This is a genomic window from Pseudoalteromonas sp. CF6-2, assembly GCF_021729425.1.
GTDB classification, from domain to species: Bacteria; Pseudomonadota; Gammaproteobacteria; order Enterobacterales; family Alteromonadaceae; genus Pseudoalteromonas; species Pseudoalteromonas arabiensis.
In genome coordinates this window covers 2,421,380-2,479,050 of the sequence record NZ_CP091442.1, presented here as the reverse complement: position 1 = coordinate 2,479,050, position 57,671 = coordinate 2,421,380, and the positions used below count along the sequence as shown (strand labels likewise).

Here is a 57,671-nt window from a genome sequence, read left to right as displayed (position 1 = left end):
TTTTGTTTAAATCGAGAATCTTAGCGATTTCATCACCAGAACAGCCCATTACTACTTGCAAAAGCAGAGGCTCTCGATATTCGTCTGCTAACTTTCCAATTTGTCGTTGAATCACTGTTTGTTCCATTTCAGCATCAAGGGATGTGCTTTTATCATCCACTAAGGTATCGTTTTCAACGTCAGCGTAATCAAATTGCTTTCTTTCAAAACGTCGCGCATTTTCGCGACGTAATATCGTTAGTAGCCAAGGTTTAGCAGCCTGTTGATCTTGGAGTGAATCCAAGGCACGCCAAGCCCTCAGGAAGGTTTCCTGCACTAAATCTTCAGCAATAGTTTGATCACGGCATAACCAATATGCAAAGCGATAAAGCTCACTGTGGTAGATATGAACGAGCTCTTCATATCGCTTTTGTTTTTCCGTCATAGTTATCTAGACCCGCCCTTAAGGAAAAAACTTTCTGGATTTATTATTTTTTTCAATGCGGCTAATCGCTGCTAGCCGCATGATGTGTATTGTTTAGTTATTATTAATCGTAAAGTTTTTTTAGCCCCTGATCTTTATCAAATGATTGAGCGCTTTTTGTTTGGGCTAAACCATTAATGATGATTGCTAAATCAGGCTGCTCATCACTTGAACTATAGAGTTTTGCACGCAATTTAGCAATTTCTTCGTTTAGTTTAGAGCTTGATCTTGTGCCCATGAGCGTATCAATCGCGTTATGTGTTTGCCCTGTTTCATGTTTGGCGTAACGTGAAAGGGCTAAATAAAATGCTGAATAGTCTTTCGTCTTTGCATATTTCTTTAGTTCAGATAAAGAAACCGAAGACACTTCACTGTTAACTTCATTTTTATTGGAATAGTCGCTAACAGGTCGTTTTCTTAAGAAGAACACGAGTGTTGCAATCCATAAAAGGTATCCGCCTGCCGCAACAATTATAAGCCAAATAGGCTGAGTTACTTCAGTAATAGTACGAACAGCGGGAATTTCACCTGTTAGCTCTTGGCTGGTGTTTGCTGTTGCATTATTGGTATTAGGTGTAAGTGCATTAGTGCTAGGTATCACTGTGATAGTACGTGCAGGGATCGTTGCGTAACTTATTCGATTAATTTTTGTATTAAACCATGGCAGCTTGACTTCTGGTAATGTAAACGTACCTGGTGTCTGGGGTAGCAGCGCATACGAGGCTGTTTGTTGAGAGATAACACGTCCATCTCTAACTAAATGATTTGTCTCTTTTTCATCAGGATAGCTTCTAAAACCTTGTACTTGCGGCATCTCAATATCTGGCAATTGCTCTTTGGTTACACCGAGCGCGGTTAAAGTGATTGTACGTGTGATTGGTGTGCCCACTTCAACAGTATCGTCTTTTGGTTGCCACTGCTCATCTAAGTTTACTAGTTCACTTGGTAACCATGCACCTTGGTAATTTTCTGGAATAGGTTTAATGTCAAGCTCAAGGTCTTCACCCATTGCCGATATTTCCATCTGACGATAGTTCTGCCTAATACGGCCATTAAATACTGGCGCAGTAATTGTGTGTTGACCACTTTTTTGTGGTTGTAGTAAATATTCTCGGGTAATAACGAGATAACGCTTACCATCGATTAATTCATAGCTTTCTGACTGTTTACCAATAGCATTGAGTTGAGCATCATCCATTTGAGGAGTACTTAGGTTTCCATCAAGTAGCTCTTTATTGTTATCTAAGTAAAGTTTAACGGTATATACACCGGCCTCTTGGACATACAAGCTATCTGATTTTACACTCGTTTTTATAAATGCATCTTTATTTTGCTCAGCGTTTTGACTGCGCTTAGACACTTCTAACTCAATTGGTTTTGAACTTACGCCTGCAACTGTAAAGGCGGGGATAGTGTAAGTACCTTCTTTACGCGTCATTAGTTTTACAGACCAATTAGTTTGTTTACTGATCTCACCATTTACGATATTGGTTCGAGAGCTTACGCTGGTGGGGCCTACAACAAAGTCTTTTAATAGTACAGAGGTATCAGGCTGCTCGCTTTTGACACTATCATCTACGGAGATCGTTAAAATAAAAAACTCGCCAGCAAGTACTGGGTTTTTATCAACACTTGCCTGCAGTTGGCTGGCGGCCCATAGCGGCGCTGCCGCGATTAACAATAAACAACATAATAATCGCATTACCATGATTTTTCGGCTCCTCGTGGACGACGTTGATAGGTTCGTTTTTGTGCTTCTAGCTGCATTTTATTTCTTAATAAGATTGCAGGATCATCGGGGACTTTGCGCAACAGCTGATTCAGTTGTTGTGCTTTCTCTTTTTCTTCATTGGTTAGTTCGGCTGCTTGTGCTTGCATCGCTTGCTGCTCAGCTTGCTGCTTGGCTTGTTCATCACTTTGCATAGGCTCAGGTTGAGCCTCTTTTTGCTCATTAGATTGCTCAGGCTTTTGTTCATCAGATTGTGATGATTGCTCTGATTCAGACTCCATTTCTGGTTGATTTTGCTGATCTTTATTAGACTCGCTCTGTTCACCCTTTTGATCTGACTGCTCACCTTGCTCTGATGGCTGTTGGTCATCTTGTTGCTCAGTTTGTTCAGAGTTTTCGCCTTGCTCTGAATTATCGCCTTGTTGCTTTTGCTGGTTGTCTTGTTGACTATCTTCGTTTTGTTGATCGTTATTTTGCTGCTGATCTTCTTGTTGCTGTTGCTCTTGCTGATTCAACAACTTTTCAACCAGAGCTTGGTTTTCTTTTGCTTCAGTGAAGTTATCTCTAAGCTGTTGTGCTTGCTTGTAAGCATTTATAGCTTGTTCAAGCTCACCCGCTTTTGCAAGGGCATTGCCGTAGTTATATAAGCCCGTAGCAGATTTATCTTCACTAAACGCATCCATTGCAGCTTGGTAGTTACCTTGTTGGTAAAGTGCAGCACCTTTTAGTTGAGAGTTCTCAGCTTGGGCGGCTTGTTCAAATTGCTTTTGCTGATAAGCATCGAGTGCGCGTTGATCTTGGTTCTTGAACACTGCTGGTAGCTCAGCGGCATACACCTGTTGCTGCGGCAATAGCATAACGAACATAAAGCCAAGCACTAGGCTGCTACGACGAATTAAAAAGAGTGCCAGTGGCATTAAGATCAGGAGTCCATAAATACCCGCATCTACACGCCAGAGTGTTTGACTTTGTTTTTCATCTTTAAGTATTTCAGCATTTGCACTGGGTGCAAAGGTTTGAATATCTTGATTGTTGGTCTGATAAAGTGCAAATTTGCCACCACTATTACGTGCAAGCGCGCTTAAACGACTGATATTCAGCGTTGGAATCACAATCTGCCCCTGCATATCTTTCAAAAAGCCACCTTCAGGTAACTTAATAGGTGCACCCTGTTCAGTGCCAACCCCGTAAACATTTAAGCGATAATGTGACTGATCCGTAAAACGACTAATATCTTCTTGATCTAGGCTATCAATACCGTCGGTGACTAGAATGATATCACCTTCTAAGTAACCCGCCTGACTGAGCAACTCGTTCGCTTTTTCAAGTCCTTCGATTACATTAGAGCCTTTACTAGGCATGATTTCAGGGCTGAGGCTTGGAATGAGATTCGCTAATGTGCTGGCATCGTTTGTTAATGGTGAAATGGTAAAGGCCGAACCTGCATAGGCGACTAATGCTGTATCACCTTCTTTAAATAGCTCAATCATATCAAGGGCTTTAAAACGTGCTTGTACTAAACGACTTGGCGCAATATCTGTACTGAACATAGAATACGACATATCCATAACAATAACGCGGGCGTTTTTTGCTTGAAACACAGGGACTTGTTTCTTCTCAAAGCTTGGTCCTGCACTAAACACGATAGCGAGAATCGTAAATAGAGCAACTAACCAAAGTGGCTGACTTTGTTTTTTATGATTGTCGCTCATAACAAATTGCGCTAAATGTGGGGCAATTAACGCTGCCGGTGTGTTCTTTTTATTACGCACCAATAACACACTAAAAATAATGACCGCAGGTATTAATAACCAAAGTAGGGCAGGGCGAATAAATTCGAAATCCATATTACTTCTCCTGCTTAAGTTGGCGAGTAAAGCTAATGAATACAGCAAGAACAATTAAACCAAGTGCTGCCAATAGCGGAATATAAAACAATGAAATTTGAGGGCGAAAAGTCTGCTCATCACTACTAACAGGTTCGAGCTTATCGAGTTCTTGATAAATCTGCTGCAAACCAGCCACATCTTTTGCTCTAAAGTATAAGCCACCGGTTTGTTCAGCGATGCGTTTTAGCAAGCTTTCATCAAGGTTGCCACCACTCATACCGCCCATATTAAATAGACTAAAACCACGTGGGTTATCTGAGCCTACACCAATGGTATATACTTTTATGCCTTCCTCGCGAGCTAACAGTAGTGCATCTTCAGGATTGAGGTTACCTGCAGTGTTTTGTCCATCAGTTAAAAGCACGACGATTCGATTGCTTTCATCTTTGTTAGCAAAACGCTTTACAGATAAACCTAAGGCATCACCGATGGCTGTTGCGCGGCCTACAAGGCCAATTTGTGCTTCACCAAGCATTTGGCTTACGGTTTTAACATCACGCGTAAGCGGTGTTTGTAAAAATGCGGTATCACCAAATAAAATCAGACCAAGGCGATCGCCTTGACGTTGTTCAATAAAGTCACCTAATACGGCTTTAACCATGGTTAGTCTGTCGACATATTGACCTTGATAAGCCATATCTTGCTCAGTCATTGAGCCTGATAAGTCCACCGCCAGCATAATGTCACGGCCTTCATTGGGTAAAGTAATTGGTTCATCAAGCCATGTTGGGTTTGCAACCGCAATCACCAATGCTACCCATACCGCCCATTCAAGCAATGACACTTTGCGACTATGTTGTTGCACGGCTTGGTTGTTAAGCCCAAGCTTAGCAAAGCTTGGAATACGTAGACGTAACTGACCTTGCTGTTTTGAAGGCATGAAGCGACTGACTAACCAAGGCAAAGGTAAAAGCACAAAGAACCAAGGCCAACTAAACTCAAACATTGATAGGCTCCTTGAGTTTAAAATTGTGAATGGCGTTGCGTAATTTAGCCGCAAGCTCTGCATTATTATTTTGCTGTTGGTAAAGTGGCATGAGCTCATCGTAGCTAAAAGTGTCACCACAAAGCTTAGATAAACTCTCTGACCATTGTGCCAAAGGCTGCGAAGCAAGCTGACTATTATAGTAATGACGTGTTAAGCGCTTAAGAATAATATGCAACGCTTGTGCATCATCTTTAGCCACATTTTGACTCATTTTAATCGCTTGCTTTTTGGCTTTCTTGAATTGCAGGTTTTTATATAGCAGCACTAAACCAACTACTAGTAGTGCAACTAAAAATACAATAATTAGCCACCAAATAGGAGCCAGTGGCCACCATGCGACCTCTGAAGGTGCAATGACATCATGTAAGCCATCGAGCGGATTTGTTTGCATTATTACTTTCTCACTAATTGCAGCTCAAGCGGGGTGGCTGCACTGAATGAAATTAAACTAAGTCCAGATTTTTGTAAGCGTTTTAGCCTAACAGCGAATGACTCTTGCGCTGACTTAGCAAAACGTTCCCGAAATTGCTTATCCATTAACGGCAGAGCAAGATCTTGCCCATTAGCAGATACAGTCACTGTTTGCTTAAATGCAGGAAGTTGATGTTCGAATGGGTCGCTAACGTGGCAACCAATTAACTCGCAGTGACGGCTTAGTATTTCAAGTTGTTTAAAGCTAGCTTCGTCTAGTGCGCTAAAATCTGAAACGATATAAACTAAGCTACCGGGTTTAGCTAAATGGTTAAGACGCTTGAGGTTCTCACTAAATAAACTGGTCGTGCTTTTATCAACATTAGCTAACGCCTGACTATGAATGTCACATAAGTTATGGCAAAGCTTTAATACAGCTTTTTCCCGCGATGTAGGTTTTAGTTCATGATGACTGTGTTGGTTAAACACCAAACCACCAATTCGGTCACCACGCTGACAAGCTGACCATGCAACCAAGGCGCTGATATGTGCTGCTTGCACTGACTTTAACAATAACTTTGAGCCAAACAACATGGAGTTTGAAAAGTCGGTGAACACAAAAACGGGGCGCTCTTTCTCTTCTTGAAACAGTTTTGTGTGAGTTTCGCCTGTGCGAGCGGTGACTCGCCAATCGATTGAGCGAATGTCATCACCAGTTTGGTAATGGCGTACCTCAGCAAACTCCATGCCTCGCCCTTTGTGCGGTGCAAGGTATTGCCCAGCTAAGCTGTTTTTGATTTTTACTTTAGGTGCTAGTTCAAGTAAGCGCGCTTTGGCTTTGTAATACATCAACTCTTTGAGTGATAAATTAACACCTTGGCTATGGCTTTCATGCAACCAAGTAGCTATATCTAATTGACCTGACATAACTTATGGAACTGCAACCAGTTCTAAAATACGCGTGATCACATCATCCTTGCTGATGCCGTCTGCTTGGGCTTCATAGCTTAAAATAATACGATGGCGTAATACATTATGCAGTACCGCTTGAATATCGTCAGGGGCAACAAAGTCACGACCTTCAAGCCAAGCATGAGCTCTAGCACATTTGTCAAGGGCAATGGTTGCACGCGGACTGGCACCGTATTCAATCCAGCGACCAAGTTGCTCATCCAGTTCTGAAGCTTCGCGGGTCGCAATGATTAGCTGCACTAAATATTTTTCAAGTGGCTCAGCAAGGTACAAACCCAAAATTGACTTTCGTGCTGCGAAAAGATCACTTTGGCTAATTTGCTGTGTTTCAGCTTGTTTATCAGATATTGCTTCACCACGGGTCAGGCGAAGAATATCAAGCTCGTGTTCTGCCCCTGGGTAATCAATACTTAGATGCAATAAGAAGCGGTCAAGCTGTGCTTCAGGAAGGGGGTAGGTCCCTTCTTGTTCTAGCGGATTTTGGGTTGCCATAACCATAAATAGCTCAGACAGTGGATAAGTGTTTTTACCAACCGTTACTTGGCGCTCAGCCATAGCCTCTAATAAAGCAGATTGTACTTTTGCAGGGGCACGGTTAATTTCGTCAGCCAAAATTAGGTTATGAAATAACGGGCCTTTTTCAAATACAAATTCACTGGTTTGCTGACGGTAAATGTCGGTGCCAGTGACATCCGCAGGGAGTAAGTCAGGAGTAAATTGTACTCGTTGGAAGCTACCTTCTACGCCTTTTGCTAACGCATTCACTGCACGTGTCTTTGCAAGACCAGGAGGACCTTCAACAAGTAAATGGCCATCTGCCAAAATAGCGATTAACAGTGCTTGAGTTAATTGAGGTTGGCCGATAATTTGCGTGTCTAAGTATGATTTTAATTGTGAAAATGCGTTAACTGCCATAATAAAAAGACTGTCCTAAATAGCGTGAGTCAAAATTGTTTTTGTTATGCGCCGATATAAGCCTATTCAGTGCTGATAAATTAGCTAAGCGTTATTATGAACTAGGCGCTTTTTACAAGTTATAAGGATTCAAAGCTTACAACACAAGTGTTAGACATAAAATCCTAAAATAGTTCGTTATTTTTTAAGGATTTTTAGCCTACCATATAAATACACGTTATTTTTGTAAATAAGCTAAAAAAAGCCTATGGTTGGTAACTAATTTCGTTTCTCTATTGGCATTCGTATTCGGGTTGTTTTAGAATCAGGAAAAACAAACAGGTCAGACCTGTCAGCGGGAGAGCATAAATGTCTGAGCAAAATATACTTAAAACAGCAAAGGGCGATCGTATCGCCATCGTTAGCGGCTTACGAACGCCGTTTGCAAAACAAGCGACTGCATTCCACCATGTGCCAGCACTTGATATGGGTAAACTGGTTGTTAATGAGATGCTTGAGCGTCTTAATTTTGATAAGTCTGAAATCGATCAGCTTGTATTTGGTCAAGTAGTGCAAATGCCAGAAGCGCCTAATATTGCTCGTGAGATTGTGTTAGGCACAGGTATGCCTGTTTCAGTAGATGCATACTCTGTATCACGTGCGTGTGCGACAAGCTTCCAAGCAATTGCTAATGTTGCTGAGTCAATTATGGCAGGTTCAGTGCAAGTGGGTATCGCCGGTGGCGCTGATTCATCATCTGTATTACCAATCGGTGTGAGCAAAAAGTTAGCCGGCAGCTTGGTTGATTTAAATAAAGCGCGAACACTTGGCCAGCGTTTGAAGATTTTCTCAAAACTGCGCCTAAAAGATTTACTCCCTGTACCACCTGCAGTAGCTGAGTACTCTACTGGCTTATCTATGGGTCAAACGGCAGAGCAAATGGCGAAAACGCATAGTATTAGCCGTGAAGATCAAGATGCCTTAGCTCATCGTTCTCACACTCTTGCAAGCCAAGCATGGGCTGATGGTAAACTTAAAGATGAAGTAATGACTGCCCATGTTGCACCCTATAAGAGCTTTATTGAGCAAGACAATAACATTCGTCATAACTCAACGGTTGAAGGCTACGCGAAATTAAAACCAGTATTCGACCGTCAGCATGGTTCAGTTACTGCAGCTAACGCAACACCATTAACAGATGGTGCCGCTGCGGTATTAATGATGAGCGAGAGTAAAGCCAAAGCACTGGGTTACAACATTCTAGGTTATGTACGTAGCTTTGCGTTTTCTGCAATCGGTGTTCATGAAGACATGCTAATGGGTCCGGCGCACTCAACGCCAATCGCTTTAGATAGAGCAGGTATTACATTAGCTGATTTAGATTTAATTGAAATGCACGAAGCATTTGCAGCGCAAACACTTGCCAATATGAAGATGTTTGCGTCAGATAAATTTGCACAAGAAAAGCTAGGTCGTAGTAAAGCGATCGGCGAAATTAACATGGACAAGTTCAATGTCTTAGGTGGCTCACTAGCATACGGCCACCCATTTGCCGCAACAGGTGCGCGCCTGATCACGCAAAGCTTGAATGAACTTAATCGTCGCGGTGGCGGCCTAGCACTAACGACTGCGTGTGCAGCGGGTGGCTTAGGTGCAGCCTTTGTATTGGAGAGTGCGTAATGACAGATTCAGTATTTAGTTTATCAGTGGCTGATGACGGCGTAGCCGTTGTAACTATTGATGTGCCGGGTGAGAAAATGAACACCCTGCGTAGCAGTTTTGCAGAAGATTTAAAAACCTTACTTAAAGACGCACAAGCACAAGCGGTCAAAGGCATGGTGTTTATTAGCGGTAAAAGCGATAACTTTATCGCCGGTGCTGATATTAAAATGCTTGATAGCGCAACTAGCCGTGAAGACGCATTAGCGCTGAGCGAAATGTGCCAAGAAGCGTTTTTTGATATGAAAAAACTGCCTTTTCCAACAGTGAGTGCCATTCATGGTGCAGCATTGGGTGGCGGCTTAGAGTTTGCTCTAGCCTGTGATTACCGTGTTTGTTCTGACAGTGATATCACTAAGCTTGGCTTACCTGAAGTACAGTTAGGCTTATTACCAGGTGGTGGCGGTACTCAACGTTTACCTAAATTAGTCGGCCTGCAAAAAGCACTTGAATGGATGCTTACAGGTAAACAAGTGCGTGCTAAGCAAGCGAAGAAAACAGGCTTAGTAAACGACTGTGTGCCGCACAGTGTATTACTTGACGTTGCTAAAGAATTTGCATTAAAAGGTAAGGCCAAGGCTACTAAACCAAAACTTGACCGTTTAAGCCAATTACTTGAGTCGAACCCATTTGGCCGCAATATTATTTTCAAAAAAGCACAAGAAAATGTGCTGAAGAAAACCGGTGGCCATTATCCAGCGCCTTTGGCCATTATTAAAGCAGTTCGTGCAAGTGTTGAACTTGATCAGTTAAAAGCATATAAAACTGAAGCTGAAGGCTTTGCCACGCTAGTTATGAGCGATGAGTCAAAAGCATTGCGCGGTATTTTCTTTGCAACCACTGAAATGAAAAAAGAATGGCGCAACGATGATGCACCAGCAATTGCTAAAGCGGCAGTATTAGGCGGTGGCTTGATGGGCGCGGGTATCGCTCATGTCAGTGCTGTGAAAGCGGGTGTTCCGGTGCGCATCAAAGATGTAGCTGAAAAGGGCATCAGCAATGCGATGAATTACAGCTATAAAATTTTAGATAAAAAGCAAAAGCGCCGTATTTTATCTAAAGCTGAGCTGCAACAAACCATGAACCGTATTACCGGCACCACCGATTACAGTGGTTTTAAACACATTGATATCGTGATAGAGGCAGTGTTTGAAGACTTAGCTCTTAAGCAAGGCATGGTCGCTGATGTTGAACGTGAATGCCAAGACAACACGATTTTTGCAAGTAATACCTCGTCATTACCGATTGCACAAATCGCTGCGGATGCAGCGCGCCCAGAAAATGTAATTGGTCTGCATTACTTCTCACCTGTTGAGAAAATGCCACTTGTTGAGATTATTCCACATGCCGGTACGTCTGAAGAAACCATAGCCCGTGTTGTTAACTTTGCCCGTAAACAAGGCAAAACGCCGATTGTGGTTAAAGATATGGCTGGTTTCTATGTAAACCGTATCTTAGCGCCTTATGTCAATGAAGCGGCTAATTTACTGCTTGCAGGTGAGCCAATTGAAAAGATTGACCAAGCATTGGTTGAGTTTGGTTTCCCTGTTGGCCCATTAGCATTACTTGATGAAGTAGGGATTGATATTGGCTCTAAAATTGCTCCCATCCTTGAAAAAGAATTGGGCGAGCGTTTTAAAGCCCCCGATGCCTTTAACCGCTTAATCGATTCTAAGCGTTTAGGCCGTAAAACAGGTCGTGGCTTTTATCTTTATGACAAAAAAGATAAAAAAGTGGATGAGTCAGTATACGAGTTACTGGGAGTTACGCCATCACCTCGCTTAAACAAGAGCGAAATTGCTAAACGCTGTGTGGCACAAATGCTGAACGAAGCGGTACGTTGTTTAGATGATGGCATTATTGCAAGTCCTCGTGACGGTGATATTGGTGCTATTTTTGGTATCGGTTTCCCTCCTTTCTTAGGCGGTCCATTTAGTTATATGGATAAACTTGGCGCAGCACAGGTTACTTCTGAAATGGCCACATTCGCTAATTACAACCCAATTTTTACTCCTTGCGATACATTAAAAGCAATGGCTGAAAAGGGTTGTCGTTTTTACCAAGCAGAAAGTGAAGAGTCGGCAGTTGCCGAAGCTGCACAAGTCGATCCGGTTGAAGTAACCAAGGAAGTGGTTGAAGACGAGCAAGCTTCAGTAGAAGTGGATACAGAAACGACGAAAAGCTAATGCTTTAAATTAATTAGTTAATTTAAAAGCCCCGCTCATTTTGAGCGGGGCTTTTTGCTTTAAAGGAGTATTGCTTTAAAGAAATATAAAAATTTTATGGCATCACTGTGATTTTATATTTAATATAAACAAATAAATTCAATGACTTAATTTAAACAAGGATGTCAGAGTGTCTACTTCATGGAAGCCTAAAGGTTTTATCGCTATTCTTCTGGGCGTGTTATTTCAGCCATTTGTATTTTTGTACGTTAACAAATTCAGGTTGTTTATTACTTACCTTGTTTTAACGGCCTTATGCTACTTGTTTGACATTAAAATCCAAGCGAGTGCGGGAGAGGCCGATTGGTATCAAGGCATTTATCTAACAAGTGTGTTTATAATTATATGTCCACTCCATGCTTTTTGGATAACGAAGCACTATAACGCAGATAAGAAGCGGCCTTGGTTCGCAAGTTGGTGGGCTGTAACTTTAATTTATCTTACCGTCTCTGCTGCTCTTATTTTAATGAGAATTTTTTCATTTGAGCCTTTCACTTTACCAGCTTCATCTATGGCACCTCAGTTAGATAAAGGGAGCCAAGTTTTGGTTAGTAAAATAGGTTTTGGTAATTATCGGTACTTAGGCTATCAAATTTCAAGATCGCCCATGTCAGCTAAAGTGAGTCGAGGTGATGTTGTTGCTTTTCAGTATCCGAAAAACCCTGATTATACTTGGCTGAAACGCGTAATAGGGGTAGCTGGCGATAGAATTGTTTATCGAAATAAAACCGTTTACGTGAAAAAAGCATGTGATGAGAGAGCCGATATTTGCACTGACTTCATCCCTTTAGAGCAATCACTCGTTTCTCAAACTGAAGGTGGACTTAAAGTTCTGCAAGAGGTAAATGATGGTAAACGTTATCAAATTTTACTAAATGAGAATCACCCTGAACAGATAAGTCATTATTTCAACCAAGCTGGCAGCGAAAAGGCGGAATGGATCATCCCTGAAGATCATTACTTTGTTATGGGGGATTCTAGAGATAATAGCTCAGATAGCCGCTTTTGGGGCTTTGTTCCTAAAGATAACGTGATAGGAAAAGTGATTTATACTTGGTAGCTGTAAAGCAGCTTACGCTGCAGTATTGGCCATAAGTGGTATTTAATTAGCTAAGTAGGTTTGTTATAACTAGACTTATTTACTTAGCGATTGATCACCATGATTCTCACCACTGCGCGATTAACTTTACGGTTGTTAAATGCTGATGACTGGCCACTGTTTTACACTTTGCACAATGATGCAGAGGTTATTGAGAAATGCTTTGATAAGCCCTCAGAGGCGCAGCTACGTGCGAAGTTTAACGAACGTTTAAAGCCCTGGCAGCCAGATGCAAACTCGCCATTGTGTTTAGTTATTATTGAAACGACTACAGGTAAAGAGGTGGGGGTGACAGGTTTTACCTCATCAACCGTTCCTGATATTCAAGAAGTTGGCTACTTATTGCTGCCTAATTTTCATGGTCGTGGCTATGCCACCGAGTCTTTAAAGGCGGTGCTTGATTTTGCTCAGGCTGAGTATTCTGTGAAGGAGTTTAAAGCTGTCGTCACTGAAGGCAACATAGGTTCAGAAAAAGTACTCGAGAAGTGTGGCTTTCAGCTAGTTGATAAGCAGTTAGATGCCTATGCTATTGGTGGGGTTTTGTATACCGATCACCATTTTCATTTAAATTGCACTGATCACAGGGTGTGATCAGTGCGGTCGAATTATAGGTGAAGCTCAATCGCTTTTCTGTCTTTTTCAGGCATATTCGCAACCACCAAATCAAACGAGTTATCAATCATTCGTTCAATTTCTCCTTGTGGGATAGTGCCATCTAAAATCACTGTATTCCACAACCGTTTATTCATATGGTAACCAGGAATTACAGAAGGAAAAATATCACGTAATGCTTGAGCTTCGTCCGGATCGCATTTTAAGTTAAGCCACCAAACAGGTTCACCATCTTCATTTGTTTGGCCTTCTTTTCCCTCTGCGAGAGTCGCAAACATTTTATGATTTACTTTATAAACATCGACGTCTTGACCAAATGGCTGAGTGAGCATTACCACTGGCTTTTTCATTAAGTATTCATGTACAGCATGTTGATTCATGATCCAGTCCTTGAAGTCATTTTTCGTTGCTATAAAGATAGCATCTTTTTATTCGGTTTGAGACATTTATTACGATAATTCGCTGAAAAATAGACCAATTACATCAGCAAAAGTAAAACTGCAAATTTTTGTTGAACAATAGTAATTACGTGGTAAATTCCTGTCATTAAAAAACGATAGGAATACACCCATGCCTAAGGCTAGTGAAGTCAAAAAAGGTGCCGCTATTGAGCATAACGGCCAAGTTTTAGTAGTAAAAGATATTCAACGTTCAGTACCGCAAGGTCGTGCTGGTGGTAGTTTATACCGCATGCGTTTATATGATGTTGTTACTGGTGGCAAAGTAGACGAAACATTTAAAGATAGCGATATGCTTAAACTTGCTGATTTAACTCGTCGTGAAGCGATGTTCTCTTACATTGATGGTGAGGAGTATGTTTTCATGGATAATGAAGACTACACGCCTTATAACTTAAACAAAGAAGCAATTAGCGAAGAGATTTTATTTGTTAATGAAGAGACGCAAGGTCTACATGTTATAGTGATCGATGGCTCACCAGTGGGGATTGACTTACCTTCAAGTGTAGAACTTGTTGTTGAAGAAACAGACCCTTCAATTAAGGGCGCTTCAGCAAGTGCTCGCTCAAAACCAGCACGTTTGAGTACAGGTCTTACTATTCAAGTGCCAGAGCATATTTCAACAGGCGATCGTATTCGTATTAATACCGCAGAACAAAAGTTTATGGGTCGCGCTGAAAAGTAGTCCTAACTGGTTATGTTTGATAAAACCGATTGCAGATCGGTTTTATCATTTTATTTACCTATAAAGTAGTATTTTTATTAATCATTTAATATTACTTTGTTTAAAGATTGAAAAAGGGACAGAAAAAGCGCATTATTAAGCGCTCAAATTATTGCTATGTGGCTGTTTCTATCATGTATACCGGTTAGGTAGCGAAAACAATAATATCAAGCAGTAGTAGATTAAATGTTAAACCACGGATTGGAAAACAGAGAATACGTTAAATTACCTGAAGGGGTTGATATTGCAATCACACCCGCAGGTGTTGTCTCCCGTAGCTATGCCTACATCATCGATTTCTTATTTCGCAGTCTTATTATGTTCGTTGTATCACTTGTATTTAGCCTTTTAGGTGATGCAGGACAGGGCATTATTCTGATTATTTATTTTATAACATCTTGGGGATACAACATTTTTTTTGAAATGAAAAATGGTCAAACTCCTGGGAAAAAGCGTCTTAAGATCCGCGTAGTACAAGATAATGGCCTACCAGCCAGTTTTTCACAAATTGTTGTACGAAACCTATTACGACCAGCAGATATGTTACCTATTGGCTATTTTTTAGGGCTTGTTGTAATGATGTTCAACTCTCGATTTAAGCGCATTGGTGATTGGGCTGCAGGCACCATGGTTATTTATGATGATGAAGTAGAGGCACGCCCTGAATTACCGAAAGGCAATATTGAAATCCCAGTATTGAGCTTAAGCACGGAAGAACAATTAGCAGTGCTTGCTTTTGCAGAGCGCAGTGATGAGCTTTCTGATGCGAGGCGCAGTGAACTCGCTGCTATTTTAGCGGAACCATTTAAGTTAGAGACCAGTGAAGCGCAAAGTATGTTAGTCGGTTATGCGCGTTTTTACTCAGGTCAGTTAAGTAACTCTAATGAACAGGCGCAGAGTGAGACAGTGCAATGAAGCAAACGCAATTTGTAAAATCGAATAGCCAGAGTTGGAATGAATTTAAGGCGCTTTGCGAGCTTGCAGAATCAGAAAGTTTGCCGGTTTATTTTCCTAATATGTACCGTAAGGTGTGTAATGATTTAGCCATTGCCCGCAGTCGCCAATACAGCCCCGTGCTTATTGAGCAAATTAATCGTTTAGTTCAGTATGGTCAAAAGCGCTTGTACTTATCTCGCAGCAATCAGTTTTCTGAGATATGGCATGTTGCCCGCACTGCATTTCCTCGGGCCCTCTATGAGAACCGTATAATGCTGGGCATTAACTTATTAGCATTTTGGGGCTTAGCACTTATCGCTTTTATTTGGGTGATGCTTGACCCTGATGCGGTATATACATTTTTAGGGCAAAGCACCGTACTGCAAATTGAAGAAATGTATAACCCCGGGGGCAGTGTACAAACAGCTGAGCGTGGCGCAGCTCAAGATCTCATGATGTTTGGTGTTTATATTTACAATAACATTGGCATTGCATTTCAAATGTTTGCTGGTGGGGTATTGTTTTGTGTTGGCGCTGCATTTTTCTTACTATTTAACAGCTTTTACTTTGGTGCGATTGCCGCTCACATCGTTAATATTGGCTTTGAAGGGCCATTTTTCTCATTCGTTATAACCCATGGTTCATTTGAATTAACCGCCATTATTATTGCCTCTGCTGCAGGGTGTCAGATAGGTTATGCATTATTAAATCCTAGTCATTTTACCCGCGGCTATGCAATTAAACAGGCCGCCCAAAAAGCATTGCCTCTTATTGTTGGTGCGTTTTTAATGCTTGTGCTTGCGGCATTTATTGAGGCCTTTTGGTCGCCACGTGATATAGCCAATGAAATTAAATATAGTGTAGGGAGTGCTTGTTGGGCGTTTGTTTTGTATAGGCTATACAAGGGGATGCGTTATGGAGCTTAATAGGCTAAGTTTTAACCCGCGTAAACGTAGCGCCTATGAAAACTTTGATTTAACTGTATTATTAACTAAGCAGCACTTTTTACCTTTGTTTAGCCTTTATATCTGCTTAGCTTTACCAACATTTTTGATATTAGGGTTTTTACTTGGCTGGTCAATCGCTGCATTTGCTGTATGGCTATTAAAACCATTATTTGAACGCCCTTTACTTGATTACATGTCGAAGGCTGTGTTTAGTCAACCAACCTCTATTAAGTCAAGCATACTGGTTATAAAGCAGCTTAAATTCAAGGATATGCTAGCGCATCTAACCGTATTCAGGCTCAGCCCTAATCGTGCATTTTTGGCTCCGGTGGAGCAATTAGAGCGCTTATCAGCAGAGCGAAAGCAAAAACGTAAGCAAGTTCTTTTTGCAACATCAAAGCCAAAGCAAACCTTATGGATGCTTTTTTGCGTACATTTCGAGTTTATTGTTTTAATGGGACTTTCGGCTTTTTCAATTGCATTGATCCCAAATTCATTTTCTCTTGAAGAATCTATCTATCAATTTCAAGACTCTCCTGCTTGGCTAGAAATTGCCTTTAATTTACTTTATTTATTAAGCATTTCTCTAGTAGCTCCACTGTTTGTCACAGGGGGGTTTTTAGCCTATTTACATCGCAGGGTTGAGCTCGAAGGTTGGGACATTGAGCTTGCTTTTAAGAATATAAAAACACGTTTTGCACAGCCTTTGCCGTTGATATGCGCTTGCTTACTTAGCTTTTTGGCAGCGATGCCACAAACCAGTTTTGCTGAGGAGCTTGATAAAGATGCTGTTAAAGAACAAGTGATTACACTTTACAATCAAGATGATGTTATTGAAAAGAAAACGACTTGGGTTCCTGACTTTAATTTTGAACAAGACAACGCAAGTCCATCATCGTTTGATTTTTCATGGCTGAGTAATTTTTTTGAGTTAATTGGATTTACGCTTAGCTATTTAGTGTGGGGCTTTGTGGGATTACTTGCACTGTGGCTTGTTTATTATCTTGTTAAGAATAAAGGTTTTTTCACAGGGTTGAAATTGCCTGAAAAGTCACAAAAAAAGTCAGACCATGTTATTCCGTCTTTATTTACTGACATTAAACAAGACGAACTTCCTGCTGATTTAATTAGTGCTGCACTTGAGAATTATCGTTCAGGAAACTTACGGTTAGCGCTTGGTTACTTATTACATCACTCACTTCGCTGGGCACAGGTTCAGTATGAGATAAAACTTCATCGTTCAATGACTGAACGTGAGTGTAAACAAGCAATTGATGCAAGCGTGCCCGAGCAATGGCAAGCTGTATTTGGCACATTATTTTCAGCATGGGTCAGTGTTGCTTGGGGACATCGAAAACCTAATATCGACTTTGAACAACTTGCAGAGCAAATTAAGCAAATGTCGTTGCCTGTGGAGTTAAACCATGAAACTTAAGTATTTTATGATTGGTTTACTGGTTTTAACCGTTGCTTTACTCGGGTCAATGTTGGCATCAGTAAAATGGGAAAAACAGGAAGTAGAGATAGGTTTTCAACCAGAGGTAGCAAAAGACAGCTTCACTCTGGCTCAGCGGTTATTGGCTTCATATGATGTGAAATGGCACAAAGATAAACGTTTAGCCAGCCAAACTAACCCCAATCAATTAACAATAGACCCAAATACTATGCTGGTTGTTGATGAGGCTGTACTTGCTAACTCATATGAGCTTGATCAACAGCTAGTGCAGTGGGTCGCTGACGGTGGGCGTTTAGTTTATGTACTTAACCGACAGCGCGATGAGCTAGGGATTGATAACGCAATTTTTTTCCAAGAGTTAGGGATTGATGTTACAACCGTCGATGATGTGTTTGAATTCAATTTTGTGCTATTAGAAGAAGGCAGCTCAAATACAACACTGACAATTGATGAGACAACGCAATTAGAACTCGAACTTAGCCAAGCTTTTAAAATTGATAGTTGCCAAGGCGTGCAAACAGAAAATCAAGCGGGTGATACTGTAATGTGCGATCTGCCATTTGGTGCGGGCCGTGTTATCGTTTTACCATCACTGGCCCCTTTTACTAATTATAAGTTACGACATCTAGATCATGGCAGCCTATTAGTTTGGCTTACTCAAGGTGCCAGTAAAGTGACGTATGTGCCGTATTTAAGTTACCCAAATTGGTTATCTAAGTTGTGGCATTGGAGCTGGCAGTTTGTGGTTAGCTTATTACTGACAGTGGTATTTGCTGTGTGGCATATTACTAGCCGTATTGGCCGCGCATATGCGCCAGATGTCGATAGCAAAACAAGCTTTAATCAGCATATTCGAGCTATTGCAAATTTTTACACAGAACATGGTCATGAAGCGCGTTTATTCGAGGCGCTAAAAAAAGATTTTAATGCAAAAGTAGAGATGCGTGTCCCTAACTTCAAAATGCTTAGTGCACACAAACAGGCTGAGATTATTGCCAGTTTAACTCAGTTTGATAAACAGCAAGTCGAGACCTTGCTTTCAAGTGAACTTCCCGAGTCTCGTGAACAACGAACAGATTATATAAAACGATATAAACAATTAAGGAATGCCTTATGAGCACGGAACTAGATACTCACTCATTGAGCCTGGTAGATGCGGCAAACGCAGTAAAAAAAGTGAAAGAAAATATTGCGCGTGTTCTTGTTGGCCAAGATGCCATTGTAGAAGACGTATTAACAGTATTGTTTGCCGGCGGACATGTGTTACTTGAAGGTGTACCAGGGCTTGGTAAAACCTTGTTGGTACGAGCACTTGCTAAAAGCTTGAGTGTTGATTTTTCACGGGTTCAGTTTACACCCGATTTAATGCCATCGGATGTCGTTGGTCACAGTTTATATGATATGAAATCGGGTGAATTTAATATTAAAAAGGGACCTGCTTTCACCAACATATTATTGGCCGATGAAATAAACCGTGCACCTGCAAAAACTCAGTCAGCGTTACTTGAAGTGATGCAAGAACAACAAATAACCATTGATGGTGACACGCTGTCAATCGACTCGCCATTTATGGTTCTTGCCACGCAAAACCCGCTTGACCAAGAAGGTACGTATCCGCTACCTGAAGCAGAACTTGACCGTTTCATGATGAAGATTGAGCTAGGGTTTCCTTCGTTCGAATCTGAAGTGGAGTTACTAAAACTAAACACCAAGATGGTTTCGAATGAATCAACCGTTGATGAATTGCCAGCTGTATTAAATGCTGCCCAAATTGCACAAATTAAACAGCTTTGTGCAGATATATTAGTGGACGAACAGATTTTAAATTATGCGGTTGATATTACGCGTAGCTCAAGAACGTGGCAGGGAGTTTTACATGGAGCAGGGTTGCGAGCATCAATTAATATTATTAAAGCGGCAAAAGTGATGGCGCTAATGAATGGTCGTGACTTTGTAACCCCTGATGATGTTAAATCAGTGTCAGTTAATATACTTCGCCATCGTTTGATTTTATCTGCTGATCTTGAGCTTGAAGGTGTGTCATTTGATGAAGTGATTAGTGCCATTCTTGCTAGTGTTGAAGCACCACGATCATGAAACGTATAAAGCTAAGACCATCAAAACGCCTAGTACAGATACTGAGTGTTATTGTCCTCTTAGTGGTGGTATCTGCTTTGATTGAGCTTAGCAGCTTATTTATTACGCTACTGCTTTGTATTCCTTTGCTGATTGCTTGTGTTGATTGTTACTTTTCGCGATTTGCGCACAATGTATCTGTAGAGCTTTCAACAAATCAAAATATGGCGTTATATCGCTGGCAGCCAATAAAGTTGCGACTAAAAAATAAAGCAAAACAGGTTCTACGTGCTGACATTAGTATTCATTTAACAAATGCACTGGAGCTTGCTGAAGCTGTAAAAAGTATTGAACTTGAGACAAACCAACAAGCTGAGCTTAGCTATTCAATGCGAGCTCATAAGCGAGGAGATGCAGATATTTCGGCGGTTGAATTGCGTATAACTTCTGCGTTTGGGTTATGGCAATCAAATTGGTTAGCAACACACAAGACGCAGTTGAAAGTATACCCAGACTTCAGCCGCGTCACGTCTAAGCAACATCTTAACGGCGTGACAAATAAACCAATTAATGGCCTTAAGCTAACAAAAAAACGTGGTGATGGAATTGAGTTTCATCAACTAAGAGAGTATCGCCAAGGTGATAGCGTTAGGCAGATAGATTGGCAAGCAACCAGTAAACGCCGTAAATTAATATCCCGAGAATACCAAGAAGAGCAAAACCAGCATGTCATTGTTATGCTGGATGCTTCAAAGAAAATGGCTATAGAGGCTAAAGAGGGCAGTCACTTTGACCACGCGCTAAATGCATTATTGTTACTATCACACACGGTATTAAAGCAAGGCGATTGGTTTAGTATGCAAAGCTTTAATCAGAACGTGCGTTGGTTACCTGGTGTAAAAGGAGCACAAAATGTGTCGCGGGTAATGAACCACTTTTATGATCTTTACCCAGACCAAAGTAGCAGTGATTATGTGGTTGCTGTAAATCAGCTAATTGCCAAGCGTAGTAAGCGTTCTTTAGTTTTACTCGTTACAACACTCGACGAACAAAGTATTGATGAATTACTGCCAGCGATAAAACTATTACAGAAGCATCATTTAGTTGCTTTAATCAACATAAATAACCGCTCTGTGAGTGAAGTGCTTAAAGAACCAATTCAAAAGTACGAAGATGCAACAAGTTATTGCGCAGCACTCAGTTTATTAAATACACATAAGAAAAATATGGCGAAACTGAGAAAAGAAGGGGTGATTGCGATTGATTGTAACCCTGAGCAGTTATTGCCTCATGTGCTCAATACATATTTGAATGTGAAACATTCAGGTGCTTTATAATGATGCAGTTAAGTAACTAATACATACTTGGATGTTAAACGGGATACATAGTAAAAAGGCATTAAAAATTAATGCCTTTTTCATTATGAAATCATAGTAGCTTATTGCTGTCTATCAATTGCTTCATTAATCTTGTATTGGAAATAAATAACGTTGAAAAAGAACGTTAAAATACCATTTAATTTTACAGGCTCAGCGCTACCTTCATTAATTAATTCTGTGAGTGAAGTACGCAGTGAGAAAATTAAAATAATAGCTACGACAAATGAGGCTAGCGACACAATAAAGCCGAGCTCAGGTAAAATACCGGCTATTGATAAAACAAGGTTAACCACATACAGCGCCACATAGCCATAAATTAGTCCTTGAGCTATTTGGTTTTTTGCCAGTGAGTTTGCTTTGTTTGTTCTATTTACAAGCCAGTACACACTGTAGATACCTAATGTGATGATACTTAAAAAGAACACGCCCCACGCCGAGAAGCGATCAAAGTTCAAAATGGGTTTGTTGCTACCATCGTTATTTTGTGTAAGATTTGCTTCCGGTGCCTCGTAGACGTTTGCAGTATTGTCAGACATGATGTCTCCTAATCATTTTTGTTTATTCCTTATGTGCATCAATGCACGTTCCTATTTTAACAATTTTGACCGCTTTGTATATAAATAATACAATTTTTTATTAGGTTTATGTTTGATATTTAAGAATATAATCTGCCTTTATAGTGGCTATTTATATCCTGACGTTTTCACCGGTGCTTAAGTTATGTACACTGCGCGCTTATAACTGTGGGGGCTACTGTGTTTTTTGTTTGTGTAAGTTGTGTATTTATTTTTGTAATGTATTTAGAGTCAGTTTCAAAAGGCATGCCTGTTAAACGTTGGGTATTTTTAGGTGGGGCGCTAGGCCCTATTGCTTGGTGCTTGTTTAATATACATTATCGACGTGCATTGATACGTCATATCGGCTTACAAGCGTGCAGTTGGCGACCTTAAACTTCAACGCTTCTTAATAAACTGGGCGCTGATTTATTACGCTGTTTTTTCAAAAAGGCTGTGAACTCAGGTTGTGACAAGGGTTTTGAGTAGTAATAACCTTGTACTGTTTGGCAATTTAATTGCTCTAACATGGCTATTTGCTCTGCTTTTTCAACGCCTTCAGCAACAACATGTAAGTCAAGGTTGTGTGCAATGGTAACGATGGAATCGACCATGTTACGACCTCGTTCTGATTGCATGTCGTCTATAAAAGCTTTATCAACTTTTAAAGTATTGAGTGGGAACTGCTTTAAGTAAGCCAACGATGAGTAACCCGTACCAAAGTCATCCATCGCTAAGTGTATACCCCGAGCACTAAGAGAACGCATCACTGAAATTGCTTCATTAGGATCGTCCATTACCGTTCCTTCGGTTATTTCGAGCTCTAAAAAGTAAGAGGGTAGTTCATTCTTTTGTAAAATCACATCAATGCGAGTTGTTAAATCAGGTAAGCTAAATTGCTTTGCTGATAGGTTTACAGCGACACGACCATTAAATAATCCTTGGTCGATCCATGCCTTCACATCACGACAGGCTTTATTAAGCACTACTTCACCGATTTCAATAATTTGCCCCGTTTCTTCTGCGATAGGAATAAACATTCCTGGGCTGATAATCCCTTTTTTAGGTGTGATAAAACGCACAAGTGCTTCCATACCATCCAATTTGCCGGTGCGAATATTCATTTTGGGTTGATAATAAACTTCAAAATGATCTTCTTTTAAGCCGTAACGCATTAGGTTTTCTATTTGCAGGCGTTTAACGGCTTGGCGATTCATTGTGTCGTTAAAAAATAAGTAACTATTGCCTTTTTTCTTAGCGTGGTACATCGCTGTATCGGCATTTTTTAATAAAAGCTCAGGTGTATTACCATCTTCAGGAAAGAGCACAATACCAACACTTGAGGTGATTACTAGTTCATGGCCTGCCATGTTAAAAGGTGTGGCAATCGCTGCTAAAAACAGCTTTGCCATTCGCGTAATCGTATGAATGTCGTTGGTGCCTGACATAACAAGTGCAAACTCATCACCACCAAGGCGATAAAATACGTCTTTTTCACGGGTGAGCTTATTTAATCTCATAGCCAATTTGGCGAGCAGGCTGTCACCAAGTTGGTGGCCTAAGGAATCATTGATCTTTTTAAAGTTATCCAAGTCAAATACTAATAGAGCATGATGATTATCTTGTTTGGCGAGCTTTTTAAGATTAGTAAAAAACAAATTACGGTTAGGCAAGCCGGTAGTCCGGTCTCGGTTTGATAAATTATGTAACTGTGACTCAGCTTTTTTGCGCTCTGTTTGGTCAGAATAAACCACAACGTAATTACATATTTGATTATGCTCGTTTTTGATTTCGTCGATAGAAATCTCTATGGGGAGTAACTGTCGTTGTGCATTTCTAAGCTTAACTTCTTGCTGCCAGTGATCTGTAGCTCTAACCGTTGCTTTTATTTCATCTACGTAGCTTTGATCATAGCCAAAAAGAGCAAAATCTTTCTTTAGATATTGCTCTCGAGTACCACCAAAAAGGGTCAAAAAGCTGGGGTTTAAATCAACTAATTTAAAGTTTTTATCGTAAATTGCGATGGCATCAGTCAGTGACTCAACACATTTTGCAAATAGGTTTAAACGTGCTTCTGTGGATTTGAGCTGTGATATGTCACGTACGGTGCCAGTCATACGTAGGGGGTTAAGATTGACATCTTTTTCAATAATCTTTCCGCGGTCGAGTACCCAATGCCAACGCTCTAAGCTGTCTTTTATACGATAGCTTGCTTCAAAAAAGGCAGTGTGTTCAGCAAAATGTTTTTTAAGGGCTTTTTCAACATGTTGTAGATCATGAGGGTGTATTAAATCACGGTTGGGCGGAAAGCCTGCTGCGTTATTCGTATCGGCGGTATATTTATCGTTTATACGAATAACTTCACCTGTTTTTATATTCCAGTCCCACAACGTGTCTCCGCTGCCTTCTACGGTACTTTTTAATCTATGTTCTGAAATACGAAGTTGATGGCGTGAGCGTTTGAGCTTATAAATAACAAATAGCAAATACGGTAATAACAGCAGCATTATAGAGCTAGGTATAAGCAATAGGGTGCTTTGCTCTAGCTCTATAGGGCTTGCGGCGGCTGAAAATATACCGGCCATACTGAGTGTTAGAAATACAGAAATCATTGTTATTATTTTTGTCATTAATGCAATACCTTAATTCGCACCAGATAATTTAATCTAAGCTCGCAAGCGAGTCAAAGAGAATGCGAAGAAAGGGTTGTTTTTGACTGTTTTTTGATAGCTTTATCACTTAACAGCTCTATTCGAGGTCGCGATTCGGCAAATGTCTCTTTTATGTATTGTTGCATTTGCTTTAAGCTCAGTTTATCAAGCTCAGCAAGAAGTTGTTGCTGCATATTAAATTTACTATCTCGATTACCAATTGCTAACCAGAGCCTTTGTGAGCGAAGACGAAGATTTTTATCTTTTTCTGCTATATGTGTAATTAACCCTGCCTTTGTATCTTGCCATTGTTGCTCATCTAAAGAATCAATGTGCTGTAGATAGTTACTTATAAAATGCTGATGACGGATGAGTATTTCGTCAGCGGTGTGTTTTGGAGACTGTACATAAAATGCAATACCGGCACGCGTATTAAAAGGTGCGTAGCCAGCTCCCACTAAATAACCAAGTTGTTGCTTGGTTCTAAGCTCATTAAAATAGTCTTGATTGATAAGGTGATTTAACACCATCATCTTTACTTTTTCAGCTGTGTCATCAGTCAGCGCTTGGTAATAAAGAACCATGGCGTAGTCATTACAATTTAGCTCAACGCGTTGTTGCTCGACATCTGTTATATCGTTAAGAGGGCGTGTTAGGTCGATAATTTTAGTGCAACCTGCTAAATGATGCGCCACTTGTTTTTGAAAAGCCAGTGCATCACTACGCTGCCAATTACCATGTAAAAACGACTCTACATGTAACGCTTTAAAGAATTCATGTCTGAAACAATTAAACTGGTGAAAACTTGTATCTTTTAAAGCTTGTGCAAGTGCATTCGGTTCTGGGTTCCATGGCATCATTTTAGCACCTAAGATACTGAATAACTCGCTTACTGGCTTGTTTTGATTACTATTACGCCAATGCCTCACAAGTTGCTTTTTATATTCAGCAAAACGTTTTGCGCATATTTCTACACTAAATAAGGCTTCGAGTAGTTCATCAACCAGCTCAAGCTGACTTGATGATAAGCCTGCAGTATGAAGCGTGAGGCCACCCTGGTGAGAGGTTAAATGATAACTTAAGCCTGCCAGCTCGGCAGGGTAAAATTGCTCAGCGACACTATCCATAAATAAATCAGCAAACAGCCGAGTTAAAGCCATATGCTTGACATCTTTGATGGCATAGTGCGAGTCCATCGCTAAGTAAAAATGTCCCTTAGCAACGCGAAAAGTCGCATCCTGCTTAAACCAAAAATCAAAGCCTTCTTGTTTTATCAGTAACTCAGGCGTTTTTTTAGGTTCATCCAGTGCTAAAAGTTCAACATTCTTCGTTAGATACGGGTTGGCAACAGGCAAACTCATTTCAGGTAATGGGGTGTTAATTTCACTTAATGCATCAAGCCAGCAAGGTGATATATTTTCGATTTTATAAGGCGTATTGTACCAAGCCGTGGTGTTTTCCGGCTCTACATCTGGATGTATGAGTACAAGACGCATATTATCAGGCGTTAACCACTGCATTGCAATTTCATGTGCACAGTGATTAAAGCCTTCCATGAGGTAATCACCTTGCACGTAGTTGGCTTCATCATAGTGTTGCATATTAATGCTTAAACCACTTACCCAATCTATAAGTCGGGCTTTTTCTTGATTATCAAAGGCAATTTGCAGCAAATTCTTTTTATCTTGATAAAGCCTTGGTAACTTGTCACAGTTTTGGTTTATCAGACAAATGTATTCGAATACCATTTCAACAATATCTTCGTAGTATTCAATACCTTCATCGGTCAGTGCCATACTGATATTGAAGTCTTTGAAGTTACTGCCGTTTATACCACCGCCTGCTGAGAGTGCGTTGATCCAACCTTGCTCTTTTAAAATTGAGTAAAGTGAGCCTTTTCCTTCATAACCTAACAAGTGAGCAATAAAGCTCACCGTTTTATGGCGATAAAAATCATCAATATTTGGCATAGCAAAGCTAATGATGAGCTTTTGCATGTGCTTATGCGGCTCAATGTGCAGCACTTTACCTAAGTCTTGTTTACGATAAAGTGGCTGTTCAATAATTTCTTTGCTTTTTGGCTGACCTTTAATCTCGCTGAAATAGCGCTTTACCCAAGTTGTCATTGTCGCAATATCTTCATTGCTACAGATCACCAGTGTCATCCACTGGGCTTGGTAATGGCTGTTGAAAAAAGCGCGTAGCTCGTCACTTATGCAGCCTTCGCGATCAGCCAAAGTTTGCTGGTTACCAACCGAAAATTTAGCGAAGGGGTGTGCAGGGTTTACCGTTTCTTTATGTGCTTGGTAGATGCGTCTGCCATCATCTTTGATCTTTAATTTAAATTCAGCATCAATCGCGTTACGCTCTTTGGCTGTCTCTTTTGGGTTTAATAGTGGGGCAATAAAAAAGCGGCTAAATTGAGCGAGGGCTTCAGGAAACTGATGATTATTAATATCAAAAAAGTAACAAGAGTGCTCAGTGCCTGTCCATGCGTTAGTGTTTCCACCAGATTGTGATACAAAATTAGAAAACCCGCCAGACTCAGGGTATAGGTCAGTGCCTAAAAAAAGCATATGCTCTAAAAAGTGTGCTAGGCCCTGCCGATCAAGGGGATCGTCAAAGTGACCCGCATTAATTGCCATTGATGCCGCTGATTTAGTTGATTCTAAGTCTTGCACTAAAAGTACTTTTAGACCATTGTCCAGTGTGAGGGGTTGGTATGTTCTGTTATCATTGCGGCTGATATTCAAAAGGTGCTCCTGAAGAATGCGTTAATGTCCTAACAACAGATGATAAATCAGGAACGCTAAAGGCACTGCAACGAAAATCTACCTGAATATCATAAGAGGATGTTTAATGTGTTTTGTGATGATATTCTAATATAGCGGACAATCAAGCAAACTGGCTACTGTTTTATATTCTTTAATCGGTTGATTTTTTATGAAAACAATCTTAATCATGCGCCATGGCGAAGCAACGCCAATGCAAGCAGATGATGCAGCAAGACAACTGACAAATACAGGGCAACAGGAAGCCAGTAAAATGGGGCAGTGGTTAGCAATAAATTATAAACCAGATGCGTTATTGGTAAGTCCTTACATACGTGCCCAGCAAACTGCGAAAGCGGCAACGCAAAATAATCCATTACAATTTAGTGAAACTTGTAACGACATAATTCCAGATGGCACTCCTCAAGTTGCTGCTGACTACCTTGAAACCTTAATCGCCATGCACCCAGAATGCTCAACTTGGTTGGTTGTTGCACACATGCCAATTGTTAGTTATCTGGTTGACCAATTGAGCCCTGGTAACATGCCGATTTTTAACACAGGCGCTATTGCTGTTATTGAATATGACGATACCAAGCAGCGCAGTCATTACTTAAGTATTCACTCACCTAATAACGTCGAAATATAAGTATGAATTTGCTAGATTTATGTTTCTGTTAACTATTGAATTAAAACTATGACAATCGAACGTTTACAAACTGGTGCGCGCATGAGCCGTATCGTTAAGCATAACGGTACGGTGTACCTGTGTGGCCAAGTGTGTGCAGATGCAGAAAAAGATATCAGCGAACAAACGCAAACCATGCTAGATAAGGTAGAAGCGTTACTTATTGAAGCAGGGAGTAGCAAAGAGCATATGCTAAGCGCCACAATCTACCTGAAAAGCATGGAATACTTTGCAGCGATGAACGCGGTTTGGGATGCATGGGTACCACAATGTCATGCGCCAGCACGTGCCTGTGTAGAGGCAAAAATGGCGCGCGATGCGCTGCTTGTAGAGATTTCGGTTGTTGCAGCCGTTAAGTAACGAGCAGCGTAAGGCGCAGTTGATTGCTCGCTTTAATGAGCAATCAGGGTGCGCCGTTGATGAACTACCAAGTTGGCATTTTTGTGATAATGAGCAAGATGCCAATGACTGCGCATTACTTGTTTTAAAAGGTATAAAACAAGCAACAACCTCTTCACTGTATTGGTTTAAAGCTAATGACGAAGCTTTACCTCAAGTTGGCGACCTAGCTATTTTTACTAATTGGCAAGAACAGCCCCTAGGCATTATTGAAACCATCGCGGTTACTATTACGCCATTTAATCAAATCACAGACGAATATGCTGCATTAGAGGGGGAGGGTGACAAAAGCCTTGCTTATTGGCAGCGTGTGCACTGGAATTATTATCAGCGAGAGCTAGCAGGTACAGGTTATCAATGTCATCCTGAAATGCTTTTAGTATGCGAGCAGTTTAAATTGGTATTTAAGGAGTGAGAATGAGTTTGAACCCTGTGGTTCTTATCACTGGAGGCGGCCGTGGTATTGGGGCTGCAACGGCTAAGTTATTTGCCGAGCAAGGCTATGACGTGTGTATTAACTATAAGTCAGATCAAGTAAGTGCACAGCAGGTCGCTGAAGAGCTAGAAGCCTTTGGCGTGAATTCATATTTGTTCCAAGCCGATATTGCTGATGAGCAGCAAGTACTCGCCATGTTCGCTAAATTAGATGAGCAAGTTGCGCGCTTAGACGTTTTAGTTAATAACGCGGCGATGATGAAACCACAAATGCCGCTATTAGAGATGGATGCCAAGCGCATTAACGCCATTTTAAGTTGCAACGTCACAGGCGCATTTTTGTGCGCGCGAGAAGCTATTAAACGAATGGATAAAGGCAGTATTGTGAATGTTTCCTCGGGTGCGTCGCGAACAGGTTCGCCAAATGAATATTTAGATTATGCCGCATCGAAAGGTGCACTTGATACGTTTACTATTGGCCTTGCTAAAGAAGTAGCCAGTCAAGGTATACGGGTGAATGCGGTAAGGCCTGGCCTTATTTATACCGATATGCACCGTGATGGCGGTGAAATGAACCGAGTTGATCGGTTAAAATCAAAGTTACCCCTTGGGCGTGGTGGTGAGGCTGATGAGGTTGCCTCAGCAATTTACTTTTTAGCAAGTGAACAAGCTTCATTCACAACAGGCAGTTTTATCGATGTGTCGGGTGGTTTATAAAACTAAAGTAAAATACTTAACCAAACACTAAAGCTGACTACACTTAATACCGTTGAGAGCACCACAGTACTTGCGAGCGTCGCTTGATGCTGCTTAATTTGATTGGCGATTAGGTAAGCGTTGACCCCTAAAGGAGAGGCGCTTAAAAGTACTAAAACGTTCAGTAATGATTGTTCTAGATGAAATACGTAGCTTGCAAAAAAGTAGACTCCGTACGGTAAAACGGCAAGCTTGATGATGGTTGCGATGATTGATGCATGTAAGTTGTCGGCCACTTTATAAAACGCAAGGTTCGCTCCTAATACGAATAACGCACAGGCAATGGCAGGTTTAGCGAGTAAGCTTAGGCCATTTACTAAATCATCAAAAAGTGTAAAGCCAAGTAGGTTTACAGCAAGGCCGCTACTGATGCTTAATACCACAGGGTTCAGTAGCATGTTTTTAGCAAATGCTCGCCAAGAAAACGTTTGCTGCGATTTAGCACTGAGCAAAAAGGTGAGGGTAAACAAAAGTGCGCTATGAAAAGTAATGATCATAAACACAATGCCGACCATTTGCTCGCCAAGTGCAGCAATAATAATAGGCAAACCTACCAGTACCGTATTTGAGTAACTACTGCCAAGGGCAAAAACTGCGTGATGTGATGCTGCAGATTGTTTCTTAATGCAATAGCGGTCAATAACATAGCCAAGGGTGTAAATAGCCAACACCGGAATGTAAAAGCTCAAAAACCCCGCAACAGACACACTACTTTGTAAATCAGCTTGGGCCATATTTAAAAATAAAAAAGCAGGCACACTAATGTAAAAAGTAAACTTACTTAACCCTGCTATATGCTCTTTCGATAAAAACGTGCTTCGCGAGCTGATGTAGCCACTTAACACGATAAAAATCAGTGGAAAGATAATCGAAAAAATATGCACATTAGGCCTTATGATAAGAAGACGTTAGCGTCTGAATTCGTCACTTTGTGGAAGGTTAATTAAAATAAGTACTGCACCCTTACCACCAAATTCAAGCGGTGCTTGGTGCATGGCAATCACATCAGGGTGTTGTACTAAATATTGCGGTACCTTGTGTTTAAGTATGCGCTCACCAATACCGTGCACAACACAGGCGCAATAGTAATGTTGTTTTTTACACTCATGAATCAAACCCGCTAGCTCGTCTTTGGCTAATTCTTTATTTAAGCCATGTAAATCAAGGGTTAAATCAGGTGGGTAATCTCCACGGCGAAGTTGTTTTGCCAAATAGCTATCGTGACCAGGCTTGACATAACTGACGGTGCCGTGAGTGTCGATATCTGGTACATATTCATCAGAAAAGAAAAATTCTGCCTGATGTTGCTTTTTTTGCTGGGAAAATTGCTTCGCTTGTGACACTTTAGGCTTATTGGTGAATCGAATAGTGTCTTGTTTAAATGCTTTGGCACCACTGATACTCTGACGAAATAAGTCAATATCGTCAGTGCTAATGTGGTTGTTGTCGTGGGGATCTTTTTTCATGGCGGCAGTCTAAACAAAAAAACGCTAAAAATCGAGTAAAAACCAACTGAAAAGACGGTACAATACGCGTCAGAACAGACTTTGAAAGTTAAGGAACATACATGAACCATTTCCAGATAGAAGACGCAATTTTAGACGAGGCAATTGCAGAACTTTCAACGTTGCACGATTGGTTACGTTGGACAACCAGTCAATTTGCCAGCAGTGGTATTTTCTTTGGGCACGGTACAGACAACGCGTGGGATGAAGCTGTTAGCCTGTTATTGCCAGCGCTAAGCTTGCCAATCGACGCGCCAAAAGAGCTAATGCATGCGCGTTTAACCAGCACCGAGAAAAACCGTTTAGCTGAACTAATTGCAGAGCGTATTAATGATTGTACGCCAGTACCTTACCTGACCAACACCGCGTGGTTCGCAGGTATGCCGTTTTATGTTGATGAGCGCGTGTTAATTCCACGTTCGCCATTTGCAGAGTTAATTAACAATCGCTTTGCACCATGGTTAGAAGAGCCAAGCTCAGTTACGCGCATTCTTGATTTATGTACAGGCTCTGCATGTATTGCTATTGCACTTGCGCAAGCATTTGAAGATGCACAGGTTGATGCGGTTGATATTTCTTATGAAGCGCTCGAAGTTGCCGATATCAATATCAGCGATTACATGCTAAATGACCGTGTACTGCCAATTCAGTCAGACGTGTTTAGTGGTGTTCCGGGTCAAAAATATGACCTGATCGTCGCTAACCCACCGTATGTTGATGCTGAAGATATGGCTGATTTACCACGTGAATTCCATCACGAGCCAGAGCTTGGTTTAGCATCGGGTCATGATGGTCTTGATGTTACTCGCACCATCCTAGCGGAAGCTGCTGAGCATCTAACTGATAACGGTTTGTTATTTGTCGAAGTTGGTAACTCTATGGTACATATGGAAGAGCTGTACCCAGGTGCGCCGTTTGAGTGGGTTGAATTCGAACAAGGTGGTCTTGGCGTGTTTGTAATCAGCAAACAGCAGCTTGTTAACTATTTCGCAGATTAACAGCAGATTTTAAAAGCCGAGCCTGAGGGCTCGGTCTCAGTAGTCATTAGGAATGAGGAAAATTAATGGCAGGTAATAGCATCGGGCAACTATTTAAAGTGTCCACCTTTGGTGAGAGCCACGGCGTTGCATTAGGCGGCGTTGTAGATGGCACACCAGCTGGTCTTGAAATTAGTGAGGCCGATTTACAAATTGATTTAGACCGTCGTAAGCCGGGGCAAAGTCGTTATACAACACAGCGCCGCGAAAGTGACGAAGTAAAAATTCTTTCAGGTGTGTTCGAAGGTAAAACCACAGGTACTAGCATTGGTTTACTGATTGAAAACACCGATCAACGTTCAAAAGATTACGGCAAAATTGCCGATGTATTTCGCCCTGGTCACGGCGATTATACCTATTGGCATAAATACGGTATCCGTGATTACCGAGGTGGTGGTCGCTCTTCAGCCCGTGAAACAGCAATTCGTGTAGCGGCAGGTGCAATTGCAAAAAAATACCTAAAACAGTTTCATGGTATTGAAGTGCGTGCTTGTTTGAGCCAGCTTGGGCCAATTAAAGCTGAAGATTACAACTGGGATGAAGTGGAAAACAATGCATTTTTCTTCCCTGATCCAAGCAAGTTAGACGCGCTTGATGAATATATGCGCGACCTAAAAAAGCAAGGTGATTCGGTAGGCGCTAAAGTTAAAGTGGTTGCTAAAAATGTGCCTGTTGGTCTTGGTGAGCCTGTATTTGATCGCCTTGATGCAGAACTTGCACATTCATTAATGAGCATTAATGCAGTAAAAGGCGTTGAGATTGGTGATGGCTTTGATGTGGTTGAGCAAAAAGGCTCTGAGCACCGTGATGAATTGACCCCAGATGGTTTCACATCAAATCACGCGGGCGGTGTACTTGCAGGTATCTCGACAGGACAAGATATTATTGCCTCTATCGCACTTAAGCCAACTTCAAGCATTACCATACCTGGCAACAGCATTAATACTAGCAACGAAGCGGTAGAGATGATCACCAAAGGACGTCATGACCCATGTGTAGGTATTCGCGCAATTCCTATTGCTGAGGCGATGATGGCGATTACCTTAATGGATCACTTATTGCGCCAACGTGGTCAAAACCCACATGTAAGCCACGAACATGGACCAATCAAAGGTTCGATTGATTAACTTGGTTTGATTTAGCAAAGAACTATAAACTTAAAACGCGGCTTGATTTGCCGCGTTTTTGATTGAAAGTGTGAGCTATATATTTTCTAAGAGTGATGTGCTTTATCTTTATATAAACCAATTTATTAACATGGCAATTAATGCAAAAATTTTTTCATTGCGGGTTTATTGAACTGTTCATTTGCATTAGAATCATCACAATTTAGGGACTAATTTAAAAAAGGATATTTTTATGTCAGAACAATTCAACTTGTGTTTTAGCACACAAAGCCGTGCTGCATTACCCATCGATATTAGTAATAAAGAAGCTTATAAACAGTTTCGAAAAGATAATCCCCATATTTTTGGTTCTTTTATACCTGCAGGTACCCCTTTTATTTTGAGTGAACCAGGTTCAAAAAGTGTTAAAAATTTACGTGCTAATCGTCCAGACCTTGCATGTGCTCTGGACAGTGTTAATAGCTGGTCTCAGTCGACTAAACGCAATATCACTAAAATGGCTAATGATTTCGGTAGCGATAATACATTTGCAATCGCAGAGTTATACGAAAAAGAACTCCAGCCTTACCTCAAAGAGATGGCGGATATAATGAGCTATAAGGTTGACTCTATTGCTGCTTCGGGGGCCGCTGCAACTGCTATCAACTCGAAAGAAGCTAGGTTAAGCAATTTTGGTAAAGCGTTATTTAAATATCAGAAGAGCTTAACGGCAATTAGAGCTGCAGCTAAAAATAAAGCGCCTAAGCATGAACTTGTTAAACTAGGTTATAAAGCAAAAGCAGCCCATTTAGAAGTGAACGAAAGATTTACTCGAGAGCTTAGCGCTATTGCAAATCGAGTGAAGAGCGGCAGTAGAGGGAATATTTGGTCTAACCCTCAACGCGGTATCAATATAGCCAAAAGTGCTCGAAATGCTGCACCTATACAAGTTACATCGCTATCAGGTATTCGTAGCCTGCGTTCTTTAGAAGTTGGTTCATCAGTACTTGGTAATGGCTTAATTGCTTTAGATGCAGCGGTACGAGCAGATAAGATATATGGTGATTATAAATCAGGGGCAGATTGGCACAGAACTTTGGCTGTGGAAACGACAGGTTTCGGCTTAGGAACTGCATCGGGTCTTGCAGCAGGAGGTGCAGTTGTTAAGCTTGGAGCGGGTTTAGCTATTGCTGCCGGTCCTGTAGGCTGGGTGATACTTATTGGTGTAGGGCTAGCAGCAGGTTATGTTGCAGCTAAAGTTGGCGACTATTCTGGTCAATCGGCTGCCGGTATGCTCTATGATAAAAGTTCAAATATGAGTTTCTTTTAATGGAAATAAAAAGTGTTTTTGAAGTTTTAAATGTAATTTTTGTATTGAGTTTTTTAATTTCTGGATTGTGTTTTACGCGCTTAACCATTCGTCACTTAGATAAAAAAATCAAAGAGGAAGGTGAAGGAACACCGTCATGGGATAGGGGCGGGATGGGTCTTAGAGTCGGTATGTATGCGGTCACACTGATAAAGAATAAGTCAGATAAAGCATCACTTACAGAGGATGAGATCATTCTACGTCATGCAAGGCCTATCGACCGTGTTCTAGCTTTTTCTATGAGTATAAGTTTAGTGGCTATATTTATATTATGGCCATTAGGGAAATGGCTGGGCTATTTAGTTTAGTATTTGTTTTGGTTAACTTCAGCATTTAGGCATGGAGCTAGATTTAATACATGCAGTTTTTAGTAATGAGCCAACTAACTACAAGTAGCTGTATTATAAAAGTTCAAATATGAGTTTCTTTTAATGGAAATGAAAAGTGTTTTTGAAGTGTTAAATGTAATTTTTTTAGTTAGTTTCTTAATTTCAGGGTTACTTTTTACACGGCTCACAATCCGCCGATTAGATAGAAAAGTGAAAGAGGAAGGAAGCGGAACGCCAAGTTGGGACCGAGGTGGAGTGGGTCTCAGAGTTGGTATGTATGCAGGAATATTAGTTCGAGGTAAGAAAGGAAAAACCCCTCTAGCAAATGAAGATATCATTTTACGCCATGCAAGACCCATAGACCGTTTTCTGGCATTTTTTATGGATATCAGCCTAATTGGTATGATTCTCCTAGGGATAACGGGATTGTGTTTGGGATACTTTGACTAGCAATACCCTAAAGTGGCTTAGTGTTTAGAAATTAATGCAATTTAATAAGCGTGATGATTAATAAAAATCATCGCACTTTTTTATGCCTGTTAGAATTTTAATAAGGGGAGTAGGCTGTGTTTGCTATCAGTCCACATTGCCAGCTCGCTATGTGGGTAGCGTTTAATGGGTGACAAATCACTGATAGATACACGATTTAAAAAAGCCTGATTATCAGTTAGCACCACCCAATCTGAGCCTATGTCTGATGGGCTATGGCCTTGATAGCTAAACTTTAACAAAGCCTTATTGAAGTGTTGGCTATGTGCCTGTAATACAGGCAGTAAGTCGATATGATTATTTGAAATATGCACAATCAATACGCCATTTTCATTGAGCCTCTGCCAATAAAGTGACATTGCTTCTTGGGTTAGCAAATGCGCAGGAATTACATCACTGGTAAATGCATCAATAATTAAGACATCAAATACTTCGTTCGCATTATTTTTTAGCGCAATACGACCATCCCCTAAGCTGACTGTGAGCTTGGCTTCACTGTTTTCTAAATATGAGAAATAACGCTTTGCCATCTCGACCACAGCAGGGTTTAACTCAAAAAAGTGAATACTATCCTGCTGGTCTGCAAACCGAGCTAAAACGCCTGCACCCAAACCAATCACGCCAATGTTTAGTGCGCTGTGTTGTTGTAGTATGGCAAGTGATTTAGCGACACCAGTATGCTGGTGGTAATAACTTTGCTCAAACTGTTGGTTTGGGTTTAGTGGCTCTGAGCCATGAATCGTGGTGCCGTCAATTAAGCGCCTTTCTTTTATTGATTGAGTGTTTATATCTTTAACCGCTAAATAGCCATAAAAGTTGCGGCTAGTCGCAACGTTATATTGGTTAAAGTTTACCGCTAAAAAACAATAACACGATAGCCAAGCAACGGAGCTGGTTGCGAGAGTGAATTTGAGCTGTTTTGTCTTTGTTCTAGCTTTTAATTGGTAGTAACACACAAAACTAAAAATAACCGCTAATGTAAGTAAATACTCGTCAATTTGGACGAATAGCAATGGGGCAATGAGCGTACTGAAAAGCGAACCTAACACACCGCCAAGGGCGATATAGAAATAAAAAATCGTAAATTGCTCATTTTCAGGGGCCTTGCTTCTAAGCTCACCGTGGCAAATCATGCAGGCGGTAAATAGAATCAGGCTGTAAATTATAAGCTGGGCTAGGGCATTGAATAAGCTGCCAAAATAAAACATCAGCAGGCCTGCAAAAGCCGAAAATATAAACGCATATGCCCACTTATGACGCTGATAATTTGCTTTGTTGGCAAACGTATAACTAAAGGTGAGCAAGTAAATTACAAGGGGCAGTGACCAAAGTAATGGCATGGGTGGAATATTAGTGCTGATCATATGCGTGGTAGATACCAACATGGCTGAGCTTAAGGCACTGAGTAACAGCCATTGACCTTTACCTTTTAATACCGTGATATGCCTAGTTTGAATAGGCGCTCTTGATATGTCGGGTGCTTTTTTTAGTAAAAATATTACAAGAAGTGTTAATAACAAGCAGTAGCTGATAAGTCCAAATAGCCAGTAGGTAGTTTGCTGCTCTAAAGAAAATAGTAATTCATAAACGAGCGGGTAGCTCATTAACGCCAGTAAAGAACCCAAGTTTGAGATGGAATACCAATGGTAAGGCACTTGTGCTGAAGCAGTTTGCACATACCACCTTTGTAAAAGCACGCTGGTGGCGCTTAGTAGAATAAATATTGGACCAATTTCTATAAATAAATTAACAAACACCGCAAGCGTAGGCGGCCACTTTGTGAGATTCGGGGCTGCAAATTTTGTCACAACAATGAGTGTGGCACAGGTGACTAAAACTATATGGGTGACTACCTGCAACTTAATATGAAAGTGACCCATGCTATGCGCATAGAAATAGCCAATAAGTAACATGACTTGATAAAACACTAAACTCGCTGACCAAATGGATGCACCACCACCAAATTGGGGTAGAAGTTGTTTTGAAAGCATCGGCTGAATTTGAAAAATTAAAAAAGCACTGATGAAAATAGTGAGCGTTGATAAATATTTATACATTGTTTTTATTACCTATTTTGACATAACAAAAACAATCTAATAGTCAGAGCAAAGTGACAATGGAGTAACCCTTGAGTTTCTCTTAAGAAAACCTTAATCTTTGATTCGTAAATATTTATTGGAGAAGTAAGTGGCGCGTTATCGAATCGGCAAATTTGCAATTGATGAGAGTCGATGTTTAATTTCATCGCAAGATTATGAGCAAATAGTCGAGCCAAAGGTCATGGATGTATTACATACTCTTTATTTAAATAAGGGTGAAGTGGTAAGCCAAGAAGTAATCTTTGCAAAAGTGTGGCCTAATGCTACCTATAACCCAAGTTCGGTACAGCGTTGTATCGCATTGCTGAGAAAAGCACTCCAAGAAGATGCCAAAAATCCGCAGTTTATAATTACACACCCTAAGCGCGGTTATAGCCTTGAAAAAGTAACAGACGGGCAAGCAAAAACACTAAAAGCGCAATTTTTGCCATTTTTAGTTGTTCTGCTAATTAGTTTTGTTGTTATTGCTTGGCAGCTAATACCTCAAAAGAAAGTAAATACTCACTTTAACCAGTTAATGCCACTCACTTCGAGTGAACTAAATGAAGCTAACTTATCACTTTCACATAGTGGTAAGTACCTCGCTTTTGTGCGAGGCGATAAAGAGAGCCAACATATTTGGATTAAAGAGCTCTTAACAGAGCGAGAGGTGAGGCTGACTGAAGATGCCGCAAGCTACTACGCGTTGGGGTGGTCTACCTCCGATAATGCGATCGCGTTTGTAAAAACCGTAGACCAAACACAATCACTCAACACCTTAAGCATAGATTTATCAAAATTTCTGCCATTAGAGCAAACGACAGTGAGTGTTTTTAGTGACAGCATATTAACCAGTCATCACATAGATTGGGGAGCTGATAAGCTACTCTATTACATAGAAAAAGAGAAACAAAACAACGATACTCGACTTGTCTCACTGGATTTAAACACTAAACAAAAGACACGCTTAGTAACAGCAGCACAACAAGATTGGTTACTTGTGAGTGCGTTATCTAAAGATGGTAGTAAAATCGCATTAGGCATTGAAGCAGGGCAAAACAAATACCGTATTGATGTACTTGACCTTACCAATAGAAAATCACAAACCATTACTGTCATAGAAGATGGTATTCAAGGCTTAAGCTGGCACCCAAATAATCAAGCGTTATTAATTAGTCAACGCAATCAGCTTATTCACTTAGACCTTGATGGTGAGCTACAGCTAATTCCATTTAATAATTATCAAATAATTCGTGATGCACAGTACACATCAAACGCTGAAGCTATTTTGATGGAGTTAGTAAATGTTGATGTGGATATTGTCAGCCAAACACGCGCTAAACCAGACACTCTGACCAAACTCGTTGATACCTCATCAATCGACTTTCTTCCCGTGTTTTCGCCAGATTCTACTCAATTTGTATTTGAGTCACATCGTTTTGGATTAAAACAATTATTTTTATACGACAATGGTAAGCAAACACGTATTTTTTCAAACCCTGATAACCATGAGTTATTTGGCATAGTTTGGAGCCAAGATGCTCAACAGGTTTACACTGCAAGTAAAGATACATTATTTAAAATTGATTTAAGCAGTGGCACTTATGAATCAATTCCTCATGGTAATCACTCTTTTTATTTAAGAGAAATGTATCATTATGAAAACGCAATTCTGGTTTCTTATCGCGCAGAGGATGGACAGACATTTCACCCGGCTAAATTTGATTTAACAAGTCTAACTTTGACACCATTTACAGGCTCAGGGAAACGCTTAAGTTGCTATGGTATGGATTTAGATGAGCAAGATCAGATTTACTTTTCGAACAGTAACGAAGTGTTTCGAGTTAATAGCCGTGGCGATATAGAGACTGTTTGGCAAGCAGCTAACAATGACATCATTGGTATATCTGTAAGTAACCAGCAATTAGCCGTTACCATGGAGTATGCTGATAAAGTCAGCTTTCAGCGTATTGATTTAGCAACTGCCAAAACTGAACGTTGGCAATTAGCACAACCTAAGCAGCATATGCTGATCAACAGTGCTCATGATTTAAGTGAGTTTTTATATCTTACAGAACCAATTAGAACTCGCAAATTGGTTAAACTCCAGTAGTTTATTATGCTTATTTATTCCCTAATCAACTCCACAATCTGCTTTAACTGTTCATGGCGAACAGGGTTGTGGGCATGATTACCATACAGTAGCACAATATCAACCATAGGAAGGGTTGGCAGCGAGCCATCGCTGATTTCTTCCACACTCCCTTGCACACTTACTCGCGCCATACTCCCAATGGCGAGGCCTTGTTCAATTAGGCCATGTAACGCACCCACAGAGCCACAACAAGCAACAATATTAAAACGACGCTCGGCTTTTAATAGACCCTCAATACTGGCTTGGTGAAACTTACAGTCTCGTTGAAACAAGGCGATTGGAAGTGGTGTTGAATCGTTAATCTCAAAAGCAGGGCTTTTCACCCACACACCTTGGCTTGATTGTAATAAGTAACCTTCTTCGCTGTCAGGTGAGCGAGTGGCAATTACTAAATCCAGCATGCCTTGGTCGAGCTTGGCTCTAAGCTCAGTGCTTGGGGCGCAGCTTATCTGTAAATCAAGCGCATTAAATTGTTGGTGCAGAGCATCAACAAGCTCTGGTAGTAAAGAATGGGCATAGTCATCAGGACAGCCAATGCGCACACGTAAATTACCTGTGCCTGCTTTTAATTGCTTAAACGCCTCATCATGAAGTGTGATCAGTTGCTTTGCATAACTTGCAAGCTGGTGGCCTTGCTGGGTTAGCACCAGTTGGCGCCCTTGTTTTTCAAAGAGTGGACTTGCTAAATCTTGTTCAAGCTTTTTCATTTGCATACTCACCGCAGATTGAGTTCTACAAATTTGTGCTGCGGCGCGGGTAAAACTTCCCGTATCAACAAAGGCACAAAAAGTTCTAAGGGCATCAATATCCATCATGTATCAGCTTTTCTTATAGGTTGTATAAAAACTATTGGCGAGTAATTAACCGCTCGCTACTTTATAGTGAACTTAATCTACTCGTTAAAGGACGTATAATGCAATTATTTATTGGCAATAAAAATTACTCAACTTGGTCACTTAGAGCGTGGTATTTACTGAGTAAATTCAATGTCTCGTTTGTAGAAAAGCAACTAGTCTTAGATACCCCTGAATTTTATGAAGCGCTAAAAAGGAAGTTTCCAGTGCAAAAAGTACCGGCTCTTATAGATAGCAGTTTAATCGTGTGGGATTCGTTCGCAATTTGTGAATACATCAATGATGCTTATCTAAATGGTGCTGCTTGGCCTAGTGACATAGCCCAAAGAGCAAAAGCGCGGAGCTTAGCTGCCGAGATGCACTCTGGCTTTGCTGCACTTCGTAATGAAATGCCTATGAATATTCGTGCTAAAAGGCATATTGAGTTATCAGAACAAGCTAGAAAAGACATTACGCGCATGGATGAGATATTTTCGGCTCAGCAGCAAAGTTACCCTAATGCGTGGTTATTTGGTGATTTTTCTATTGTTGATGCGATGTTTGCACCTGTGGTGCTGCGCTTTAAAACGTACCAGACTGAGCTTTCGAGTGCAGCACAAGCTTATTGCCAGCATGTACTTGCGTGCCCAATCTTGCAAACATGGGTTGCTAAGGCATTGGCAGAAACAGATATTGTTGAATGTGATGAAGCTGGCGAGGAGCTTATTTAATTAAAGTGAAAAGTAGTTACCTATATTTTGTTATTGCCCTGCTATTTAAATGAACTAATTAATAGCCTTATTGAAAGACTGCATTGCTTTTTGCTGTGAGCATAAATTTTGTAGCTTTCTATTTGTAATACTTAATCATTGGTGTATAAAAGATATACAAGTTAATAATTACGAATTTAGCATAGCAGGGAGTTGCATAGGTGCTGGTAGCTGCTTTTTATAAATTAAAAGAAAAAATCCGTTTCTCTATTCGTTTAACTGTTGTGGCTGTATTTGTGCTTGCAACCTCACTAACAGCAATTATTGCAATCAGCTTGCAATACTATTTTAGCGAAAAAATGGCATTAGAGGCGAGTGTAAAACACTTCAATTTAACCACAGACTCAGTGGCAGGTTATCTCACAAGGATTAATGAAAAGTCCGAAAACACGTTAAGTGTAATGATTCAAAATAGTACCCTTGTTACATCGAATAAAATCGACAAAAGTGAATTACGAAATGTAATGAGCGAGATAATGCAGCTAAATCCTCAACTTTATGCCATGTATGTTGGTTATGAGAATGGAGATTTTTATGAGCTTATTAATTTAGAAAGTAGCAATATCGTTCGTCAGCAGCTTCAGGCGATAGAAGCAGATCGTTGGGTAGTGATACACATTAAAGGGGAGGGAGAGGCCCGAACCCACCAAACTCATTACCTTGATGAACAATTTAATTTGCGTATTTCACAAAGTAAAGCAACTAATTATGACCCTCGTGAGCGGATCTGGTTTAAAAACGCGAATTCAACCCATGTCAGTAAAACGAAGCCTTATTTTTTCACACATTTGCAAGCGCCTGGGCAAACCTATTCTATAAAATCAGCGGATCAAAAAAGTGTATTAGCACTAGATGTGAGTTTGTCGAGTATTTCGGAATACTTGGCTCGTCAGCAAAAAAATATTAGCAGCAAGTACTTAACCGAGTTGTATATTTACAATAAAGAAGGGGAGATTGTAGCCTCTAACCAGCAAAAAAATAATCTTCAGTTACCCACATTAACACAGCTTACTTTGAGCGAATACCAACAAGCTGTGTTGAATAAATACCCCTACCTAACGGTATCAAACGAGACGAATTGGCCACCACTTGATTTTAGTGTTGGCGGGACACCCAAAGGCTATAGCATTGATTATATTAATGGGATTGCTGAGATGCTGGGCTTAAAAGTGACATATATCAATGGTTACGCATGGTCAGAGTTTTTACAGCAATTTGCCAATAATGAGATTGATATTATTCAGCCTATCTTCAAAACACCAACTAATGAAGCGCTGGGGTTGATGAGTGAGCCCATAACAACCTTGCCATTTAGTATCATAACTAAAGAGGGGGAGCTGCCCATTTTAAGTATGAAACAGTTAGCAGGTATGAAGCTAGCGATAGGGGAAGGGTGGTCGGTGATAGAGGTCATAAAAAAACACTTTCCAGATATCGAAATTATTGAACTTGCAAGTACCAAAGCCGTGTTAGATGCCGTTAGTCAAGGGAAAGTTTTTGCAGGGCTCGATAACGAAGCCGTGTTTAAATACACGCAAAAGCAATTTTTTATTAAAGGCATTCAATACAACTATTTGGATGCTTTTAGCCATGATTTATTACCTGACACATTACACCTATTATTTCACCCTGAAGATGCCGAGCTTAAAGGTTTAATCGATTTGGCAATTAAGCGTTTACCTAGTGAGTACTTAACAGCCTTACATAATAAGTGGTTGTCAAATGAGTTGCATGTTACTTCAAAGGTCGTAGGAACAGTACCTTACCCAAAGCTTTTGACGCTACTTGAGCAGAGTGATCAGTTTTCCAAACTTAGGCTTATGACATTAAATGGCATTGAAAAATATGTTTATATAACCCCTTTATCTGCCAATATCAAAAATGGTGACTTTTTGGCAATTGCGGTACCCAAAGAGGGAGTGCTTAGTTCTACACATGAGAAAATTAAGCTTTCTACTTTCATTACAGCCGCTTGTTTAATTATGGTGCTACCTGTTTCGTGGTTTTTTGCTTCACCGATTGTCGGACCAATTAAAACACTGGAAGGTGAGAACTTAAAAATAAAAAAACGCCAGTTTGATCAAGTCTCTACTTTAAAAAGTAACATTAAAGAAATTCATAACTTGGCGTCTTCGATGGTCGAAATGAGCCAATCAATTCAACAACATGAACAAAATCAAAAAGCGTTAATGGAATCATTTATCGAGTTAATAGCGCAAGCTATCGACGATAAGTCCCCGTATACCGCCGGTCACTGTGAGCGGGTTCCTGAACTTGGAATCATGCTTGCAAAGGCTGCGTCAAGCTCAAATGAGCAAGCATTTAAAGACTTTGAATTTAAAAACGATGATGAGTTTAGAGAATTTAGTCTAGCAGCTTGGCTTCATGACTGCGGAAAAATTACCACGCCAGAGCATATTGTCGATAAAGGGACAAAGCTCGAAACTATCTATAACCGAATTCATGAAATAAGAACCCGCTTTGAAGTGTTATGGCGAGATGCTGAAATTGACTATTTACAAGCTGCACGCCGAGCGCCAGAAAAAGAAGGGCAATTAAAGTCACAGCTCAAAGAAAAACAGTCTCAGTTACAAAAAGATTTTTCATTCATAGCATCCTGTAATGTAGGTGGTGAGTTTATGGATGAAGCGAGCCTTGAGCGGCTAGAGAAGTTAAGCAATATCACGTGGCTGCGGTATTTTGATGACAGATTAGGGTTGTCACCGGTGGAGGAAATTCGTCATAGTAATACTGATGAACAACTCCCTGCAACAGAGAAACTATTAAGTGATAAAGCAGAGCACCTAATACCCCATGATAAGCCAATAGAATACGATGAGCGCTTAGGTATTAAAGTGACGATTCCTGAATACAAATACAACCTAGGTGAATTGTATAATTTAAAAATTACACGTGGCACGCTAACAACAGAAGATCGCTTTAAAATTAATGAACATATTATAAGTACTATTCGTATGCTTGATAATGTGCCGTTTCCCGATGAGCTTGCTAGAGTACCCCGTTACGCATCAACTCACCATGAGACATTAATTGGCACAGGGTATCCGCGTAAATTAACTGCTGATAACTTATCTATTCCAGAGCGTGTGTTGGTTCTTGCGGATATTTTTGAAGCGCTTACAGCCGCAGACCGGCCCTATAAAAAAGCCAAACCCTTGAGTGTTGCAATCGATATATTGGCGAATATGGTGGATGAGCAACATGTAGACCGTGATGTTTTCACACTGTTTTTACGCTCCGGAATTTACTTGAACTATGCAAAACGGTACTTGAACCCTGCACAAATTGATGAGGTCGATCTAACAAAGTACCTATAGCTTTTACTTTGACCCTAAAAGTCCGTACAATTCGGCTCGTTTTTAGCGTGTTATTTTAACCCTTTTGACGAGACGAATTCAGCCTGTATGCACCATATTGCCGATTTAATCGCTATTTTTGAAAGCACCTTTTATCAAAGCCATAACACGCGTTTGATAAAGGGCGAAGATGAACCTATTTACCTGCCTGCTGATCAGCAAACACCTTATCACCAAATCGTGTTTGCCCATGGTTTTTATGCCAGTGCCTTACATGAAATAGCCCATTGGCTGGTGGCCGGTGAAGCACGACGATTAAAAGAAGATTATGGTTATTGGTATTGCCCTGACGGTCGTGATAAACAGCAGCAAGCTGAATTTGAAGCGGTTGAAGTAAAGCCTCAAGCTATTGAATGGGCGCTAAGTGTGGCTGCGGGGTTTGCTTTTAATGTCTCGGTTGATAATTTAAATGGTGAACAGACCTGCCGATTTGATTTTCAAGCGCGGGTTCACCAGCAAGTGTTGAGCTTTTTAGCATCTGGCTTTAATCAGCGCACGACAGCGCTACTCAAAGCATTGAGTGATTTTTATAAAACCCCATGGCCATTAACGGCTGCACAGTTTACGTGGCAGCGTGATTTTCATGGCAACCAAGGAGCTTTATCTAATGCAGTTTAAATTAGGTCTGATTGTTAACCCTGTTGCCGGCTTAGGAGGCAGTGTGGCACTGAAGGGCAGTGATGGGGCAGATACGGCAGCAAAAGCGATACAACTCGGTGCAGAGCCCAAAGCTAATTTACGCACCCGTGCAGCCCTTGAAGTTCTTCTAACTCATCAAGATGCACTCACTATTTACACTGTAAACGGTGAAATGGGCGAGCAAACGGCAAGTCAGCTAGGCTTTAATACTCAAGTGGTTTATCAAACAAAAGATATCACAACACCCGATGATACTGAGCAGGCTGCCAAGTTATTAGTTGAGCAAGGTGTCGACCTTATTTTATTCGCAGGGGGCGATGGTACGGCCCGCAATATTTGTCATGCGGTTGGCGATAGCACCCCTGTGTTAGGTATTCCAGCAGGCTGTAAAATACATTCTGGCGTTTATGCTATTACCCCTAAAGCTGCGGGGCGCGTTGTTGAAATGCTCGTTAAAGGTGAGCTTGTTAGCCTTGGCGATGCTGATGTAATGGATATTGATGAAGACGCATTTCGTGAAGGCATGGTAAAAGCTAAGCGCTATGGTGAAATGCAAGTACCTAGTGAAGTGCGTTATGTACAAGCGGTTAAAAATGGCGGCAAAGAAACTGATGAGTTAGTGCTTGCGGATATTGCTGCTTATGTTGTCAGTGAAATGGATGAAGACTGCTTATATGTGATGGGCAGTGGTTCAACCGTGGCTGCAATAATGGAAGAGATGGGTCTTGAAAATACCTTATTAGGTGTTGACTTAGTGGCAGACCAAGAACTTGTCGCTAAGGATTTAACAGCACAGCAATTACTTGAGCTCACAGAAGGTAAAGAAACCAAGTTGGTGATCACCTTAATTGGTGGACAAGGGCATATTTTTGGCCGTGGCAACCAACAACTAAGCCCTGCACTTATTCGTGCGATTGGTCGCGATAATATTATTGTAGTGGCGACTAAAACCAAATTACAGGCTTTAAATGGCCGACCACTGATTGCCGATACAGGTGATAGTGAATTAGACGATGAATTAAGTGGTTATATTCGTGTAACCACAGGGTTCAATGACCATATTATGTATGCAGTGGGTCATCAAGAAGGGCTGCACCCAGAGGAGAAATAACAATGAGTTTAGTAAGTTATATTGATGCAGCGCAGCAATATTTTGATGATTTGGTTGATAAAGCAACCGACGACGAGCTTTTTGCTGGTGGTTATTTACGTGGCCACTTTGATTTAGCCGTTGGTTATGCCCAAGTTGAAGAGCTTAACCTGACGACTGAAGAACTAAATAGCCAAGTAGAGTCAAGCCTCGTAAAGGCGTATCGCAATGGTGAGCTTAATGAAGATGATAAAGCATTAGTGGTTCGCCTTTGGGATGAAGTGAAGTCACTGGCTTAATAAGTGTCTATCAAAAGAATATGAGCGGCTTTTTTGCCGCTTTTTTATATAATCCGTTTACCTAATAAAGGTAATTTTATTAACTTAAAATTTACCTTGTTGTAGAGATACGATAAGGTTAGCAAGACGTTTTTCTAGGGAATAAAAAAATGAATAACAATAATAATTTGCAGGCACAAAGTGGTGCAATTGCACGTTTTTTAAATACAATAGAAAGGGTTGGGAACAAACTTCCTGATCCAGCCATAATCTTCTTAGTAGCTATGCTACTTATTTGGTTATTGTCATGGCTGTTTTCAGGCATGACATTTGACGCTATTGACCCACGTACAGGCGAGGCTATCGTTGTACATAACCTTTTAGCGGGTGACTCCTTAGCTACTTTTTTATCATCAATGGTAAAAACCTTCACAGGTTTCGCCCCTTTAGGTGTAGTGCTTGTTGCTATGTTAGGTGTCGGGGTCGCTGAACATTCAGGCTTTATCAATACGGGTTTAAAGTTAATGCTAAAGGTAACCCCTAAGCAGCTTTTAACCCCGTCGATTATCTTAGTAGCGATAGTCAGCCATACTGCTACGGACGCTGGCTATGTGTTAGTTATTCCGCTTGCTGGGGTTATTTTTTATGCCATGGGGCGTCACCCGCTAGCTGGTATTGCTGCCGCGTTTGCTGGGGTTAGTGGCGGCTTTAGCGCAAACTTTATTCCATCAGGCATTGACCCGTTACTGCAAAGCTTTACGCAAAGCGCGGCGCAAATTATTAACCCTGATATGGCGATTAACCCACTTAATAACTGGTTTTTCACCTCAGCTTCAAGCTTATTTATTATCTTATTAGGTTGGTACATCACAGATAAAATCATTGAACCGCGTTTGCAAAATACCCCACTTGATGGTGACACTGAAGACTTACCAGCGTTTGATGAAGCGCGTAGCGACGAAAAACGTGCGTTTTATATTGCCAGTTCTGTAATGATTGCAGGTCTGGCTTTACTATGGTTTGTATCTGCCCCTGCTGATTCTGCTCTACGTAGCCCAGATGGTTCATTAACTAACTTCCGCTCGCCTTTAATGCAATCTATTGTGCCGCTCATCTTCTTATTGTTCTGGATCCCAGGTGCAGTATATGGCTTTGTGGTTGGTACGTTTAAAAGCTCAAAAGATATGATAGATGCAATGAGTAAGGCTATGGGTAGCATGGCTTACTATATTGTTATGGCATTTTTCTGTGCGCTATTTATTGCGGCATTTAGTAAATCAAACCTAGGGGCATTACTTGCTATTGAAGGGGCGCAATTACTTAAAGCGATGGCATTACCTAGCTCTGTCACAGTGATTGGTATTATCTTTTTAACAGCATTTGTAAACTTGTTCGTAGGTTCAAGTTCTGCAAAGTGGGCGTTATTAGGGCCAATTTTTGTACCCATGCTGATGCAGTTAGGAATTTCCCCTGACCTTTCACAAGCGGCTTATAGGGTAGGTGACTCAAGCTCTAATATCATCACCCCACTGATGCCTTACTTCCCGCTGGTGGTGGTTTACTGCCAAAAGTATGTTAAGGATACTGGTATCGGCACACTTATTGCGATGATGCTGCCTTATTCAATTGCATTCTTAATCGGTTGGAGCATCTTCTTACTGGCGTATTGGGGCTTAGGCATCCCACTTGGCTTACAGTCGAGTTATGTATACCCAGCTGTAGTGCCATAGTAACTAAGATGTGATTTTTTAAAAGAGAGGCCTCATCATGAAAATGGTGAGGCCTTTATTATTTAAATTAAATTTATTTTTCATAGCTAATTATTATTTTTTCGATAGATGTAGATAAAACAGCGCCATTTTTATCGAGAATATTTGTTATACGTATGTCTGGCAGACCGTCCCCAGTAGTATCTTTAATAATTATTTCTGATTCATCATTCAAACTGGTAAAAGTAGAGAAAACAAGGTTATCTTGTTTATTGATCACAAATGGAGAGGGTGTAACGCTCGTTTCTTGTATTTCATAGCTAGTGTCAGTAAAAGCTAAATTAATTTTAAAGTTATCAGTCCATACGCTAGAGTTTAAGTTATCATTTATAGCTGATATCACCGCTGGGTTAGCCTTAAAAGCTAAAGTGATTAAAATAAGTATTAGAGCAGTTAATAGCTTCATGTTCTCTCCTTAACTACCTGTTTGTCTGGATAAATCTAAGATCATCAAAGCATAGTACTTTGATGATCTTAGATGTGATATTTATAGACTGATAGTTGAATTATTATTTGAAGTAGGCAGGTTTTGCTGGTTTTGATCTTGTGCGCCAACATCTGTCGAAGGGCTTGTTGATGAAGCAATACTATATGTGGCACCTGATGAGCTTTGAATCTGTAGCACCAGAATATATGCTGTTGCACTTACTTCAAAGCCAGGGATCAAACCAGTGACCATAAGGTCAACATCCACGGAGCCATCGACTTTTTGCTGTTGACTAAGCTCTTGCATTGCTTCTTTGATTTCCTCTTTGTGTGTTTCGGCATTTGCACCGAAACCAAGCCATCCCCAAAAGCCACTAACGCCACCTGATATATTGTATTCAGAAACCATTTTTTGATATGTACGAGAGCTTTCTAGGTTTACTATCGAAAAATCAAAAGAACCAGACATTTTAGCCCAAGCACCAGCTCCAGATACTGTTACACCGACACCTGAAATAGTCCCTTTCTTTTCCGAGATCTGCCACGTCTCCGCTTCAGTTGATGCAAGCGCAGTTGTATTCGCAGGAGTAGTGTTAGCAACTAGGATTGTTTTTGGATTCGGTAGTATAGTAAGTGTATTTGACATGATAAATCTCCATTTAAGTTTGCTGAGTATTAGTTTGAATAAAGATGTATTCCTTATTCCACAAACTTTATAGCTGAGAAACTCATCATTAAACATTACACACTATTACGAGCAATAAATGAGGGATGGTGTATGGCTGATATTTACTGCTGTAACGCTATGGATCTAAAAAATTTACAGCGCTAAAAACAAAAAAACCTTGTCACTTTCATGACAAGGTTTTTACTTAAAGCTTACTGCTCTATTAGTTCGATGTGAAGCTCACTGGACGGCGCTCTTTACGTGGGCCGCCACGTTTTTCACCACGATCTTTGTCTTTGAAGCTGCGCTTTTTGTCACCACGATCACCGCTTGGGCGTTCAGAGCGAGGAGCCGCAGGACCTTGGTCTTGCGTTAGCGTCATATTCATAGGACGTTTACAGATAAATACCTTTTGGAAGTGATCAAGCACATCTTTTGGCATGTTCTGTGGTAATTGCACAGTACTGTGACTGTCGTGTAAGCGGATATCACCAATGAACTTGCTTGAAATATCAGCTTCGTTAGCAATCGCGCCTACAATGTTCTTAACTTGTACACCGTGCTCACGACCGACTTCGATACGGTAAGTGTCCATAGGACCCATACTACGGCTGTTGCGTTCACGCGGCTCACGAGGTTTACGCTCACGTCCAGCACGGTCGCCACGATCACCACGTTCGTTACGACGACGATCGCTACGTTCGCTACGCTCACCACGCGGTTGAACTTTAACTTCTTCAACTTTGATCGGTGATTGTTGCTGTGCCAAACAAAGTAGCGCACCAGCTAAATCTTCAAAGCTTAGTTCAAGTTTTTCAGCCATGTTAGCGGCCACTTGATTAAAGAAGGTGATATCTTTGTTTTCAAGTGCAATAGTGAGTTTATCTTGAAGCGCTTTAATACGTTTTTCTTCAACTACTTTTGCTGTTGGTAAATCAACTTGTGCGATCTCTGACTTCGTATGACGAATGATATTTTTAAGTAAATAACGCTCGTTATGTTTTACGAAAAGAATCGCTTTACCTGTACGACCCGCACGACCAGTACGCCCAATACGGTGAACGTAGGCTTCTGAGTCTTGTGGAATATCGTAGTTGATTACTAAGCTTAAACGGTCTACATCAAGACCACGTGCAGCAACGTCTGTTGCAATAACGATATCAACTAGGCCGTTTTTCAAACGGTCTACTGTGCGCTCACGTGCTTGTTGGTTCATGTCACCATTAAGTGGTGCCGCAGAGAAACCTTCGCGCTCAAGTAATTCAGCTAACTGTACAGTGTCGTTACGTGTACGTACGAAAACAATTGCACCATCGTATTGTTCAGCTTCTAAGAAGCGAACGATAGCTTTGTTTTTATGTACATGTGCATTCCAAAATACTTGCTCAACAGTAGATACAGTTGAGTTACGAGCAGAGATATGAACTTGCTCAGGCTCATTCATGTATTTGCTACTGATATTTTGGATTTGCTTAGGCATGGTCGCAGAGAAAAGGCATGTTTGCTTTTCACGCGGTGTTTTTTCCATGATGCTTTCAACATCATCGATAAAGCCCATGCGTAACATTTCGTCTGCTTCATCAAGAACAAGCGCTTGTAAGCTCTCAAACTTGATGGTACCACGGTTAATGTGGTCGATTAAGCGACCTGGCGTTGCAACAATAATTTGCGCGCCACGACGAAGTGCACTTAATTGGATGCTGTAGCTTTGGCCGCCATATAGGGCTAAAACTTCAACTCCACGAGTATGCTTAGCATATTGTTCGAATGCCTCAGCTACTTGGATCGCAAGTTCACGCGTAGGCGTTAAAACAAGGATCTGTGGCTGTTTTACAGACGGGTCAATATTATTTAGTAACGGCAGTGCAAATGCTGCTGTTTTACCTGTACCCGTTTGCGCTAGTCCCAGTACGTCCTTTCTTTCTAGCAATAACGGTATACATTGAGCTTGGATTTCAGATGGAGTCTTGTAACCCAACTCTTCAACTGCTTTAAGGATTGCAGGAGAAAGATTTAGAGATTCAAACGTGACTGGTTCTGACATTAATACGCCTCAACGAATTTAAAGAGGCGCGCATTGTATAGGAAATACAAGGCAATTGCTTGTATAAATTACAACTAATTTGTATGTGGTTGATGTTGGTCATAATTTAATCAGTCCAAAAGTGCCAAAATCAACCATGTTTACAATTTATTGATATAACCCTAAATTTTCTTTTGCGTATGCCTCAAATTCAGTGAAGCCACCAATGTGGGCTTGGTCAATAAAAATCTGTGGTACGGTTGGGCAGGGTTTGCCTGCAGACTGCTCTAAATCAGCTTTACTGATACCTTCTTTGATAATGTCGATGTAACGGTATTTAAAATCGTCACGCTCATTTGCTAGTTTCTCAGCAACGTCTTTAGCACGAACGCAAAAAGGGCAGCCTTCACGGCCAAAAATTACAGTTAACATATCGCTCTCCTCGATGTGAATGTGTTTATCATCTTAACGGATTAAATGAATAAAAACAGTGCATAAAATCGATTGTACTGTTCTGTTTTTTCTCTTTATGAATAATTTAACTACTCAAGTGTTCGCAAGCGTAAGCCTAGTTCAGTTGAGTAACCCATAGAACGTGCTGTAATGGTCAGTTGCTCATCAATCACATAATAGGTGGGGTAAGCAGACACTTTATAATCTTTACCTGTGTTTCGACTGCCCAATAGTACCGGCATGGTTAACTGTAATGAGTCAGTAAACTGTTTTATTTCATCAATATTTTGATAATCAAGAGCGATCGCAATCGCATTTAGCTTACCTTGTTGATGGGCTGTTTCTAAATTTGGCATGCTGTAGCGACAAATTGAACACCAAGGGGCAAAAAAGTACACCACGGTTTGTTTACCTTGTAACTGTGCAATACTGACGCGCTGATTTGGGTCTTCGAGTGTGGCTAAATTAAAATAAGGTGCGGGCGTTTTATCTGTTGAGAGTAAGTTACGTTGCTGAAATGTCGTTACAGCATAAAAAACCACAACTATCAACACGGCAGTTTTTATCACACTGAAAAATTTTTTTAAAAAAGTAGGATTTTTTTTCATTCTCACCTTGTACGTGCTTAGCCTTTTAAAATCAACCTATTCGGACCAGTTTTAGGCTTTTTGAATTTCACTTTTTAGAAAAAACCCCCATTTTTTTTACTAAAAAATCTTGAAAAGAATTTACCCGCCCATAAATAGTTTAGTGAGGACGCCTGATGGGTCCCAAACCAACTAAAGTAATTGAAATTTATAATGTTAATTTAACTTTGTTAGCGTTTGTTCAAACGAAGAACACTAACAAAATATCGCTTAAATATGAGGATATAATTATGCGTACAGTAGACTTATCACCACTTTATCGTTCATTCATCGGCTTCGATCATTTAGCATCATTAATGGATGCGGCAGCACGTACCGACAAGCAACCAAGTTTTCCTCCGTATAACATCGAAGCACTCGATAAAGACAAATATCGTATCACTATGGCTGTAGCCGGTTTTAGTGACAGTGAATTGACTATTGAGTCAGAAAACAACACCTTAAAAGTCAGCGGTACTAAAGCTGATAAAGAAGATAATGCAGAGCGTAAATTCATTCATCAAGGCATAGCAGAGCGCAACTTTGAGCGTAAATTCCAATTAGGTGACCACGTCAAAGTGCTTGGTGCAGATCTTGAAAATGGTTTACTTAGTATCGATTTACAACGTGAAATCCCTGAAGCTTTAAAACCACGTAAAATTGAAATCGGTAATGGTAACTTACTCGAAAATAAGTAATACCGACCAGCATTGTTCCCTGAATTAGTTTTGCCGCCTCAATTGAGGCGGCTTTTTTTGTTACAGTTTTTCTAAATTATCTAAGCACCACTTGGCACGTTTTAACGTTGCTTGCTTAAGTGACTCATCTTGTTTATACCAATTGTTGTAAATCATTCCAATACGTGGGTTTTGCGATAGCTGTTGTTCGTGCTCTAACATAAAGTGCCAATATAAACTGTTAAACGGACATGCGTCATCAGTTTCTTTTTCTTTAACGTTGTAGCTACAATGCTTGCAGTAATCACTCATTTTATTGATGTAATTACCACTGGCGGCATAGGGTTTAGTTGCTATTAACCCTCCATCTGCGAACTGACTCATGCCACGCGTGTTCGGCATTTCTACCCATTCGATAGCATCGATATAGATACCTAAATACCAAGCATCAACTTCATTTGGATCAATAGCAGTTAACAAGCAGAAGTTACCGGTGATCATTAAGCGTTGAATGTGGTGTGCATAGGCCGTTTGCAAACTTTGTGTAATGGCATGGTGCATACAATTCATGTTCGTTTTGCCGTGCCAAAAATAGTCGGGTAGGGTACGTTCAGCATTCAAGGTATTTTTACTCGCATAATCAGGCATATTTTGCCAATAAATACCGCGAACATATTCACGCCAACCAAGGATCTGCCTAATAAAACCCTCTACTTGTGCAATGTCGATGTGCTGTTTCTTAAAGCTACTTAATACTTGCTCAATGACCTGCATCGGGTGCAGCATTTTGGTATTAAGCGCGAATGATAAGCGACTATGATACAAAGACCATTGATAGTCTGATTGACATGTCATGGCGTCTTGAAACTGGCCAAAGTGAACAAGTAAGTGTTTACAGAAAAAGTCGAGTAATTGTTTTGCTTCCGAGCGCGTAGTTGGCCAGATTAAGGTTTCGTTACACTCTCCAAAAGTATTTATTTTATGTTTTTCTATACGCTTTAGAATATCACTCACATCATGGCTAAAGCACAAAGGTTCAGGGATATTTTTAAGATCGCTTTGTTTTAACTTATTTCTGTTTTGCTGATCAAAATTCCATTGCCCATCAAGCGGTTCATTATTCTTATCCATTAAAATGTTAAAGCGCTTACGCATGGCTCGGTAGAAAAACTCCATTTTTACATGTTTATCTTTTTTGAAATATTGAGGTATTTCATTAAACGGTAGCAAAAAGTGTTCTGTATCGTACGCATTTACCTTAAGTGAGGTTTGTTTTGTATAATCGAGTAGTTGCTGTTTAAGTCGATATTCATCAGGAAATTGATACTCAATAGTTTGGCAATGGTATTGTTTAGCTAAATTTGTCAAAAGGGTAGTTAGCGAAGAACTGCCAGAGGTTTCATTAAGGGTAAGATGCAGTACATTAAATCCTGCTTTTTTTAATGCACACGCAAAATTTTCCATAGCAGCAAAAAAAGCGGCAATCTTTTGTAGGTGATGTTTTACATAGTCGGTTTCTTGTTTTAGTTCGGCCAATACATACAACACATCTTGCTGATCGTCTTCTTTAAACCAACTATGACTGGCGTTAAGTTGGTCGCCAAAAATAAACCGTAAAGTTGAGTATTGCACTATAGTAAACCTAATTGACTTGTGACTAAATAAATCGATACGAAGTAAATGCAGATATAGATCGTGAAATTAATTAGTGTGTTAATATAAGGAACTAAACTCTAAAAGGGTGATGGCATGCAAATTCAGTTTAAAACAGTGATATTTTTGAGTTGTGCGTATTTAATGTTTACGAATGTAGTAAACGCGGCGGTTTACCAGTGTGAAAAAAACGGCGTGGTTGAGTTTAGCCAGCAACCATGTGGAAAGGACGCTAGATTGGTAATCATTCAAGAGCAAAATCCGCATGTTTCTAATCTATTTGAATCAGCACCTGTAAAGCCTGATTCTGGTGTAGATAGCTATATCCGAGTAAAGCAAATTGATGCCGAAATTCAACAGCACCACAACAAAATAGACACTTTAACCCAACGCTTAGATAATGATATTGCCAGCTTAAGTAAACAAGCTGACACACAATTGAATAATGTAGCGGGGAATAAAAAAGTAGCTGCAATTGCAAAACAAATGACTGCTACATCTCAGCGCTACAAATTACTTATCGATAATGAACAACGAGGTATCGATAGACTAAATACTGAAAAAGCGACGCTTTTAGCGCAAAGTGATCAAACTGTAGATACAGAGGTTGATAGTTTTATTCGAACACAGCAAATAAAACGAGAAATCACTGAGCATCAAAATAAGATTGACACACTCTATGCACAGCTAAATAGTCAACTGAGTCAACTTGAACAACAAACCCGTCCCCGTGCTTTAAATTTGACAGATGTGAGTGCAGACGAAGCATTGTCTGAGAAAATGAGCGCTGTAACGAGTCAATTTGATACTCTAATTGCGGTTGAGCAACGCCAGATTGATAGGCTAAACACTGAATTAGGGCAATTATGAACTTAGCTGTGTTGCTTGCCTTTGCGCTAAAGACACAACATTACTATATGAAAAAAGATAGCTTTTAACGATATTCTTAAATATTAATATTGCTTGTAACCATGCCTGACTTAGGTGACTATTCAATTTAATTGATTGTTTTTGAAGGGTGTCCCAAAAAGCATCACAAAGTAAGTCAATGTCAGTACAATTAACGTTTAAAAAGCTGAGATTGTTTGCCATATAGTGAATAAATGGGATCACAAGGGGTAAATCATCTAAATGATTTATTACCTTATTAAGTGCACAATATAAAATGTAGCTTTGCTGATTAATGCTTTCTTGACTTGGAATTGTCATTTGCAGCGGCTTTTCACTCATTAACGAATGAAATGTCTTTGTAAATTGATGAAAATCCGGTTTTATCAGCTCAACATTTTGTTGTAAAAGCTTTTTTTGAAAAATAGATAGACTCATTAATTATCGCTTAATAGCACTCGCTATAGTTTTTCTTATTATAATACCAACTATAGACCACTTTTCTCGAAAATAGGAAATTAATGACAGGGCTGTCATAATGTTTTTATCTACAAAATAGTCTAACTAATTCACCCAATGAGGTTGCTAATTGAGCGCTACGTGCTTATAATAGCCGCCATTGATTTGAGGTGCTTGTCACTCAAACTGCGATATTTAGCAATTAGCTTTAATATCCATTGGCGCGGGATGGAGCAGCCTGGTAGCTCGTCGGGCTCATAACCCGAAGGTCGTCGGTTCAAATCCGGCTCCCGCAACCAACTCAGTGTTTACACAGTAATGTGATAAACATACACAGTAAGTTAGCTTACTGTATTGAAGTCGCGCATTCTGGGTAATGCGCGTTTTGCGTTTAGGCTATCTAGTTTAATTTAGTCAGATAAATGACTCGCAACCAAGCTTGGCCCTAGGCCACACAGTTTTATGCTTTAGGTGTGACGCCCCGCTTGGTTCGGGGCGTTGTTGTATCTGGTCTAGCATGATTTACTTAATACCCCAGTGGTATAAATCATTATTAAACTCAGTATTCAGGGCTATATGCCCTTTTTTTGTTTGTATGGAGGATTTTCGTGACAAAACTTGAGCAAGATTTAGTAACCATGCTCTCACCAGCCGTAGAAATGTTAGGTTTTGAGTTACATGGTCTTGAGTTTGTGCAAGCTGGTCGCCACTCTACATTACGTGTTTACATTGATCACGATGCAGGGATTACGGTTGATAATTGTGCCGATGTAAGTCGTCAAGTTAGCGCGATTTTAGACGTAGAAGACCCGATTACAAACGAATATGATTTGGAAGTTTCGTCTCCTGGTGTTGATCGTCCATTATTCAAACAAGATCACTACGAGAAGGCGCAAGGAGAAGAGGTACGCGTGCGTACTAAGCTTCCGCAAGATGGTCGCCGTAATTTTAAAGGCGATTTAGTATCAGTTAGCAGTGATATGATCACACTTTCGGCAGATGGCACTGAGCATATGATTATGCTAAGTAACATTGAACGTGCGAACATCATCGCAAAGTTTTAATTTGAGTGCGAAGGAATAGGGCAAGCGAGGCATAACCCATGGCAAAAGAAATATTATTGGTTGCTGAAGCCGTCTCCAATGAGAAAGCGGTTCCAAAAGAAAAGATTTTTGAAGCGTTAGAGTTCGCATTAGCGACTGCGACAAAGAAAAAACACGATGGCGAAATCGATGTTCGCGTATCAATCGATCGTAAAACAGGTAATTACGACACGTTCCGTCGCTGGAAAATTGCAGAAGTTCAAGAAGACGGTTCGTTAGAACACCCTTACAGCGAAATTACGTTGGAAGCAGCGCAAGTTGAAGACCCTGAGTTACAACTAGGTGATTACGTAGAAGAGCAAATTGAGTCAATCAAGTTCGACCGCATTACAACGCAAATGGCAAAGCAAGTTATCGTGCAAAAAGTACGTGAAGCTGAACGTGCGTTAGTTGTTGAAGAATATAAAGATCAACAAGGTGAGTTGGTGACAGGTGTTGTTAAAAAAGCAACGCGTGACGCTATTGTACTTGACCTAGGTAACAATGCTGAAGCGGTTATCTACCGTGATGACATGTTACCGCGTGAAAACTTCCGTCCAGGTGACCGTATCCGTGGTTTACTTTACGAAGTTAAACCAGAAGCACGTGGCGCACAGCTATTCGTAACGCGTTCTAAGCCTGAAATGCTGATGGAACTTTTC

The 57,671-nt window shown here is 40.5% G+C and carries 54 protein-coding genes and 1 tRNA gene (2 of these 55 running past the window's edge); 33 read left to right on the top strand and 22 right to left on the bottom strand.

Going from position 1 to position 57,671, the window contains the following annotated elements:
• The 7 genes from L3Q70_RS11520 to L3Q70_RS11490 all read right to left on the bottom strand — a co-directional run.
• Positions 1–424 carry the 5' portion of a sigma-70 family RNA polymerase sigma factor gene (locus L3Q70_RS11520; protein ID WP_062569773.1) on the bottom strand. It extends 92 nt beyond the left edge of the window, so 424 of the gene's 516 nt are visible here — the first part of the coding sequence; it begins with the start codon at positions 422–424; its stop codon lies off the left edge, out of view.
• A 103-nt stretch (positions 425–527) separates the two neighbouring features.
• Positions 528–2,171: a BatD family protein gene (locus L3Q70_RS11515; protein WP_237114299.1), complete on the bottom strand. Its 1,644-nt coding sequence runs from the start codon at positions 2,169–2,171 to the stop codon at positions 528–530.
• Positions 2,165–4,039 (bottom strand): VWA domain-containing protein, encoded by a 1,875-nt coding sequence (locus L3Q70_RS11510; RefSeq protein ID WP_237114298.1) that lies wholly within the window; start codon positions 4,037–4,039, stop codon positions 2,165–2,167. The genes L3Q70_RS11515 and L3Q70_RS11510 overlap by 7 nt, the downstream gene beginning before the upstream one ends.
• Position 4,040: 1 nt before the next feature.
• Complete coding sequence (locus L3Q70_RS11505; protein ID WP_193987605.1) at positions 4,041–5,027, bottom strand: VWA domain-containing protein; 987 nt, start codon at positions 5,025–5,027, stop codon at positions 4,041–4,043.
• A complete protein-coding gene (locus L3Q70_RS11500) occupies positions 5,020–5,460 on the bottom strand; it encodes a DUF4381 domain-containing protein (protein ID WP_237114297.1) in 441 nt (146 codons plus the stop codon). The genes L3Q70_RS11505 and L3Q70_RS11500 overlap by 8 nt, the downstream gene beginning before the upstream one ends.
• A 2-nt stretch (positions 5,461–5,462) precedes the next feature.
• The gene (locus L3Q70_RS11495) at positions 5,463–6,407 is read right to left on the bottom strand and encodes a DUF58 domain-containing protein (RefSeq protein WP_062569778.1); all 945 of its coding nucleotides are present in this window, start codon (positions 6,405–6,407) and stop codon (positions 5,463–5,465) included.
• A gap of 3 nt (positions 6,408–6,410) precedes the next feature.
• A complete protein-coding gene (locus L3Q70_RS11490) occupies positions 6,411–7,367 on the bottom strand; it encodes a MoxR family ATPase (protein ID WP_062569779.1) in 957 nt (318 codons plus the stop codon).
• 348 nt (positions 7,368–7,715) lie between these two features.
• On the opposite strand from L3Q70_RS11490, the gene fadI reads away from it, so the two are divergent.
• The 4 genes from fadI to L3Q70_RS11470 all read left to right on the top strand — a co-directional run bounded on the left by fadI (position 7,716) and on the right by L3Q70_RS11470 (position 12,980).
• A complete protein-coding gene (gene fadI, locus L3Q70_RS11485; RefSeq protein ID WP_062569780.1) occupies positions 7,716–9,026 on the top strand; it encodes an acetyl-CoA C-acyltransferase FadI in 1,311 nt (436 codons plus the stop codon).
• A complete protein-coding gene (gene fadJ, locus L3Q70_RS11480; protein ID WP_237114296.1) occupies positions 9,026–11,251 on the top strand; it encodes a fatty acid oxidation complex subunit alpha FadJ in 2,226 nt (741 codons plus the stop codon). The genes fadI and fadJ overlap by 1 nt, the downstream gene beginning before the upstream one ends.
• A gap of 169 nt (positions 11,252–11,420) precedes the next feature.
• Positions 11,421–12,350 carry a signal peptidase I gene (gene lepB, locus L3Q70_RS11475; RefSeq protein WP_062569782.1) on the top strand — a complete coding sequence of 310 codons (930 nt, stop codon included), beginning with the start codon at positions 11,421–11,423 and terminating at the stop codon, positions 12,348–12,350.
• Positions 12,351–12,449: 99 nt separating this feature from the next.
• Positions 12,450–12,980, top strand: coding sequence for a GNAT family N-acetyltransferase (locus tag L3Q70_RS11470; RefSeq protein WP_062569783.1), 531 nt, complete (start codon positions 12,450–12,452; stop codon positions 12,978–12,980).
• 14 nt (positions 12,981–12,994) lie between these two features.
• Here L3Q70_RS11470 and L3Q70_RS11465 read toward each other — a convergent pair whose 3' ends face one another.
• Complete coding sequence (locus tag L3Q70_RS11465; RefSeq protein WP_062569784.1) at positions 12,995–13,381, bottom strand: MmcQ/YjbR family DNA-binding protein; 387 nt, start codon at positions 13,379–13,381, stop codon at positions 12,995–12,997.
• A gap of 190 nt (positions 13,382–13,571) precedes the next feature.
• Between L3Q70_RS11465 and yeiP the strand changes: the two genes are divergently transcribed.
• The 7 genes from yeiP (at position 13,572) to L3Q70_RS11430 (ending at position 20,935) form a co-directional block, all read left to right on the top strand.
• Entirely contained in the window at positions 13,572–14,144 is a 573-nt protein-coding gene (yeiP, locus tag L3Q70_RS11460) for an elongation factor P-like protein YeiP (RefSeq protein ID WP_062569785.1), read from the top strand.
• A 225-nt stretch (positions 14,145–14,369) separates the two neighbouring features.
• Entirely contained in the window at positions 14,370–15,098 is a 729-nt protein-coding gene (locus tag L3Q70_RS11455) for an RDD family protein (protein ID WP_062569786.1), read from the top strand.
• Complete coding sequence (locus tag L3Q70_RS11450; protein WP_237114295.1) at positions 15,095–16,045, top strand: stage II sporulation protein M; 951 nt, start codon at positions 15,095–15,097, stop codon at positions 16,043–16,045. The genes L3Q70_RS11455 and L3Q70_RS11450 overlap by 4 nt, the downstream gene beginning before the upstream one ends.
• A complete protein-coding gene (locus L3Q70_RS11445) occupies positions 16,035–17,501 on the top strand; it encodes a hypothetical protein (protein WP_237114294.1) in 1,467 nt (488 codons plus the stop codon). Before L3Q70_RS11450 ends, L3Q70_RS11445 begins: the two co-directional genes overlap by 11 nt.
• Positions 17,491–18,639: a DUF4350 domain-containing protein gene (locus tag L3Q70_RS11440; protein ID WP_237114293.1), complete on the top strand. Its 1,149-nt coding sequence runs from the start codon at positions 17,491–17,493 to the stop codon at positions 18,637–18,639. The genes L3Q70_RS11445 and L3Q70_RS11440 overlap by 11 nt, the downstream gene beginning before the upstream one ends.
• Entirely contained in the window at positions 18,636–19,619 is a 984-nt protein-coding gene (locus L3Q70_RS11435) for a MoxR family ATPase (protein ID WP_193987600.1), read from the top strand. Before L3Q70_RS11440 ends, L3Q70_RS11435 begins: the two co-directional genes overlap by 4 nt.
• Positions 19,616–20,935 (top strand): DUF58 domain-containing protein, encoded by a 1,320-nt coding sequence (locus L3Q70_RS11430; protein WP_193987599.1) that lies wholly within the window; start codon positions 19,616–19,618, stop codon positions 20,933–20,935. The genes L3Q70_RS11435 and L3Q70_RS11430 overlap by 4 nt, the downstream gene beginning before the upstream one ends.
• Before the next feature lie 101 nt (positions 20,936–21,036).
• Here the strand turns inward: L3Q70_RS11430 and L3Q70_RS11425 are convergent, their stop codons facing one another.
• A complete protein-coding gene (locus L3Q70_RS11425; RefSeq protein ID WP_193987598.1) occupies positions 21,037–21,513 on the bottom strand; it encodes a DUF4234 domain-containing protein in 477 nt (158 codons plus the stop codon).
• Positions 21,514–21,732: 219 nt separating this feature from the next.
• Between L3Q70_RS11425 and L3Q70_RS11420 the strand changes: the two genes are divergently transcribed.
• Positions 21,733–21,927: a hypothetical protein gene (locus L3Q70_RS11420; RefSeq protein ID WP_228074309.1), complete on the top strand. Its 195-nt coding sequence runs from the start codon at positions 21,733–21,735 to the stop codon at positions 21,925–21,927.
• On the opposite strand, the gene L3Q70_RS11415 is transcribed toward L3Q70_RS11420, so the two are convergent.
• Together L3Q70_RS11415 and L3Q70_RS11410 are read right to left on the bottom strand one after the other, a co-directional pair.
• Entirely contained in the window at positions 21,924–24,161 is a 2,238-nt protein-coding gene (locus L3Q70_RS11415; protein ID WP_062569794.1) for an EAL domain-containing protein, read from the bottom strand. The genes L3Q70_RS11420 and L3Q70_RS11415 overlap by 4 nt on opposite strands.
• Positions 24,162–24,214: 53 nt before the next feature.
• Positions 24,215–26,935, bottom strand: coding sequence for an insulinase family protein (locus L3Q70_RS11410; RefSeq protein WP_237114292.1), 2,721 nt, complete (start codon positions 26,933–26,935; stop codon positions 24,215–24,217).
• A 190-nt stretch (positions 26,936–27,125) separates the two neighbouring features.
• Here L3Q70_RS11410 and sixA point away from each other — a divergent pair, with 190 nt between their 5' ends.
• The 4 genes from sixA to L3Q70_RS11390 are packed head-to-tail and all read left to right on the top strand — an operon-like array spanning position 27,126 to position 29,192.
• A complete protein-coding gene (gene sixA / locus L3Q70_RS11405; RefSeq protein WP_062569796.1) occupies positions 27,126–27,602 on the top strand; it encodes a phosphohistidine phosphatase SixA in 477 nt (158 codons plus the stop codon).
• A 48-nt stretch (positions 27,603–27,650) separates the two neighbouring features.
• Positions 27,651–28,001, top strand: coding sequence for a RidA family protein (locus tag L3Q70_RS11400; protein WP_237114291.1), 351 nt, complete (start codon positions 27,651–27,653; stop codon positions 27,999–28,001).
• Complete coding sequence (locus L3Q70_RS11395; protein ID WP_237114290.1) at positions 27,982–28,455, top strand: ASCH domain-containing protein; 474 nt, start codon at positions 27,982–27,984, stop codon at positions 28,453–28,455. The genes L3Q70_RS11400 and L3Q70_RS11395 overlap by 20 nt, the downstream gene beginning before the upstream one ends.
• A 2-nt stretch (positions 28,456–28,457) precedes the next feature.
• Positions 28,458–29,192, top strand: a complete 735-nt coding sequence (locus tag L3Q70_RS11390) for an SDR family oxidoreductase (protein ID WP_237114289.1) — start codon at positions 28,458–28,460, stop codon at positions 29,190–29,192.
• Positions 29,193–29,194: 2 nt separating this feature from the next.
• On the opposite strand, the gene L3Q70_RS11385 is transcribed toward L3Q70_RS11390, so the two are convergent.
• Together L3Q70_RS11385 and smrB are read right to left on the bottom strand one after the other, a co-directional pair.
• Positions 29,195–30,115: an AEC family transporter gene (locus L3Q70_RS11385; protein ID WP_237114288.1), complete on the bottom strand. Its 921-nt coding sequence runs from the start codon at positions 30,113–30,115 to the stop codon at positions 29,195–29,197.
• Positions 30,116–30,139: 24 nt separating this feature from the next.
• Complete coding sequence (smrB, locus tag L3Q70_RS11380; protein ID WP_062569801.1) at positions 30,140–30,697, bottom strand: endonuclease SmrB; 558 nt, start codon at positions 30,695–30,697, stop codon at positions 30,140–30,142.
• Positions 30,698–30,798: 101 nt separating this feature from the next.
• On the opposite strand from smrB, the gene prmB reads away from it, so the two are divergent.
• From prmB to L3Q70_RS11355, 5 genes are all read left to right on the top strand, one after another.
• Entirely contained in the window at positions 30,799–31,734 is a 936-nt protein-coding gene (prmB, locus tag L3Q70_RS11375) for a 50S ribosomal protein L3 N(5)-glutamine methyltransferase (protein WP_054553196.1), read from the top strand.
• A 65-nt stretch (positions 31,735–31,799) separates the two neighbouring features.
• A complete protein-coding gene (aroC, locus tag L3Q70_RS11370) occupies positions 31,800–32,900 on the top strand; it encodes a chorismate synthase (protein ID WP_062569802.1) in 1,101 nt (366 codons plus the stop codon).
• Positions 32,901–33,132: 232 nt separating this feature from the next.
• Entirely contained in the window at positions 33,133–34,209 is a 1,077-nt protein-coding gene (locus L3Q70_RS11365) for a hypothetical protein (RefSeq protein WP_237114287.1), read from the top strand.
• Entirely contained in the window at positions 34,209–34,556 is a 348-nt protein-coding gene (locus L3Q70_RS11360) for a hypothetical protein (RefSeq protein WP_062569804.1), read from the top strand. The genes L3Q70_RS11365 and L3Q70_RS11360 overlap by 1 nt, the downstream gene beginning before the upstream one ends.
• Before the next feature lie 123 nt (positions 34,557–34,679).
• Entirely contained in the window at positions 34,680–35,027 is a 348-nt protein-coding gene (locus tag L3Q70_RS11355) for a hypothetical protein (protein ID WP_062569805.1), read from the top strand.
• A gap of 89 nt (positions 35,028–35,116) precedes the next feature.
• Here L3Q70_RS11355 and L3Q70_RS11350 read toward each other — a convergent pair whose 3' ends face one another.
• A complete protein-coding gene (locus L3Q70_RS11350) occupies positions 35,117–37,123 on the bottom strand; it encodes a fused MFS/spermidine synthase (protein ID WP_062569806.1) in 2,007 nt (668 codons plus the stop codon).
• Positions 37,124–37,253: 130 nt separating this feature from the next.
• Here L3Q70_RS11350 and L3Q70_RS11345 point away from each other — a divergent pair, with 130 nt between their 5' ends.
• Positions 37,254–39,257 carry a winged helix-turn-helix domain-containing protein gene (locus L3Q70_RS11345; RefSeq protein WP_157066213.1) on the top strand — a complete coding sequence of 668 codons (2,004 nt, stop codon included), beginning with the start codon at positions 37,254–37,256 and terminating at the stop codon, positions 39,255–39,257.
• Between the two features lie 14 nt (positions 39,258–39,271).
• Here L3Q70_RS11345 and L3Q70_RS11340 read toward each other — a convergent pair whose 3' ends face one another.
• Positions 39,272–40,114 (bottom strand): LysR family transcriptional regulator, encoded by an 843-nt coding sequence (locus L3Q70_RS11340; protein ID WP_338053567.1) that lies wholly within the window; start codon positions 40,112–40,114, stop codon positions 39,272–39,274.
• 98 nt (positions 40,115–40,212) lie between these two features.
• On the opposite strand from L3Q70_RS11340, the gene L3Q70_RS11335 reads away from it, so the two are divergent.
• The 6 genes from L3Q70_RS11335 to L3Q70_RS11310 all read left to right on the top strand — a co-directional run bounded on the left by L3Q70_RS11335 (position 40,213) and on the right by L3Q70_RS11310 (position 48,016).
• On the top strand, positions 40,213–40,863 hold the full coding sequence (locus tag L3Q70_RS11335; RefSeq protein WP_062569808.1) for a glutathione S-transferase family protein: 651 nt from the start codon (positions 40,213–40,215) through the stop codon (positions 40,861–40,863).
• A 200-nt stretch (positions 40,864–41,063) separates the two neighbouring features.
• Entirely contained in the window at positions 41,064–44,240 is a 3,177-nt protein-coding gene (locus tag L3Q70_RS11330; protein WP_062569809.1) for an HD domain-containing phosphohydrolase, read from the top strand.
• 87 nt (positions 44,241–44,327) lie between these two features.
• Positions 44,328–44,897: an elongation factor P hydroxylase gene (locus tag L3Q70_RS11325; protein ID WP_237114286.1), complete on the top strand. Its 570-nt coding sequence runs from the start codon at positions 44,328–44,330 to the stop codon at positions 44,895–44,897.
• On the top strand, positions 44,887–46,029 hold the full coding sequence (locus tag L3Q70_RS11320) for an ATP-NAD kinase family protein (protein WP_237114285.1): 1,143 nt from the start codon (positions 44,887–44,889) through the stop codon (positions 46,027–46,029). Before L3Q70_RS11325 ends, L3Q70_RS11320 begins: the two co-directional genes overlap by 11 nt.
• A gap of 2 nt (positions 46,030–46,031) precedes the next feature.
• A complete protein-coding gene (locus L3Q70_RS11315) occupies positions 46,032–46,307 on the top strand; it encodes a YfcL family protein (protein WP_062569812.1) in 276 nt (91 codons plus the stop codon).
• Between the two features lie 149 nt (positions 46,308–46,456).
• Entirely contained in the window at positions 46,457–48,016 is a 1,560-nt protein-coding gene (locus L3Q70_RS11310) for an AbgT family transporter (RefSeq protein ID WP_237114284.1), read from the top strand.
• Positions 48,017–48,089: 73 nt separating this feature from the next.
• Here the strand turns inward: L3Q70_RS11310 and L3Q70_RS11305 are convergent, their stop codons facing one another.
• From L3Q70_RS11305 to L3Q70_RS11285, 5 genes are all read right to left on the bottom strand, one after another.
• Positions 48,090–48,461, bottom strand: coding sequence for a hypothetical protein (locus L3Q70_RS11305; protein ID WP_062569814.1), 372 nt, complete (start codon positions 48,459–48,461; stop codon positions 48,090–48,092).
• 81 nt (positions 48,462–48,542) lie between these two features.
• Entirely contained in the window at positions 48,543–49,127 is a 585-nt protein-coding gene (locus L3Q70_RS11300; protein WP_209438188.1) for a hypothetical protein, read from the bottom strand.
• Positions 49,128–49,371: 244 nt separating this feature from the next.
• Positions 49,372–51,192 (bottom strand): DEAD/DEAH box helicase, encoded by a 1,821-nt coding sequence (locus L3Q70_RS11295; RefSeq protein WP_062569815.1) that lies wholly within the window; start codon positions 51,190–51,192, stop codon positions 49,372–49,374.
• Positions 51,193–51,339: 147 nt separating this feature from the next.
• Positions 51,340–51,603: a GrxA family glutaredoxin gene (locus L3Q70_RS11290; protein ID WP_062569816.1), complete on the bottom strand. Its 264-nt coding sequence runs from the start codon at positions 51,601–51,603 to the stop codon at positions 51,340–51,342.
• A 110-nt stretch (positions 51,604–51,713) separates the two neighbouring features.
• Entirely contained in the window at positions 51,714–52,232 is a 519-nt protein-coding gene (locus L3Q70_RS11285; protein ID WP_062569817.1) for a TlpA disulfide reductase family protein, read from the bottom strand.
• 269 nt (positions 52,233–52,501) lie between these two features.
• Between L3Q70_RS11285 and L3Q70_RS11280 the strand changes: the two genes are divergently transcribed.
• Entirely contained in the window at positions 52,502–52,948 is a 447-nt protein-coding gene (locus tag L3Q70_RS11280; RefSeq protein WP_062570041.1) for an Hsp20 family protein, read from the top strand.
• 60 nt (positions 52,949–53,008) lie between these two features.
• Here the strand turns inward: L3Q70_RS11280 and L3Q70_RS11275 are convergent, their stop codons facing one another.
• Positions 53,009–54,562, bottom strand: a complete 1,554-nt coding sequence (locus tag L3Q70_RS11275; RefSeq protein ID WP_237115266.1) for a cryptochrome/photolyase family protein — start codon at positions 54,560–54,562, stop codon at positions 53,009–53,011.
• Positions 54,563–54,676: 114 nt separating this feature from the next.
• Between L3Q70_RS11275 and L3Q70_RS11270 the strand changes: the two genes are divergently transcribed.
• Positions 54,677–55,450, top strand: a complete 774-nt coding sequence (locus L3Q70_RS11270; protein ID WP_237114283.1) for a DUF4124 domain-containing protein — start codon at positions 54,677–54,679, stop codon at positions 55,448–55,450.
• On the opposite strand, the gene L3Q70_RS11265 is transcribed toward L3Q70_RS11270, so the two are convergent.
• Positions 55,445–55,906 (bottom strand): globin, encoded by a 462-nt coding sequence (locus L3Q70_RS11265; RefSeq protein ID WP_062569820.1) that lies wholly within the window; start codon positions 55,904–55,906, stop codon positions 55,445–55,447. The two genes, L3Q70_RS11270 and L3Q70_RS11265, sit on opposite strands and share 6 nt — an antisense overlap.
• A 243-nt stretch (positions 55,907–56,149) precedes the next feature.
• Here L3Q70_RS11265 and L3Q70_RS11260 point away from each other — a divergent pair.
• The 3 genes from L3Q70_RS11260 to nusA form a co-directional block, all read left to right on the top strand.
• Positions 56,150–56,226: transfer RNA gene (locus tag L3Q70_RS11260), tRNA-Met, on the top strand.
• 309 nt (positions 56,227–56,535) lie between these two features.
• Positions 56,536–56,991 (top strand): ribosome maturation factor RimP, encoded by a 456-nt coding sequence (gene rimP / locus L3Q70_RS11255; RefSeq protein ID WP_062569821.1) that lies wholly within the window; start codon positions 56,536–56,538, stop codon positions 56,989–56,991.
• Positions 56,992–57,029: 38 nt separating this feature from the next.
• Positions 57,030–57,671: the 5' portion of a transcription termination factor NusA gene (nusA, locus tag L3Q70_RS11250; protein ID WP_062569822.1), read on the top strand. The gene runs 858 nt beyond the window's last position; 642 of the gene's 1,500 nt are visible here — the first part of the coding sequence; it begins with the start codon at positions 57,030–57,032; its stop codon lies off the right edge, out of view.

Bases quoted from the DNA above. Each gene is read 5' to 3' on its own strand.
- L3Q70_RS11515 (WP_237114299.1), bottom strand. From the start codon at position 2,171: ATGGTAATGCGATTATTATGTTGTTTATTGTTAATCGCGGCAGCGCCG.
- L3Q70_RS11510 (WP_237114298.1), bottom strand. From the start codon at position 4,039: ATGGATTTCGAATTTATTCGCCCTGCCCTACTTTGGTTATTAATACCT.
- L3Q70_RS11505 (WP_193987605.1), bottom strand. From the start codon at position 5,027: ATGTTTGAGTTTAGTTGGCCTTGGTTCTTTGTGCTTTTACCTTTGCCT.
- L3Q70_RS11500 (WP_237114297.1), bottom strand. From the start codon at position 5,460: ATGCAAACAAATCCGCTCGATGGCTTACATGATGTCATTGCACCTTCA.
- L3Q70_RS11495 (WP_062569778.1), bottom strand. From the start codon at position 6,407: ATGTCAGGTCAATTAGATATAGCTACTTGGTTGCATGAAAGCCATAGC.
- L3Q70_RS11490 (WP_062569779.1), bottom strand. From the start codon at position 7,367: ATGGCAGTTAACGCATTTTCACAATTAAAATCATACTTAGACACGCAA.
- fadI (WP_062569780.1), top strand. From the start codon at position 7,716: ATGTCTGAGCAAAATATACTTAAAACAGCAAAGGGCGATCGTATCGCC.
- fadJ (WP_237114296.1), top strand. From the start codon at position 9,026: ATGACAGATTCAGTATTTAGTTTATCAGTGGCTGATGACGGCGTAGCC.
- L3Q70_RS11470 (WP_062569783.1), top strand. From the start codon at position 12,450: ATGATTCTCACCACTGCGCGATTAACTTTACGGTTGTTAAATGCTGAT.
- L3Q70_RS11465 (WP_062569784.1), bottom strand. From the start codon at position 13,381: ATGAATCAACATGCTGTACATGAATACTTAATGAAAAAGCCAGTGGTA.
- yeiP (WP_062569785.1), top strand. From the start codon at position 13,572: ATGCCTAAGGCTAGTGAAGTCAAAAAAGGTGCCGCTATTGAGCATAAC.
- L3Q70_RS11455 (WP_062569786.1), top strand. From the start codon at position 14,370: ATGTTAAACCACGGATTGGAAAACAGAGAATACGTTAAATTACCTGAA.
- L3Q70_RS11450 (WP_237114295.1), top strand. From the start codon at position 15,095: ATGAAGCAAACGCAATTTGTAAAATCGAATAGCCAGAGTTGGAATGAA.
- L3Q70_RS11445 (WP_237114294.1), top strand. From the start codon at position 16,035: ATGGAGCTTAATAGGCTAAGTTTTAACCCGCGTAAACGTAGCGCCTAT.
- L3Q70_RS11440 (WP_237114293.1), top strand. From the start codon at position 17,491: ATGAAACTTAAGTATTTTATGATTGGTTTACTGGTTTTAACCGTTGCT.
- L3Q70_RS11435 (WP_193987600.1), top strand. From the start codon at position 18,636: ATGAGCACGGAACTAGATACTCACTCATTGAGCCTGGTAGATGCGGCA.
- L3Q70_RS11430 (WP_193987599.1), top strand. From the start codon at position 19,616: ATGAAACGTATAAAGCTAAGACCATCAAAACGCCTAGTACAGATACTG.
- L3Q70_RS11425 (WP_193987598.1), bottom strand. From the start codon at position 21,513: ATGTCTGACAATACTGCAAACGTCTACGAGGCACCGGAAGCAAATCTT.
- L3Q70_RS11415 (WP_062569794.1), bottom strand. From the start codon at position 24,161: ATGACAAAAATAATAACAATGATTTCTGTATTTCTAACACTCAGTATG.
- sixA (WP_062569796.1), top strand. From the start codon at position 27,126: ATGAAAACAATCTTAATCATGCGCCATGGCGAAGCAACGCCAATGCAA.
- L3Q70_RS11400 (WP_237114291.1), top strand. From the start codon at position 27,651: ATGACAATCGAACGTTTACAAACTGGTGCGCGCATGAGCCGTATCGTT.
- L3Q70_RS11390 (WP_237114289.1), top strand. From the start codon at position 28,458: ATGAGTTTGAACCCTGTGGTTCTTATCACTGGAGGCGGCCGTGGTATT.
- smrB (WP_062569801.1), bottom strand. From the start codon at position 30,697: ATGAAAAAAGATCCCCACGACAACAACCACATTAGCACTGACGATATT.
- prmB (WP_054553196.1), top strand. From the start codon at position 30,799: ATGAACCATTTCCAGATAGAAGACGCAATTTTAGACGAGGCAATTGCA.
- aroC (WP_062569802.1), top strand. From the start codon at position 31,800: ATGGCAGGTAATAGCATCGGGCAACTATTTAAAGTGTCCACCTTTGGT.
- L3Q70_RS11365 (WP_237114287.1), top strand. From the start codon at position 33,133: ATGTCAGAACAATTCAACTTGTGTTTTAGCACACAAAGCCGTGCTGCA.
- L3Q70_RS11360 (WP_062569804.1), top strand. From the start codon at position 34,209: ATGGAAATAAAAAGTGTTTTTGAAGTTTTAAATGTAATTTTTGTATTG.
- L3Q70_RS11355 (WP_062569805.1), top strand. From the start codon at position 34,680: ATGGAAATGAAAAGTGTTTTTGAAGTGTTAAATGTAATTTTTTTAGTT.
- L3Q70_RS11350 (WP_062569806.1), bottom strand. From the start codon at position 37,123: ATGTATAAATATTTATCAACGCTCACTATTTTCATCAGTGCTTTTTTA.
- L3Q70_RS11340 (WP_338053567.1), bottom strand. From the start codon at position 40,114: ATGATGGATATTGATGCCCTTAGAACTTTTTGTGCCTTTGTTGATACG.
- L3Q70_RS11335 (WP_062569808.1), top strand. From the start codon at position 40,213: ATGCAATTATTTATTGGCAATAAAAATTACTCAACTTGGTCACTTAGA.
- L3Q70_RS11325 (WP_237114286.1), top strand. From the start codon at position 44,328: ATGCACCATATTGCCGATTTAATCGCTATTTTTGAAAGCACCTTTTAT.
- L3Q70_RS11320 (WP_237114285.1), top strand. From the start codon at position 44,887: ATGCAGTTTAAATTAGGTCTGATTGTTAACCCTGTTGCCGGCTTAGGA.
- L3Q70_RS11315 (WP_062569812.1), top strand. From the start codon at position 46,032: ATGAGTTTAGTAAGTTATATTGATGCAGCGCAGCAATATTTTGATGAT.
- L3Q70_RS11310 (WP_237114284.1), top strand. From the start codon at position 46,457: ATGAATAACAATAATAATTTGCAGGCACAAAGTGGTGCAATTGCACGT.
- L3Q70_RS11305 (WP_062569814.1), bottom strand. From the start codon at position 48,461: ATGAAGCTATTAACTGCTCTAATACTTATTTTAATCACTTTAGCTTTT.
- L3Q70_RS11300 (WP_209438188.1), bottom strand. From the start codon at position 49,127: ATGTCAAATACACTTACTATACTACCGAATCCAAAAACAATCCTAGTT.
- L3Q70_RS11295 (WP_062569815.1), bottom strand. From the start codon at position 51,192: ATGTCAGAACCAGTCACGTTTGAATCTCTAAATCTTTCTCCTGCAATC.
- L3Q70_RS11290 (WP_062569816.1), bottom strand. From the start codon at position 51,603: ATGTTAACTGTAATTTTTGGCCGTGAAGGCTGCCCTTTTTGCGTTCGT.
- L3Q70_RS11285 (WP_062569817.1), bottom strand. From the start codon at position 52,232: ATGAAAAAAAATCCTACTTTTTTAAAAAAATTTTTCAGTGTGATAAAA.
- L3Q70_RS11280 (WP_062570041.1), top strand. From the start codon at position 52,502: ATGCGTACAGTAGACTTATCACCACTTTATCGTTCATTCATCGGCTTC.
- L3Q70_RS11270 (WP_237114283.1), top strand. From the start codon at position 54,677: ATGCAAATTCAGTTTAAAACAGTGATATTTTTGAGTTGTGCGTATTTA.
- L3Q70_RS11265 (WP_062569820.1), bottom strand. From the start codon at position 55,906: ATGAGTCTATCTATTTTTCAAAAAAAGCTTTTACAACAAAATGTTGAG.